The following is a 54,212-nucleotide window of genomic DNA, read 5'->3' as shown; positions in this document are numbered from 1 at the left end:
TGCTGCACCCCCTCGCCCGCTCGGCGGCCCGCGGCGAGCGCGCCCGAGCCGCCCTGATGCCGGAGATCCAGGAGCTGCGGGCCAAGCACGGCCGTGACCGCGACCGGCTGGCGGCGGAGATGACGAAGCTGCAGCAGGAGTCCGGGGCCTCGCTGTTCACCGGCTGCCTGCCGATGCTGCTGCAGCTGCCGTTCTTCATGGTCATGTACCGGCTCTTCACGACGCCCACGGTCGGCGGCGAGCCCAACTCGCTGCTCGGCGCGACGCTGTTCGGGACGCCGCTGGGCGCGCACGGCCTGGCCGGCAGCCCGCTCGTGTTCGTGGTCGCGGCCGGGCTGGCGGTCGTCGCGTGGTTCTCGGTGCGCTGGCAGGACCGCCACCGCGACGCGGCCGCGCAGGTCCCGGGCGGCAGGCTGCTCCGGTTGCTGCCCTACGGCACGGTGCTCGCGACGCTGGTCGTGCCGCAGGCGGCCGGGATCTACCTGCTCACGACGACGGCGTGGACGGCGGCCGAACGAGCGTTGCTACGACGCGGCTCGTGAGCGTCGCCAGCTTTCGACGGCTTCCTCGACGTCCACCAGCGCGACGGTGAGCGGCGGGCCGGTGTGGTGGTTGAGGTAGGCCTGGCGGATCCGCTCGTTGAGGTCCGCCACGACCTCCCGCACCCGCTCTTCGGCCCGCTCGCCGGCGAGCCGCTCCGGCAGGTCCTGGACTTCGCGCTTGAGGGCGAGGGCCGGGGGCAGCAGCGCCTTCGTGTCGTGGCCGCCGGCCCGGACCTGCCGCAGCACCCAGTCGGTCGCGGCGTCGTTGCCGGTGGGCTTCGGCAGCGGCTTGCCGGTGCCGGGGAGGTCGTCGAACTCGCCGCGTTCGCGGGCCTCGCCGATCTGCCGGTCGACCCACCAGCGGAAGGAGACCTTGGGTGGTTTGCGTCCGGTCATACCTCCAGAATGCCAGGTCGGACGCCCGGCCCGGGTAGGATCGCGCCGGAGGAGCGAGGGGAGCGCATGACCGCCGAACGCACTGGCGCCGAAGAGGTGGACCCGACGCTCGCGCTGCTCTGGCGCGCCCGCGGTGGTGCCACCGAGCCGACCCGGGGCCGCCGCCCGACGCTGACGGTCGAGCGGATCGTCGCCGCCGCGATCGCGGTCGCGGACGCCGACGGGCTGTCCGCCGCGTCGATGCACCGCGTCGCCAAGGAGCTCGGCGCCGGCACGATGACGCTCTACACCTACGTGCCCGGCAAGGCCGAGCTGGTCGACCTGATGGTCGACGACGTGCTCGTCGAGCGGCGCCTGCCCGGGCCGGGCGAGCCGCGCCCGGCGGACTGGCGTGAGCAGGTGGCGCTCTACGCCGAGCGGACGCGCGCGGCGTACCGGACACATCCGTGGCTGTGCGAGGTTTCGCGGGTCCGGCCGCCGCTCGGGCCCGGTCAGCTGGCCGGGCAGGAGTACCTGCTGTCCATCATGGACGAGCTGGGCCTGCCGCCGCGGGAGGCCGTGGCGGCGGCCAACGGGATCGGCACGTACGTCGACGCGAACGCGGCGCTCGGCGCGGAGAACACCCGCCTCGAGCGCAGCACCGGGCAGTCGACCGAGGCGTGGTGGCACCAGCGGTCGTCGTTCTGGGAGAACTACTTCGTGGTCGACGCGCACCCGGCGATGAACCGCGTCTGGCTCGGCGGCGGCTTCGACGAGAGCGCGAAAGCCCAGGGCGACACGGCTTACGAGTTCGGCCTCAACCGCATGCTCGACGGCATCCAAGCACTGGTCGGCTAGCGGCGGACGCGCCACCTCGACCGGCGGCGTTCCTGCCGCGGCACCGAGGGCTCGGCGGGAGCGTCGCGCAGGACGTCCCGGCACACGGGGTCGAACCGGCCGGGTGCCTCGATCATCGGCGCCGCGAGCACCACGTGCCCGCACACCGCGCGGAACCGCCCGTCGTGCCGGCCCGCCGCGAACTCGTCCTCGGTCACGGCGTGGGTGTAACCGTCGGTGTCGCAGCGGATGTGCACCAGGAACGGCTCCGCCGGGCTCACGTCGTCGGGCTGGTCGTGGTGGTTTCGGTGGGCGTGTTCGCCGAGTCGGCCGGCGTGCTCGCCGGCGCCGTGGTGCTGGTCGTCGGCGTGGTGCTCGTGGTCTCCGGCGGCGGCGTCGTGGACGACGGCGGAGTGGTCGTCGGGTCCGTGCTCGGCGTTCCCGGCGTCGTCGCCGGGGTGGACGACGACGGCGACGTGCTGGTCGGCGACGTCACCGTGCCCGGCAGCGAGCCCGGCGGCTGGGCGGCCACCGGCGGCGCGGGCGGGGCGGGTGCACCGACCGGGCCACCCGCGGCGGCCGCGTCCGGAGCGTCGGGCGCACCGATCGGCACCTCGCTGTCGGGCAGCTGGGCGACCCCGCCGCGGTAGGCCGCGGCCCACGCCATCACAGTGTCCACATAGGACTGCGAGTTGTTGTAGCGGCGTACGGCGATCCGCTGGCCAGCGTCGGTCGAGAGGTCGAGCCCGCCGGAGCACAGGTAGCGCCCGGTCGCCAGGGCCTCGTCGTAGATGTTGTTCGGGTTCGAGACGCCGTCGCCGTTGCCGTCGGAGGCGTAGCCCTTCCACGTGGCCGGGATGAACTGCGTCGGGCCGACCGCGCGGTCCCAGACGGCGTCGCCGTCGTACTTGCCGCCGTCGGTGTCGGGGATCGCGGCGAACGCGCCGGCGCCGTTGAGCACCGGGCCGAGGATGGGCTCGAGGGTGTCGCCGGCGGCGTTGACATACCCGCCGCGCGCGTGGTTCGACTCGATCCGGCCGATGCTCGCGATCAGCGCCCAGTCGAGGTGGCAGTTCGGCTGTTCCCGGGCGAGGATGTCGGCGGCGTTCTTGTACGCCTTGAGCATGCTGGCCGGGATGCCGAGCGGTCCGGAGATGCCCGCCGAGCCGGCGTGCCCGCCCGGCACGACCAGCGGCATCGGCACCGGCGGCTGCGGGAGGCTGCCGTCGACGGCGATGGGGGGCATGACGATGTTCGGCTGCTGCAGCGGAGCGGCCTGGTCGGGCAGGGTCTCCCCGGCACCGGCGATGACGACCGGCGTGGGCAGGCCGGTGGTCAGCGTGGGCAGCACGACGAGCGCGCCGCCGGCGAGCGCGGCCGCGGTGCGGCGGACGCCGCGTGTGCTCTTGCGACGTGGCCGGTGCTTCGGCATGGTCGTCCCCGCTTCCCTCGATCTTCGCTGATCGCCTCACCCGATCGGCCCCACCCACCGGTACTGACCGGTAGGAGCAAGCTATCCGATGGAAGCGAACTTTGGCGAATGGCACAGCGAAATCGGGGCCGCGAAGAGAAGTTCGTCCTGATGGCACAAAACCTTCGTAGGGAATCTGTCACATTCACCAGGACTTAACGGGTCGCTGAGGACAGTTCGTCCAGCAGGGCACCGGGTACGGCGATCCCGCGGTGCGTCACGTCCGAAGAAAACCGCCGGACGAGCGAATCCGACGGCGTCGCGGTGAACGTGACGACATCGCGGTGCAGAGCGGGCTTCAGCCGCCGCAGCGCACCCGCGAACGTGCGGGTCAGCGCCGTCGTCGGGACCAGCGCGACACCCAGCCCGGCCGCCGCGAGCTGCGCCGCCGTCGCCGCCTGCTTCGTCCGCATCACCGCGCCGAGCACGGTAGCGCGCTGTGCGGCTTGCTCGTCGAGCCAAGCTCCGAGGCCGTTGTCCGGGTGGTAGTGCACCACCGGCACCCCGGCCAGGTCGGCCATCGGTACCGCCGCCCGGGTGGCGAGCGGGTGGTCGGCGGCCAGCGCGACGACGATCTCTTCGCGCCCCACCAGGTCCGCCGGCCCGCTCCAGTGGCTCGGCCGCGGCCCGACCGCGACGTCGGCCTCGCCCGCGTCGAGGGCCGCCACCAGCGCGTCCGCGCTCGTCGTCTCGGTGAGCGTGATCAGCACGCCCGGGCGGTGCCGGTGCCACTTCCGCAGCACGGGGGCGAGCAGCCCGGCGGTCATGCTCTCCGCGCACGCGATCCGCAGCGTGCCCTCGCCGCCGGCGGCAACCGCGCGACCGGCCCGGACCACGCGCTCGGCGGCGGCCAGCGCGGCCCGCGCGTCGGCCAGGACCGCCCGCCCGGTGGCGGTCGGCCGGACCCCGCGCGGGAGCCGTTCGAGCACCGGCGTGCCCAGTTCCCGTTCGAGCGCGGCGATCTGGTGCGACAGCGCGGGCTGCGAGAGGTGCAGCCGGGCGGCCGCCTCGGTGATCGACCCGGCGTCCAGCACCGCGACCAGGCACTCGAGCGCGCGCAGCGTAGGCATTCGCTAACTCTATCGCAGGCATCGAAAACATCGGGATCGTGAAGGGATTGTTCCGGCGGCGTCGGGCGCTGACTCCGGTGTGCGAGACGGAAGGAGCACGGAAATGTCGTTCGAAGGAAAGCGGCTGGTCGTCGTCGGCGGCGGATCGGGGATCGCGCGCCGGATCGCGGCGGACGCGCACGCGGCCGGCGCCGAAGTCACCTTGGCCGGGCGGGATCCGGCGCGGATCGGCGTTCCCGGAATTCGCGCCGCGTTCGCGGATCTCGGGGACGAATCGTCGCTGAAAGCGCTTGCGGACGAAGTGGGCGAACTCGACTACCTGGTCTCGCTCGCCGGAGCGCCGGCGAACGGACCGGTCGCGGGCTTGGCGCGGGACGCGGTCACGAGGGCGTTCGACGCCAAGGTGATCGGGCCGCTCATGCTGGCCAAGCACTTCGCCCCGCGGTTCCGCGACGGCGGCGCCATCGCCTTGTTCTCCGGGGTCGCGGCGTGGCGGCCGGCCCCGGAGCGCACGGTCATGGCCACGACGAACGGCGCGGTCGCGTTCCTCGCGGAGGCGCTCGCGGTCGACCTCGCGCCGATCCGCGTCACCGCGATCTCGCCAGGGATCGTCGACTCCGGCGCGTGGGACCGCCTCGGCGCCGGAAAAGAAGATTTCTTCCGCCGGACCGCGGAAGCGACCCCGGCGCGGCGGGTGGGCAGCACCGCGGACGTCGCGGCGGCGACCCTGCAGACGCTGGCGAACCCGTTCGTCACGGGCAGTGTGCTGCACGTGGACGGGGGCGGCCGGCTCGGCTGAAACTCTGGGTGAGCGAGCCTTTACAGAACCCTGAACCATTCCTATGATCGGCCGTCCGGACGCAGTGCCCGCGCCCGGACGGCCCAGGTGGAGGGTTTGATGGCACGCAGGGCTCCGCGCAGTGAGGCGGTCACCGTGGCCGAGCTGCTGGTCCGGTCCGCCGAGGCGCACGACCGTCAGCGCGTGGCGAACAGCCGAGCGCGGCACCGGGAGAAGTCGCCGGCTCTGGGATCCCTGGCCCGGATTCGGGTGTTCTCCGTCGTCGCCGGTGCGCTCGCGCTGACCGGCGGAGTCGCGACGGCGGTGTCGATGCCGGTCGAGCGGAGCGCGGGCGCGACGTGGCCGCAGGTCGACCTGGAACCCGCGACGGTCCCGCTGGTGCCGTTCCCCGCGGACGTCGTGATCCCGCCCGCGAAGCCGGCTCCGGAATCCGTGGCACCGCCCGTCGATCCGGGCGGAATCGTCCCGGCGGTCGCCGAGTCGAAATCGAATTCCGGAGTATCGCCCGCTCGCCGCGGAAACCTCGCGAAGGCGGTCAAGATCATCGGCAAGGCGAAACTGCCGGTGAAACCGCTGAAGCAGGCGAAGCCGCAGGGCTCGCCGAAGCAGGTGGCTCCGGTGCGGCACGAAATCCCGGACTCCTCGCTGTGGTGGCGGGGGTGGAGTGCCGGCCACGACGGCGGCCGCCACCACGACTGCGGCGGCGGTGGCCGTCACCGCCGGTGACGTCAGGAGCCGAGCGGGATCTGGTACTGCATGAACCCCTTGTCGAGGGCGACCTGGTCGTAGAGGCGCCGGGCGGTGGTGTTCGAGGTGTGCGTGTGCCAGTAGACGCGGACGCACCCCCGCTCGCGCGCCCAGTCGGCGACGGCTTCGATCAGTGTGCGGCCGACCCCGCGCCCGCGCGCCTTGTCATCGGTGAACAGGTCCTGCAGGTAGCAGACGTCGGCGGACGTCGTGCTGACGTGCGTGAAGAAGTGGACGATGCCGACGAGTTCGCCGTCGAGCCGCGCACCGAGCGCGTGCATCCGTTCGCCGGTTCCGAACTCACGCCAGGCGCGGTCCACCAGCTCGGGCGCGAGCGTCCGGCCGTAGAACGTGTTGTAGCCGGCGAACAGGTTTTCCCAGGCCGGACGGTCTTCCGCGCCGAGCCTCCCCACAGTGATCATGCGCCGAGGCTAGCGTCCTGGTGGACGGGTTCGGCGAACACGCCGGACAGAACTGGCCAGTAAGGTGACGAACCCGAATCAAATTCATAGAATCACCAGCCATCAGGTCCTGATCGACCCAATCCAGCGGAGGTTCCCGATGGCGCGCACGGCCCACCGTGCCAGTGGCAAGCCCGTCACGGTGGGGGAGCTGATGCTCCGGCCGGACGTCCACGGCAGACGCCGGCCCGAGGACCTCGAGGTGCTCGAGCTCGCCTACCGGATGCGCCGCAGGGTCGGCCCGGAGCCGGCGGTGGCCCGGACGCCTCGGTCCCGAGCGCTGGCCGTGGTCACCGGCCTTTGGCGGCGCAAGCCTCGGTAGTCCCGCCGCTTTGAGTGGGGTCGTTGTCTGATCAAGCAGCGCTGATTCGTTCCCGCGGGCCACCCTCGTCGAGGGTGGCCTTTTTCGTGCCTGCACTCCGTGACAGTTGTTGCGCATAGCCGGCACGGGACCTTCTTGACGGCGGAGATCGCCAGCCGGGACCGGCTGTCCGGCGCGAGTCGATGTTGGGCGTGGGTGTAGGCCCGTAGCCGGTTAACTGCGGGCCTTTCCCGTTTGTTCATGCTGCGAATGGGAGTGGTTGGTGGAGGTTGTTGCGCCGGGGTTTTCGGCGTTTGTCCACCTCGGCAGACCGCACAACAGTGAGCAGGGCGGAGATGCGGTCGGCCAAGGCCACCGCGTCCGCTTGCCACACCGTTTCCCTGTCCATACAACAAGATTACCGAAGATCGAACGCATGTCATCACTCGATCAGGTGCGAACAAAGACCGCGGCAGGGACACCGTCGCGTGGGGAATCGGCGCTCCGGCACCGAGCAATAAGCAAGTACAAGAAGCGCCGATTTCCCACGCGACGGCGAAGCCGTATCAGTAGATGCCAGCCACACGAGGGACAACCCAAGCCCCACGTGCAAAGCATCACTCCCGATGCAGCATACTGCTCGAAACGGCGGCCAACAGCGCAACCGGATGCGCGATAGGCGACCGAGAGCCCAAGCTAGGAGTACCGCCGATGGCCCGGCACGAACGGTTGACCACCCTGCTGGACATGTTGGGGCAGCGGGAAAAGATCGACGTCGAGGACGTCGCCGCGGAGCTGAATGTCTCCGCTGCCACCATCCGGCGGGATCTCGACCACCTCGCCGAACAGCAGCTGCTCACGCGCACCCGCGGAGGCGCCGTCGCCAACGATCTCGCCTATGACCTCCCCCTGCGCTACAAGACCGCGCGGCACGTCCCCGAAAAGCAGCGGATCAGCGCCGCCGCCGCTGCCTTGGCCGCGAAGGGGATGGTCGTCGGCCTCAACGGCGGGACCACCACCGCCGGCGTCGCTCGTGCGCTGGCCATCCGGTCAGACCTGGGCGGCAGGGGGGACGCGCCTGGCATCACCGTCGTCACCAACGCGCTGAACATCGCGCACGAGCTCGCCGTGCGGCCGAACGTCAAGATCGTCGTCACCGGGGGCGTCGCGCGGCCGCAGTCGTTCGAACTGAGCGGGCCGCTCGCCACGCGCGTGCTCAGCGAGCTCACCATCGACCTGCTGTTCCTCGGGGTTGACGCCTTCGACCCCGACGCCGGCGCGTTCGCCCACCACGAGGGCGAGGCGAGCATCAACCGGCTGATGGTGGAACGCGCCGAGCGTGTGGTCGCCGTCGCGGACGGCTCGAAGCTGGGCCGGCGCGCTTTCGCGCGGATCTGTGAGACTACGGAGGTGCACGCCCTCGTCACGGACACCGACGCCGCTCCGGAGGCCGTGCGAGCCTTCGAAGCCGCCGGGGTCGAGGTCCAGGCCGTCTGACTCAGCGCGCGAACGCCAAGGCCGCCGTCAGCGCGCGGTGGCCGACCGCGGTCGGGTGGACATCGCAGCCGCCGCCCGGCAGCTTGATCAGCAGCCCCGCCGCGCACGGGTCGCCGCCGGTGCGCAGGGATGCCAGGAAGAACGCCGTGAAGCCGTCCGCGATCTTGCCGTGGTAGCGGCGGGTCACCTGCGTCAGCGCCGTGTTGAGCGCCTTGACCTGCGTCACCTGGGTCGGGTCGCGGTAGTCGAGCGAGTAGTACGACACCAGCACGACGTCGCCGCGGTAGTGGGCGCGCACCGCGGAGAGGATCGCCGCGAGATTCCGGCTCACCTGGGCCAAAGCGGCGTCGAAAGTGGCGCCCGTGCAATGGTCCGGCGTCGTGTCACGGCACCGGAACATGTCGTTCGCGCCGATGGTCAGCGTCACGAGCCGGGTGTCGCGGTGCGTTCGCAAGTACTGCACGGCGTAGTCGATCTGCGCCCCCGCATACGAAACGTGCAGGGGATAGGCCAAGCGGTAGCCGTTTTCGCAGCCGTTGCTCGGTGCGGTGACGACCAGCAGGCTGCCCGTCGTCTCGCCGGGACAAGACGCGTTCGCCAGCCGGAGCCCGCGCAGCGCCGCGTACTTCTCCGCGTAGCCGCTGAAGTTGGCCGCGTTCAGGTAAGCCGCGCCCGCGTTGGGCCGGTAACCGAACGCGACGGAATCGCCGAGCGCGAGATACCCGCCGTGGCGAGCGGAAGCTTGCGCCGGTGCGGTCAGGAGCGAACTCGCCGCGATGACCACCGCGGCCATGACGAGAAATCGGCGAAGCATCGAAAGCTCCCTCCGTCGCGTGGCCGGAACGATTGTCCTCGTTCCGGCCACGCGACGGAAGCGTCAGAAGCCGATCGTCGCCGGCGGTTTCGGCCCGGCCATCCGCGCTTCGGGCGTCCCCGGTTCGACCGCCGCGCAGTGCGTGCCACGCGGCGGGAGCTTTCCGCTGATCAGGTAGTCGTCGGTCGCCTTGATCACGCACTGGCTGTTCTTGGAGTACGCGCCGTGGCCCCAGCCGTCGTAGGTGAGCAGCGTGCTGCCGCTTTGCCGGGCCGCGGCCTGCGACCACGCGTACGGCGTCGCCGGGTCGTGCTTGCTGCTCAGCATCAGCAGCGGCGGCGCGCCGTGCACCTGCAGCGGGTGCTGCGGGTTGCTCGCCTTGTTCGGCCAGCCGATGCACCCGGTGACCGCCTGCCAGCCCAGGGAGTTGACCTTGACGTCCGGGGCGAAGGCCGCGGCCGTCCGGCGGTAGGCCTCGAGCTCGGCGTAGCTGTGCACCGGCAGCTTCCAGTCGTCGCAGAACACGCTCTGGAACACGGTGTTGACCGGGATTTCCTCCCTCAGCTGCGCCGACGCGGCGGGCGGGGTGCCGTCCGCGAACGACTTGAGGACCGTCGCGAGCCGATCCCAGCTCGGGCCGTAGAAGGAACCCTGGAAGATCGACGCCAGCGACAACGGCGTGACGACCTCGCCGCTCTGCGGGTCCTTCAGCTCTCCGCGCGCGGCCTTGTCCTGCAGGTCGCGCGTCAGCTTCGAGACGTCCCGGCCGTGCAGCGCGCAGCCCGGTGTCCGGCCGCACCACGCCACGAACTCGGCGAACTCCGCCTGCACCGACTGCGTTTCGCTGTTCAGGAACTCGAACGCGGTGAACTGCGAGTGGTCCATGTTGCTGTCCAGCACGAGGGCGCGGACCTTGTCCGGGAACAGCTCGGCGTACTGCTGGCCCATCAGCGTGCCGTACGAAACCCCGTAGTACGTCAGCTTCTTCTCGCCGAGCGCGGCGCGGATGGCGTCCATGTCCCGCGCTACGCTCACGGTGTCACCGAACTGCCCCAACGGCCCGGAAAGCCGGTTGCAGCTTTCGCCGAGGGTGCGGTTGTACGCCGCGAGTTGATCGAATTCGGCCTGGTTGCGCGGAACCTCCGGGTGGTCGGCGATGACCTCGTGGAGCCCGCACTTGATCTGCGTGCTGTCGCCGACGCCGCGCGGGTCGAAGCCGACGGTGTCGAAGCGCTTGGTGATCTCCGGCGAAAGCGACCAGCCGCCCTTGACCTGGCCGGCGCCGGGTCCGCCGGGGCCGCCCGGGTCCATCAGGACCGACCCGATGCGCGCCTGCGGGTCCGTCGCTTTCCGCCGGGCGAGCGCGATGTTCGCCGTGCCCCGGTCCGGGTGCGCCCAGTCGATCGGCACGGTCACCGCGCCGCATTCCACCTCCGGCGCGTCCGCGCACGGCCGCCAGTCGATCGACGGGGCGGCCGACGCGGGCGTCGCCGCCAGCAAGCTCGCCAGTACCGCTGCCGCCGCCGCGGCCGTCACCAGCCGCTTCGCTACCCCCGCCATCGTCAGCCCTTCCCCTTACCGACCGTGGTTGACCGGCTCCAGGAAATCACCAAACCGGTGATCGCGCCAGGTTCCCTGGTGAATCACCTCGCAGCGTCCATTGTGGACGATCGCTCGGCGCGCCGGAGCCGGTCGGCGGCCACCGCGCCGAGCACGCAGATGACTCCCAGCACCCCGAACGCCCAGCCGAACCCGGTCGCCGGGCCGGTGGTGAGGCCGCGGGACAGCACGATCACGCACAACGCGCCGCCGGCCGCGCCGCCCACGCGCATGACGATGTTGACCAACGCGGTCGCGTGCCCGAGTTCGCCTGCCTCGACCGACGCGTACGCCGCCGTCGACGCGGGCAGGATCGACAGCCCCAGTCCCGCGCCGCGGACCACGAGCAGCGCCTGGATCAGCCACAGCGGGGTGTCCGGGCCGAGCCACGGCATCGGGACGGTGCTCGCCAGCACCACCAGCGCCCCGGTGAGCGCGACGGTGCCGCCGCCGTAGCGGTCCGCCAGCCGCCCCGCCACCAGCACGAACACCGTCGTGGCCAGGCCCATCGGCGCGAGCAGGACACCGGCCTCGGCCGGCCCGGCACCGAGCCGGACCTGGAACCACAGGGGCAGCAGCAGGACCGCGCCGAACATCCCGGCGCCGGCCAGCAGGACGGACGCCAGCGCCGAGCCCATGACGGGCCGGGCGGCCAGCCGCAGGTCCAGCACCGGGTGCTGGACGCGCAACGATCGCCAGACGAACAACGCGAGCGCGAGCGCGCCGACGGCCGCCAGCACGGCGTCGAGTTCGGTGAGCGTGTAGACCAGCAGCGGCAGGCCGAGCGAGACGAGCAGCAGCCCCGGCCAGTCCACCGGCGGCGGCTGCCCGCGGTCGCCGCGCGGCACGTACCGCAGTGCGAGGCCGAACGCGACCAGCCCGATGGGCAGGTTGAGCCAGAACAGCACCGGCCACGAGAAGTGCGCGAGCAGCAACCCGCCGACGCTCGGCCCGACGACCGGCGCCAGCCCGACGACCAGGCCCAGCGTGCCCATGGTGCGGCCGAGCCGCTCCGGCCCGACGGCGAGCCCGATCACCGTCTGCCCGGCGGTGACCATGACGCCGGTGGTCATGCCTTGGAGTGCGCGGAAGGCGATCAGGGTGCCGGCGTCCGGGGCGAGCGCGCAAGCCACGGACGTCAGCAGGAACGCGGCCAGCGCCCAAAGCCACAGCCGTCCGGCGCCGAGCTTCCGCACGAGCCACGGGGTCAGCGGGAGCGCGGCGGAGAGGCCGAGCAGGAACGCTGTCGCCACCCACTGGATTCGATGAGGCTGACCCCCAGGCGCAGCCTCATCGACTCCAGCCCGACCGCGACGATCGAGCCGTCCATGTTGCCCAGGAAGCCGCCGAGCGCCATGACGCCGGAGGCGATCCAGACGGTGCGCGGGATGGGAGGAGCAGTCATGGTGGCGACGGTAAAAGCTGAAGCAAGGTCGAGGTCAAGATCCAAGCAGCCCCCGTTTCCACGCTAGCGGAGGGCACCGACAGTTTCGCTCAGCCGTGGGTGGAAGCGTCCAGGGTTGTCCCCAACAGCTCGCGCTCGTGTCAGCGGGCTGACCGGTGGCCGCGCCGCCGGTCGGCCGCGACCGTGCTCCGGTGGTGCTCCAGCGCCGCCACCGACTGCGTCACCTGCTCGAAGCTCGGCAGCGCGTGCACGTTGGCCACGAGCGTCATGTCCTTGCGCGGGATGTCCATGAAGCAGACCTCGACGCCGGACTCCGCCGCGTGCGTGGCCACCTCCTCGCGCCAGGTGGCGAGGTCGTGCTCGTCACCGAGCCATTCGTGCAGGTAGACGCACCACTTGCCGCGCAGCAGCTCGCCCGCGATGGCTTCCTGCCCGACCAGGTACGGCTCGGTCACCCGGTCGTCCATGACCGTCCCCGAGTACGCCAAGGCACCGCTTCCCTCCTGCTCCCCGGCGGTGACCCGGACCACCGGAAAGCGCTATCCCGGGTGACGGCCTCCCCACCGCGGCCGAGCAGCGCGAACCCCCGCGACCGATACCGGTTTCCGGGGACGGCGCAAACATACCGGCGAATTTGGCGCACAGCAACCATTTCCCCGGTGTGCCGAAGATCTTGACATCGAACGTGCACAGCTCGCGTGCGAATGCACGTGCCGGGCGTCGGCAGGCATTTGAATCTTCACTGACCTGTTTCTAGATTGCTTTCTGCATGATGCACATTGCGGGAACGGCCGCGAGTGTCGCCCGGAGGAGGTTCGGCGACCCGCCGAAGTAGGCGCCGTCCGTGACGTACGCCGTGTCGCCGCGGACGGCGACGGCGGTCGGGTTGGCCAGACCGTCCGAAGTGGACAGAATCGTCTTCACCCCGTCGCGGCCGACCGTGACCACCCGGTTCTCCTGGTTGATCGCGGCGACGACCGCGCCGTCGTGGAAGGCGAAGTCGTCGACCGGCCCCAGGCCTGTCGCGACGACCTGCCCGGAACCGCCGGTGAGCGGGAACCGCACCAGCGTGCCGCGGTCCAAATTGGACACCCAGACCGCGCCGGCGTGGACCTTGATCCCGTTGGCGCCGAAGCCGCTCACCGGAGCGAGCAGCTCGCCGGTCGCGAAGGCGGAGACGTGCCCGCGTGGCGAGACCCGCCACACCGTGGAGCCGAAGGAATCGGCGACGAAGAGGTCGCCGGTGGCCGGGTCGCGCGCGACGCCGTTCTGGAACCCGGACGGCGGCAGCGCGGCCACCCGGACCGGCGCGGCGCCGGGCCGGACCCGGTAGAGGCCGGTCGCCGCGGTGCCGGTCGAGACGGCGACGTACAGGTCGCCGCCGGGTGCGCGGACGATGCCGCCGAGGAACAGTTTCCGGTGGACCACCGGGACGTCGCCGTCGTCCGGTACCGGGATGCGGGCAATGATCCGGACCTGCCCGCCGGGCGTGACGCGGCCGATTTCGCCGGTGTAGGCGAAGGTGAGGTCGGCGGAGCCGTCGGGCTCCAGGGCGATGTTCTCCGGCTGCTGCCCGGCGGCGAGGTCGAGGGGGATGATCCTCGACGCCGCGTCCGCGGGGGTGGCGGGCAGGGCGAAGACGGCGGCCGTGGCCAGCACGGCGCCGATTTGCTTGATGCGCAAGGGAACTCCGATTTCGTGAAGGAGTGCGGTTCGTGAAGGGAACGGCGAAGAGAACCCCGGATCGCCGTGCCTTCGACGGTAGGCCCGCCGCACCTCCGGCCACCAATAGCTCAGGCTGGGGTGGCCATCGGAAATCCGATCACAGGTCGCGCGCGAAGCAGCGTGAGAGCGGTTCGCCGACGTACGGCCCGTAAGCGTCGATGGGTTCGTAGCCTTCACGCTGGTAGAAGCGGATCGCGTCCGGCTGCCCGGTGCCCGTCTCCAGGAGCAGCCGGCCGATGCCGAAGTCGCGCGCGCGGTCTTCGAGCGCGCGCAGCAGGGCGGCCGCGACGCCGGTACCGCGAGCGGCCGGCTCGACGTACATGCGCTTGACCTCGCCCGAACCCGGCCCCAGGAGGCGAAGCCCGCCGCAGCCGACGGCTGTCCCGCGGGCGTCCCGCGCGACGAGGAACACCGCGACGGTGTCGGCGGTCGGCATCGCGCCGGGCTCGTGGTCGTCGGTGCCGTAGCGGGCGTCCAGTTCGGTGCGCTGGGCCGCGCGCAGGCGGACGGCGTCCGGGTCGTCCCAGGTCACGGCCGTGATCTCGATGGTGGCGGGCACGGCACTCCTTTCCGTAACAAGCGTTACCGTAGCAGCTGTTACGCTTCCCGGAAAGGAGGTTCCGTGCCGAGACAGCGGGACGTGGGGGCGCAGCGGGAGCTGTTGTCCAACGCGGTGTGGCGGGTGCTCGCCGAGGACGGCCTGCCGGGCCTGACGCTGCGCGCGGTCGCCGAGCGCGCCGGCTGCACGACGGGGCTGGTGATGCACGCGTTCCCGACGAAGAAAGCGTTGCTGCTGCACGCGCGAGACCTGCTCTACGACCGCACGGCCGTCCGCGCCGATGCCGCCGAAGCCGCGAGCGGGGACGCGTCCGGTGCCCTGGAAGCGGTGCTCGGCCAGGCCGTCGACCTGCCGCACGGCCACCACGACGAATCCCGGGTCTGGGTGGGCTTCCTCGCGGCGGCCCTGGCCGACGAAGACCTGGCCGAACGCCACCGCGCGGCGAACCACTCGTTCCTGGCCCGGATCCGCCGGCTCGTCGCGGCGTGCCGTCCGGAGTGGACGGACGAGCGGCTCGAGCTGACGACGAAGAGCCTGGTGGCACTGGTCGAAGGCCTGAACGTCCTGGCCGCGGCCGATCCGAAGGGCTATCCCGCACGGCTGCAACAGGACGCGCTCGCCCAGGCGCTCCAAGCGGTCGTGAGTGAGAAACGGGGTCGGAACCCTGTTTCTCACTCACGACCTGACGCCGGCACCGGGCCGAACCGGCGGCGGTAGGCGCTGGGGCTGAGCCCCGTGTGCCGCCTCAGTTGCAGGCGCAGGTTCGCGGCCGTGCCGAAGCCGCTCGCCTCGGCCACCCGGTCGAGGCGCAGCTCGCCGCGTTCGATGAGGCGGCAGGCCAGCGTCACGCGCTCGGTCGTCAGCCACGCCAGCGGGGTCGTGCCGAGCTCCGCGCGGAACTTCCGGTGCAGTGTCGCCGGGCTGGTCGCCGCGCGCGTCGCGAGGTCGTGCACGGTCAGGGGCCGGTCCAGGCGGCCCAGTGCCCACGCGAGCACCGGCGCGAGGGAGGTTTCCGGCACCGCCGGCACCGGACGCGCGATGAACTGCTGCTGACCGCCGTCGCGGTGGCCGGTGAAGACCAGGCGGCGGCTGACCGCGTTGACGACTTCGGCGCCGTGGTCGCGCTGGATGAGGTGCAGGCCGAGGTCGAGCGACGCCGCGCTGCCGGCCGCGGTGAGGACGTCGCCCTCGTCGACGAACAGCACGTCCGGCTCCCACCGCACCCGGGGAAACCGCGAAGCGAACTCGGTGGCCCACTGCCAGTGGGTGGTCGCGCGCTTGCCGTCGAGCACGCCGGCTTCGGCGAGGGCGAACGCGCCGGTGCAGAAGCTGACCAGCCGGGCGCCCCGGCCGGCGGCCCGGCGGATCGCCGCGATGATCGCCGGGTCGGTCGGCACGCCGGTGTCCGGCCGGGCCGGCGCGATCAGCGTGTCGGCCGTGTCCGCGGCCTCGATGCCGGCGACGCCGGTGAGCGTGAACATCCCGAGGTTCATCCGCACGTCCGGGGTCGCGGAGCAGAGCGTGAAGTCGTACCAGGGCCGGTCCAGCTCGGGCCGCCGCAGCCCGAACAGCTCGGTCGCGACCCCGAGCTCGAACGGGTTCGACTCCGCCGTCACGATCGCCACGACCCGGTGCGAGAATTCTTGCGGCATGTGCGATTCCTAGCACTCGCGGGCCGGAAAGACCAGGTCGACCATGGTGGGCATGAACCCGATCGACCTGAACGAAGTCCTGGCGAGCTTCGACGCCGCCTGGAGCCCGCGGATCGTCACCCGCGTGAACGACTACGACATCCGGCTGGCGCGCTTCGCCGGCGAGCACGTGTGGCACGTCCACGAAGACACCGACGAGTTCTTCCTGGTCCTCGACGGCGAGATCGAGATCGGCCTGCGCGACCCGGACGAGCGGGTGGTGTCGCTGGCTCGCGGCCAGGTGTTCGTCGTGCCGAAGGGGACGTTCCACAAGCCGTCGTCGAAGACGGGCGCGAGCGTGCTCCTCGTGGAGCCGGCGGGGACGCTCTCGGTCGGCGACGAGCACGACGAGGTGCCGGACCACGTCGACGTGACCACCGGCCACCTGGTCTGACCTGCTGAGTCTCTCCGGGCAACGGCGTATCCTCGGCCGCATGAAACGGACCTCGTTCGCGCAGTGGCCGTGCTCGATCGCGCGCACCATGGACCTGCTGGGGGACTGGTGGACCCCGCTCGTGCTGCGGGACGCCTTCTACGGCGTCCGCCGCTTCGACGAGTTCCAGCAGGCGCTCGGCATCGCGCGCAACACCCTCGCCGACCGGCTCAAGCGGCTGGTCGACGAGGGTCTCCTGGAGAAGGTCGCCTACCAGGCCGAACCGGTGCGCTACGACTACGTGCTCACCGAGAAGGGCCGTGACTTCTACCCCGTGCTGCTCGCGATGACGCGGTGGGGCGACAAGTGGCTCTCGAGCGAAGCGGGCCCGCCGATCACCGTGCACCACGCCGCTTGCGGGCACGACACCCACGCCGAAATCGTCTGCGCGGACTGCGGCGAACCGATGACGCCGGCGGACACCCGGATGCGGCGCGGCCCCGGCTTTCCGCCCCGGCTGGCGCAGCGTCCGGACGTCGAAGCTCGGTTCGCCCGGCAGGAGTGACGTTGACAGCGTAGGTCTATCTACGCAACTATCGTGGTCAGAGGCTCACTGAGAGGGGTGCGACCACGATGGAGTGGACCGGCGCGCGGTACGCGGACAAGCCGACGGCCGAGGTTTCGACCTGGATCGCCGCCGCCCCGGAGGTCGTCTGGCCGGTCGTCTCGGACATCGCTGTGATGCCTTCCCTGAGTGCCGAACTGCAGTCCGTCGAATGGCGCGAGGTCGGCCGGACGTTCGTGGGCAAGAGCAAGCACGACGCGTTCGGCGAGTGGGAGACGACGTCGTACGTCGTCGAGTGCGAAGAGCCGCGCGTGTTCGCGTGGGCGGTGCAGGATCCGGCCGAGCCGAGCTCGGTCTGGAAGTTCACCCTCGAACCGGCTGACGGCGGCACCCGGCTGTCGCAGTGGATGCAGATGGGCCCGGGCCGGTCCGGGCTGTCGTTCGCCATCGACCGGATGCCGGAAAAGGAACAGAAGATCGTCTTCGTGCGGATGCGGGAGTGCGAAACCGCGATGACCGGCAACCTCGCCGCCATCAAGGACCGGGTCGAAGGCCGATGAAGACCGCGACGACGGTCGAGTTCTCCCAGGACACGCGCACGACGCTGGACTTCGTGCTGGAGGCGGAAAAGCTCGGCCTCGACGTCTGCTGGGTCGCCGAGGCCTGGGGTTCGGACGCGCCGTCCGCGCTCGGCTACCTCGCCGCCCGCACCGACCGGATCCGGCTGGGTTCCGGCATCATCCAGCTCGGCACGCGCACGCCCGTCGCGATCGCGCAGGCCGCGTTGACGCTGGCCGACCTGTCCGGCGGCCGGTTCGCGCTGGGGCTGGGCCCCTCGGGGCCGCAGGTGATCGAAGGCCTGCACGGCGTCCCGTTCGCGAAGCCGCTGACACGCATGCGTGAGACCGTCGAAATCATCCGTCAGGCCTTCGCCGGCGAGAAGATTTCGTTCTCCGGCAAGGCTTTCGAGATCCCGCTGCCCGGCGAAGCGCGTCCGATGCGGTTGTCCACCACGCCGAACCCGGACATCCCGATCTACCTCGCGACGCTGTCGCCGAAGCTTCTGGAGCTGACCGGCGAGGTCGCGGACGGCTGGCTCGGCACCAGCTTCGTCCCCGAAGGCGCCGACGCGTACTTCGGGCCCCTCGACGCCGGACTCGCGAAGTCAGGCCGCACGCGCGAGAGCATCGACGTCTGCCAGGGCGCCGAAGTCGCCTTCGCGGACAACGAGGACGAGCTGCGCGTCATGGTCGGCAGCCGCAAGAAGGAGCTCGCCTTCAGCCTCGGCGGCATGGGCTCGGCCACCACGAACTTCTACAACGACGCCTACAGCCGCCAGGGCTGGGCGGACGTCGCCGCCGAGGTCCGCGAGCGCTGGCAGGCCGGCGACCGCGACGGCGCGACCGCGCTCGTCACCGACGAAATGGTGCTCGGCACGACGCTGATCGGCACCGAAGAGATGGTCCGTGCCCGGCTGCGCGTCTGGCGCGACACCGGCATCGACACGGTCCGGCTCTACCCGGCCGGCGAAACGCTCGAAGCGCGCCTCACCACCTTGGGCCGCGCGCTGGACCTGCTCTGAAGGGAACGCCATGAGCGAGTGGCACCGCACCGCGTGCAGCCTCTGCTACCTCAACTGCGGACTGGAAGTGCAGGTCGAGGGCCGGAAGATCACCCGCGTCCGCGGCGACAAGGCGCACCCGCGCTCGGCCGGGTACCTGTGCCAGAAGGCGCAGCGCCTGACCTGGTACGGCGATCACGGCGACCGGCTGACGACACCGCTGCGCCGGCGTCCCGACGGCACCCACGAGCCCATCGACTGGGACACCGCGCTCACCGAGATCGCCGCGAAGCTGCACGCGATCCGGGACGCCGACACCGCGGCCGGCCGGCCCGGCTCGTTCGCCTACGTCGGCGGCGGTGGGCAGGGCAACCACTCCGGCGGCGCGTACGGCGCGTCGCTGCTGAAGTGGATGAACTCGACGCGCCACTTCAACGCGCTGTCGCAGGAGAAGACCGGTGACTTCTGGGTCAACGGGCAGCTGTTCGGCTCGACGCTCGTGCACACGGCCGAGGACGTCGAGCACTGCGACCTGCTGCTCGTGCTCGGCTGCAACCCCTGGCAGGCCCACGGGTTCAGCAACGCGCGGCACGCGCTCAACACCATCAAGAACGATCCCGCGCGCAAGATGATCGTGCTCGATCCGCGGCGCACGGAGACCGCGGAGATCGCCGACCTGCACCTGCCGCTGCGCCCGGGCACCGACGCCTACCTGCTGGGCGCGATCCTGGCGCTGGTGCTCGAACGCGGCGGCGCCGACGAGGAGTTCCTCGCCACGCGCACCGAAGGCTTCGACGAGGTCGCCGCGGTGCTGGGGAAGATCCCGGTGGACGAGTGGATCGCGCACGCCGAAGTGTCCCGTGTGGACGTCGAGCGGGCCGTCGACCTGATCCTCGCGGCCTCGGCGATGACCGTGCGGGTCGAGCTGGGCATCCAGCAGGGCCGGCACTCGACGCTCAACAGCTACCTCGAGAAGCTGCTTTACCTGGTGACCGGGCACTTCGGCCGGCGCGGCACGAACAACCTGCACTCGTGGCTGCTGCCGCTGTGGGGTTCGGCCGGCGGGCAGCGGTCCGAGATCACCGGGTTCGAGTACATCGGCGGCCTGCTGCCGGCGAACACCCTGGCCGAGGAGATCCTCACCGACCACCCGAACCGGGTGCGCGCGCTGTGGGTGGAGTCGTCCAACCCGGCCAACACGTTCGCGGGCACGCGCGAGGTCGAACGGGCGGTGCGGGAGGCCGAGCTGTCCGTGGTCGTCGACGTCGCCTACACCGAGACGGCCGCGCTGGCCGAGTACGTGCTGCCGGCGGCGTCCCAGCACGAGAAGTGGGAGTTCACGCTCTTCACCTTCGAGTGGCCGACGAACTACTTCCAGCTGCGGCCGCCGTTGCTGGACCCGCTGCCGGGCACGCTCGTCGAAGCCGAAATCTACACACGGCTGTTCGACGCGCTGGGCGTGCTGCCGCCGTCCGACGTCCTCGCGTCCCTGGCCGCCGGGCCGCGTGCCGAGCTGCAGGCGGGGATCGGTGCGCTGGTGCAGGCGATGCCGGAGCGCTCTGCGATCCTGCCGGTGCTCCTCTACCGGACGCTGGGCGCGTCACTGCCCGACGGCGCGGCGTCGATCGCGCCGCTGTGGGCCGGGTGTCACCGGGCGGCGAAGACGATGACCGTGCCGGTGCAACGCGCTTTGGGGAGCTCTTCGACCGGGTTGGAGCTCGGGGAGGAGCTGTTCTCGCGCGTCTTGGCCGGCCCGACGCCGTTCTCCGCCCACGAACAGGACGAAGTGTGGAGCCTGATGCGCCGCTCGCGCGTCCGGTTGGCGGTGCCGGAGCTGCTGGAGTGGCTGGGTTCTCTGGACCCGGCCGCGGAACGGCCCGACCCGGCGTTCCCGTACTCCCTGCTCAACGGCCAGCGCCGGGCGCACAACGCGAACCAGATCCTGCGCGACCCGCGCTGGCGCCGCACGGATCCGGACGGCGCGCTGCGTGCGCGTCCCGAAGAGCTGGCTTCCATCGGCGCTTCGGCGGGCGACTGGGTGGCGGTCGTGACGCCGGCCGGCCGCGTCGTCGTCCGCGCGGAGGCCGACCCGGCGATGCGGCCGGGCCAGCTTTCCCTGCCGCACGGCTACGGCATGGCCCACCCGGACGCGCACGGCCGGCGCGTGGTCAGTGGTCCCCGGATCAACCTGCTGACCGACGCGCTGGACCGCGACCCGATCGCCGGGACCCCGCACCACAAGGACGTTCCGGCGCGCCTGGAGCCGGCGACGGAGGAGGAACGGGCCCGCGCGGAGGCGGACAGCGCGCGCGTCCGCGAGACCGTCGCGAGTGGACGATCCTGACGCTTCGCCCGTTAAGGTGGACCCCTCCGATCGAAGGGGGCCCATGCGCAAGATCGTTTCGAACCTGTTCATCTCGCTCGACGGCGTGGTCGAGGCGCCCGACAAGTGGTCACTCCGGTACTGGACCGACGAAATCGGCCGGGCGGTCGGCGGCGGGATGGCCGCGGCCGACGCGATGCTGCTCGGGCGCGTCACCTACGAAGGGTTCGCGGAGGCGTGGCCCGGCCGCACCGTCGAGGACGACGAAGGTGCCGAGTTCATGAACAACGTCCGCAAATACGTGCTTTCGTCGACTTTGTCCGAAGTGGGCTGGAACAATTCGACGCTGCTGACCGGCGATCCCGCCGAGGCCGTCCGGGCGCTGAAGGTTTCGCCCGGGGGCGACATCATGACCAGCGGCAGCACGACGGCGGTGCGCTGGCTGCTGTCCGAAGGCCTGGTCGACGAGCTGAACCTGCTGCTGTACCCGATCGTCGTGGGGCGGGGAAAGCGGCTGTTCCCCGAGGAAGGGCCGACGTTCCCGCTGGTGCTGAAGAAGTCGGCCACCTTCGGCAACGGCGTCGTCCAGCTGACGTACGTCCCGGCGTGAGCACGCCGTTCCGCATCGAGGTCCCGGAAGCGGATCTCGACGACCTGCGCGCGCGGCTGCGCCGGACCCGCTGGCCCGAGGCCGGGCCGGACGACTGGAGCCAGGGCACGCCGCTGGAATACCTGCGTTCCCTGTGCGAATACTGGGCTTCCGGTTACGACTGGCGTGCGCTGGAAGCGAGGGTGAACCGGTTTCCGCAGTACCGCACGGAAATCGACGGCCTGGGTATCCACTTCCTGCACGTGCGGTCGCCTTCACCTGGCGCGCTCCCGCTGATCCTGACGCACGGGTGGCCCGGCTCGTTCCTGGAGTTCACCAAGGTGATTCCCCTCCTGTCGGAGGAGTTCCACCTGGTGATCCCGTCGCTGCCGGGCTACGGCTTCAGCGACAAGCCGTCGTCGCCGGGCTGGGGGATCGAGCGCATCGCTGCCGCGTGGGCCGCGCTGATGGCCGGCTTGGGCTACACCCGGTACGGCGCCCAGGGCGGCGACTGGGGGACGTCGATCACGACGTCGCTGGCCCAGCAGGACGCCGGTCATCTGGCGGGCATCCACCTGAACCCGCCGATCGCGGCCCCGGACCCGTCGACGTTCGGCGACATGACTTCGGCCGAGCGCTCGGCGCTTTCCGACCTGGAGCACGCGCAGCGCTGGGAGGACGGGTATTCGGTGCTGCAGTCGACCCGCCCGCAGACGGTGGGTTACGGGTTGCTGGACTCCCCGGCCGGGCTGTGCGGCTGGCTGGTGGAGAAGTTCCACGCGTGGTCGGACGGCTTCCCGTTCACCCGCGACGAGCTGCTGGACGACGTGACGCTGTACTGGCTGACAGGCACGGCGGCGTCGTCGGCGCGGTTGTACTGGGAGAGCATCCGGAAGGTGCAGCGGTGGTTCTCGGAGGCCACGGACGACACGGTGGACGTGCCGACGGGCTGTTCGATCTTCCCGAAGGAGATGCCACGCCCGTCGCGCCGGTGGGCTTCGCGGCGGTACACGGACATCCGCCATTGGAATGAGCTGGAGCGGGGCGGTCATTTCGCGGCTTATGAGCAGCCTGAGCTGTTCGCCGACGAGGTACGGACGTTCTTCCGGATGGTCCGTTGACCATGGATCTGCAGAGTGTGGTGGGCCGGACGATCCAGTCGGTGTGGAAGATCCTCCACCGCGACGGCACGTCTGCCGAGTTGCAGGTCAAGTTGTCAGCCGGGTCGTGTCTTGCTTTTACGGTGTGGACTGACTGGTCACTGCGCGCAGAACTACGCGGCCCAGGCCTCCCCGGCTATCTGTGGCCTCCTGCCGACTTCGCCTGGCAGAAGCTGCCGGCGCCGTTGTCGGAGATTGTGCGGGTGACGGAGCTGTTCGACGAGGCCGGTGGGCTGAGCGGCGCCGACCTGGAGAGCCACGGCGCTGTCGTAGCGGTCCGATCCCACGGTGGCGAGCTCGTCGTCACTTGGACGAGCGCTTGAAGCCCTTCGGGTCGGCCAAATACTCGTCCAGCTCCGGATCCTCGTGCAGCTCGGTGAACCGGTCCTCCACATCCCGCCCCAGCTCCACCCGCAACCGCGCCAACGCCGCCCGCACATCCGCGTTGAACTGCGAGCACCGCGCCTCCCGCCACGGGCCGGGGTCCGGTGGATAGTCCCAGTTCAGCGACTCGTCGTACTGCTCCACCAGGCTGTCCAGCGAAGCACGCAGAGCAACACTGATCGGCAGGTCGTCGAGGTCCGCCGGGCCGAGGTCGTCCCACAGCACGGCCCCGGACCCCGCGTCGAAGAAGAACCTCAGTTGACCTGGCGCTGCTGACCCTGCCAAAACGGCTCCCGGAGCTTGAACTTCTGGATCTTCCCCGTCGCCGTCCGTGGCAGCTCCTCCAGGAACTCCACCCGCTTCGGGCACTTGTACCCCGCCAGATACTCCCGGCAGTGCTTGATCAGCTCCTCCGCACTCACCTCCGCGGAAGTGACCACCAAAGCCGTCACCAGCTCGCCCCACTTCTCGTCCGGGATGCCGATCACCGCCGCCTCGCGGACCGCCGGGTGCGAGTTCAGCGCGTCCTCCACCTCGATCGACGACACGTTCTCGCCGCCCGAGATGATCACGTCCTTCTTGCGGTCGGCGATCGTCAGGTACCCATCCGAGAAGGACCCACCGTCGCCCGTGTGGAACCAGTTGCCCTCCTGGACCCGCGCCGTCTCGTCGGGGTTCTCCCAATACCCGTCCAGGTTGTGGTTCGACTGCGCGAGCACCTCGCCGTCCGTGTCGACGGCGATCCGGACGCCCAGCGCCGGCGTCCCCGCGCGGCCCAGGAGCCGGGCCTGCTCGTGCGGGTCCAGGTCCGCCCACTCGCTGCGCATCCGGTTGACCGTCAGCAACGGCGCCGTCTCGGTCAGCCCGTAGATCTGGATGAACTCCCAGCCCAGCTCCGCCCGCACCCGCTCGATCGTGCGCGTCGGCGGCGGGGCGCCGGCCACCACGATCCGGACGCGGTCGCGGCCCGGGATCTCGCCCTCCCAGGTCGCGGCGGCGTCCAGCGCCGCCGTGACCACCGCGGGCGCGGCACAAAGGATCGTCACGCCGTGCTCGTCGATGCGCCGCAGGATCTCGGTGCCGTCGACCTTCCGCAGCACGATGTGCCGCCCGCCGAGTCCGGTCACCGCGTAGGGCATGCCCCAGCCGTTGCAGTGGAACATCGGCAGCGTGTGCAGCAGGACGTCGTTGTCGCTCAACGTCGTGTGCAGGCCGAACACGGCCGCATTCAGCCAGATGTTGCGCTGGGTGAGCTGCACGCCCTTCGGCCGGGCGGTCGTGCCCGAGGTGTAGTTGATGGTCGCCGTCGCGGACTCGTCGCCGGCCCACGGACGGGGGGACGCGTCGCCGCCCCAGATCGCCTCGTCGTCGCGGCCCAGGACGAAGACGTGCTTGGCCGTCACCGTGTCCAGCAGGTGCGCCAGCTCGGGGTCGACGATCAGCACCTCGGCCCCGGAGTGCTCCACGATGTACTTGACCTCGGCCGGCGCCAGCCGGAAGTTCACCGGCACCAGGACCCGGCCCCAGCCGGACACGCCGAAGAACGACACGAGCAGCCGCGCGGCGTTGTGCGAAACCATCGCGACGCGCCCGCCGACCGGCACGCCCAGCTCGTCGAGGTGCGCGGCCTGCGCGCGGGCCCGCCGCGCCACCTCGCGGTAGGTGAGCGAACCCCAGCTCGGCGCGGGCTGGTCCGGCTCGTCGACCACCGCGACGCGGTCCGGGTACACCGTTTCCGCGCGGTCGAGGAAGTCCCGGACACCCAGATCGAAGTACATGCCCCCGATGATGACTCTTCGCAGGGTGCTCGCACCAGTCCGATGTGGTTCGCTGGAGCGCGATGGACTTCGACACGGTGGCCGGCGAGCTCTACGGGGGTGACCTCGCGGAGTTCGTCAGCGCGCGCAACGCGGCGGCGAAGGCCGCGAAGGCCGAGGGGGACGCCGAGCTCGCGACCCGGATCCGCGAACTGCGCAAACCGACCACGGCCGCGGCGATCGTCAACCGCCTGGCCAGGGAAGACGCCGCCGAACTGCGCGAGCTGGCCGAACTCGGCGACGAGCTGCGCGACGCCCACGCCCGCCTCGCCGGCGACGAGCTGCGCGCCCTGACCCGGCGTCGCGGCGAGCTGATCAGGCGGATCATCCGCGGGCTGCCGTCGATGAGCGACACCGTCTCCCGCGAGGTCGAGGCGACCCTGGAGGCCGTCGCGGCCGACCCGGGCACCGCGCGGCTCGCCGTGGCCGGGCGCCTGACGTCGGTGGCGCACCAGGACACCGACCAGTGGTTCACCCTCGCTGCGACCGCTCCGCCGTCGACCGGCAAGCGCCCGGCGAAGCTGGTGGACAAGGCCGAACCGGCGAAGCCGAAGAAGGCCGAAAAGGACCGTCGGCGCGAGGAAGAAGACCGCAAGGAGCGCGAACGCGCCCGGGCCGAGCGCGAGCGCCTGCGCAAGGAAGCGGCCGAGCTGGCCAAGGAGCGCGCGGTGGCCGAGCGCGACCTGGTCCGCACCGAACGCGCGGCCGAGCAGGCGACGGCCCGCGTCGAGGACCTGCGCACCCGCCTGGCGGAGGCCGAGGAACGGGCCGGGCGCGCGACGGCGGAGTTCGAGAAGGCGAAGGAAACCTACGAGCAGGCCGACGCGGCCGCCGAGGAAGCGCGAAAGGCCGCCGAAGCACGCTGATTCCGTGCTACCGTGGCGATGCGCCCCGGATGGGCCTACGCACGGAGGTAGTGGCTACTCAGCCCCCTGAATCGACACGTTCTGCCTGCCCTGGCAGAAGTGTGCCCTCCGCGCGCCCGTTCCGTGTCGCTTCACGGCCTCCGGCGATCACTTCATCGCCAAAGGAGCACCTTGATCCACCTCATAACGACCGGTGCCCGCACCGGCCGGCCCCACCGCGTTCCCTTGGGAGCCTTGGACATCGACGGCCGCCTCGTCGTCGTCGCGTCGGCGATGGGCTCGCCGAAACATCCCGCCTGGTACCACAACATCCGGCACAACCCGGTGGTCACCGTCGAAACCGGCACCGAGACGTTCGAAGCGATGGCCGCGTTCCCGCCGGACCGCGACGCGGTGTTCGCCGAGATCGTCGCGCGGAAACCGGGATTCGCCGCCTACCAGGCGAAAACGGCTCGCGTGCTGCCGGTCGTGGAGCTGCACCGCCTCGAAGCCGTGCGCCGCATGGGCGACTGGCTCGTCGAGGTGCACGACTGGCTGCGCGCCGAGCTGCGGGAGCTTCGCAACGGCGGGTCGCAGCGCCTGAGCACGCGGTGTTCCGGCTTCTGCGCCGCCCTCACCCGGCACCACACCGGGGAAGGCGCGGCGATCTTCCCGATGCTGGCCGCGCGCTTCCCGGCGCTCGCGCCGGCGCTGGACAAACTCGGCGAGGACCACGTCGTCGTCGCGCGGTTGCAGGAGGAGATCCAGCGGCTCGTCGACGAGGAAACCGATCCCGCCCGGCTGCGGACGGAGTTCGACCGGCTGGCGTCCGCTTTGGACGACCACTTCGCCTACGAGGAACGCACGATCGTCACCGCCCTGAACGCCCTCCTGCCCGCGCCCGGCTGATCAGAGCAGCACTTCGGCCAGCCGCCGGTGGTTCTCGGCCTCGATCTCGGCCGACCGGCCGATCACCTGCACGGCCACGTGGTCGGCGCCCGCGTCCACATGGGACCGCAGCCCCTTCGCGATCTCCTCGGGTGTCCCGTGCAGCGCGAGGTCGTCGATCAGCCGGTCACTGCCGCCGCCCGCGACGTCGGCGTCGGTGTACCCGTGGCGCAGCAGGTTGTTCACGTAGTTGCGCAGCCCGAGGTAGGGCTCGCGGATGAAGGCGCGGCCGACTTCGCGAGCCTCCTCGGGGGCGCCGACGACGACTTTCTGCTCCGGGGCCAGGATCTTGCCCGCCCCCAGGACCGACCGGGCGTGCCGCGTGTGCGCGACCGGCACGAGGTACGGGTGCGCGCCCGCGGTGCGCTCGGCGGCCAGCCGCAGCACGCGGTCGCCGAGCGCGGCGAGCACCCGGGCCTCGGCGGGCACGCCGGCCGCGTCGAGCCGGTCGAGGAAGCCGACGAGCGTGTCGTACGGGCTGTGGTACTCGGTGACCGACTCGGGGTGGCCGACGCCGATGCCCAGCAGCAAGCGCTTTCCATACCGGTCCGCCAGCCGGTGGTACGACTCGGCCAGCGGCTCCGGCTCGTCGGCCCAGACGTTCACGATCGCCGTCGCCACGGTGATCCGCTCGGTCGAAGCCAGGATGTCTTCGACGAAGGCGAGGTCGCTGATCGAGGCCCGCCCGGTGCCGAGCCAGGCCGTGCCGTAGCCGAGCTCGTCCGCCGCGACGGCGTGCTGCTTGCGGGTCGCGTCGTCACGGTGCGGGGAGAGGAACAGGCCGTAGGTGCCCAGGTTCGCTACATGTGTCATAGGGGTAAATGTAGCAAATGTAGCGCGGTCAGTTCGAGAGGCGGTGTAACCACTCCCGCAGCAGGTGCCGCTCGGTCGTGGTCAGCTCGTCGACGTCGTCCGCGAGCGCGGTCGACAAAGCGACCGCGAGCGCGCCGACGGACGAGCCTTCGGCCGGTCGCTCGGTGAGCAGCCCCGCCAGGACGGCCTCCCTGACCTGCGCAGACATCGCCAGATCGCGACTCTCCTCGGGCTGGGCGATCAAGCTGAGCGTGACCCCGCTGTTCGCCGCCGCGAGCTGCCGCGCCGCCTCCGTCGCCTCGACGCGCAGCCGGCCGTCACGCGCGAGCGGTGTGAACAGCTCCAGCAACATCGCCTCGGCGCTGGAGGTGAGGTTGCACGGCACCCCCGGCTCGATCTGGCCGTAGAGCAGCACGTAGAACTGCGGGTTTTCCAGGCCGTACTCGACGTGCCGGTCCCAGCCGGCGCGGATCCGGTCCACCGGGTCGCCGCCCGGTGCGGGGGCCTGCACGTACTGCGTGAAGCCGTAGTTCACGACGGCGTCGAGCAGGCCCTGCTTGCTGCCGAAGTGGTGGTACAGCGTGGGGGCCTGGACGCCGGCGCGTTCGCAGATCGCCCGCGTCGACACCGGACCGCCCGGCGCCTCGTGCAGGAGCTGCCCGGCGGCCAGCAGCAGGCGGTCGCGGGTGCTGGTGGCGTTGCTCGATCGTCCGGCCATGTAGCAATTGTAGCGCCAGCTTGTAGCGCTACTGTGGAACGTCAGGTCCGCAACCGCAGCTGCACCCGGCGAAGCCCGGCGAAGGCGTTCAGCACCGCCGGGTCGGTCGTCGCCGCGTCCGGGCGCACCGAGCGGTAGCCGTCCAGGAGCGCCTCCCGCAGCTCGTCCCGCTGCGGCAGGTGTTTCAGCTCGTCGAGCGCCACGGCGAGGTCGTAGGCGTAGTGCCCGTACCCGCAGTCGTCGAAGTCGATCGCCCGGACCCGGCCGCGGTGGAACAGGTAGTTCTCCTGGCGCAGGTCGCCGTGGACCAGGCCGAAGACACCTGAGCCGCACCCCAGCTCGGTCCGTACCGCCCGCACCCGCGCGGCCGCGGTGCGGACCCGTTCGTCGCCGCCGGCCAGCGCGACCGCCCGGTCGAGCACGGCGTCGGAGAAGCCGTCGACCTGCGCGCGGCCGAACTCGGTCAGGTCGTCGACGCGGCCGCGGTCGAGGCCGTTCATCCGCGCGCCGTGCAGGTGCAGCCGCGCGGTGAACTCGCCGACCGCGTAGAGCTGCGGCGCGCTGAGCCGTTCGTCGACGAACCGGCCGTCGACCCAGTGGCAGAGCACGCAGGTGCGGGGCTCCGGCACCGCCGGGTCGGCGACCACGGTCACCCAGTCCCGCGCCCGCGTCGGCACCGGCCGCGGCACCACGAGGTCCGTTTCGCGGCCCAGCGCGGCGAGCCACGCCATTTCGGCCCGCACCTGCGCGGCGCCCGGGCCGTCCGCGCGCTGCACGCGCAGCACGTACCGGTGGCCGTCCGCGCCGTCGACGCGGAACGTCGTGTTGACCCCGCGCCCGAGCGGCGTCAGGCGGGCCACCGGTACGTCGTAGGCGGTCAAGGCGCTTTCGGCGAGCCGGCGCAGGCGCCGCGTGCGGCCCGAGCGGTCGAGCCCGGCGAACGGCCGGTCGTTCGCCGTCGAGCCCGCCATGGCCCAGGTGCTCAGCTGATCGACCGTTCCGGCTCGCGGGAGTGCGCGACGAGCTCGATCGCCGGCGTGTGGCGCCCGCCGCCGCCCAGCCGCTCGACCCCGCGCAGGCCCTCGACCAGCCGCTCGACCTCGGTGTCCGGCCGCACCCCGAAGCGCATGAACTGACTGGTCATGCCGATCTTGTTGCCGCACTGGCGCACCAGCAGGTGGTGCTCGGCGAGCAGGTAGTCGCACAGCTCGGCGCCGTCGACCGAGCCGGGCAGCTTGACGAGCAGGAAGTTCGCCTGCGACGGGAACACCGTCAGCTCCGGGAACTGGTTCAGCTGCGAGTTCATCATGAACCGGTCGAGGGCGAGCTTCTTGAGGCTGTCCTCGTACTCCGCGCGGTGCTCGGCGAGCATGAAGATGATGGTCTCGGCGAGCGAGTTGACGTTCCACTTCGGCAGCGCGGCCGACAGCTTGCGCGTCAGCGCCGGGTTCGACACCTGGTAGCCGAACCGGATCCCGTGCAGCCCGAAGTTCTTGCCGAGGCTCTTCAGCACGATGACGTTCGGCCGCACGACGGCTTCGGCGGCCACCGACGGGCTCATCTCGGCCTCGACGAAGTCGATGAACGACTCGTCGATCACCACGAGGTCGAGGTCTTCGAGCGCGTCCATGAACCGGATCACCTCGCGGCGCGGCAGGTACCCGCCGTCGGGGTTGTTCGGATTGCACAGCACCGCGACCCGGGAGCCGCGGCGCTTGATGAACTCGACGTAGGAGTCCACGCGCAGCTCGAAGTTGTCGGACTCCTTGAGCAGGAACATGTCGACGCGCTTGCCGGTCTCGAGGGGCTGGTCGGTCCAGCGGCCGAACGTCGGGATCGGCACGGCGATGCTGGCGTCGACCAGCAGCCGGTCGATCCAGGTGATCAGCTCCGTCGAGCCGTTGGCCAGGGAGATCGTCGACGGGTTGAGCCGCAGCACGTGCGCCAGCTGCGCGGTGATCGCGCTCGCGTCGCTCGGGTAGAACTTCAGGATCGTGCGGAGGTTGCGCTCGAGCTCGCCGAACATCGCGTCGGTCGGGAAGTACGGGTTGCAGGGGATGCAGAGGTCCGCGAGGTCGTCGGCGTGCTGTCCCATCGCCCTGGCCACGGAGAAGAACGACGGGCTGTGGGCTGCGCTCTGCTGGAAAAGGCCTCTGGTGGTCATACCGTGCCGCACGCGTGGTCTCCGTCCGCCGCTTTACCGGCCCCTTGCCTTCCCGATGAGGACACGGGTGAATCGGACGGGCGGTTCAATGCCGGACAGCGCGTAGACCCCGGTGCCGGCGAGCACGGCCGTGGCTAGCACGGACAACGCGAGGACGGGCAGCGGTGCGGCCAGCGGGTCGATGCCGGTGAAGGACTCGACGCCGATGACCGCGGTGAGCAGGGCGTCGGCGCCGACGGCGATCCGGACGACGCGCAGCCGGTGGCTCTCCGGCCAGCGGGTGAACCGCAGGATCCAGGCCAGCGCGGGGAGCACGAGGATCGCGTGCATGGCGACCGCGTGCAGCGGCTTGAGCGAGCCGGCGGTGGTGTAGGCGCCCTGTGGGTCGCCGCCGCGGGCCTCGACGACGCCGCGGGCGATCATCACCGCGCCGGTGGCCAGCGCGACCAGGAGCACGACCAGGCCGGCGCGGACGGCCAGGCGCAGGCTCGCCGCCTCCGGACCGGGCTCGACCAGCGCCGCGGCCGTGAACCCGATGATCGTCAGGATGATCACGCCACCGCCGGCGGCGAGCGTCATCGAAACGGCGTTGTCGAACGGCGTCTCGAAGTTGAAGTGCGACGGCACCCCGCGCCAGGACTGCATGCTGACCAGGGCGACCTCGGCGACGCTCGCGGCCGTGAACGCGCCGAGGAGGATCGAGCGCACTCGGGGCCGGAGGGTGAGGAACGACGTCGCCCAGGCGACCGACGCGAGCGTCAGCCCGAACGACAGGCCGAACGTGACGGCCTTGCGCATCGACAGCGGGCCCAGCCACGAGCCGCCGGTGGCGATGAGGACGATCGCGTGCACGACGCCGCTCAGGAACAGCGCCGCGCCGACGGCGTGGGCGATGCGCTCGGCTCGTCTTCCTTCGTGCCAGGCCCGGGTCACTGCGTTCATGGCGTCGAGTGTCGCGCCGGGGAGGCGGTCACCGCGTCGGCCCGGTGGCGGCACCGCGGCGTACGACGACGGACGTACGGCAATCGAGGAGAAATGTCGAAAAGCGTTGGTAAAGGAATTGCGTTGTTCTTGACCGAATATGGGTGAAACACGTGGGCGGCGACACTCGCCAGGCGGATGCGCTGCGGCCGCGGGAGTTCTACCATCGAATCATGTACATCGCCCTGCTGACCTACACGGCGCCCGAAACAGAAGTCGACTACGCGCTACCGGACCATTCGGACTGGTTGCGCAAGCAATTCACGAAAGGAGTGTTCCTCGTTTCCGGAAAGGGGAACGGTGCGGCCGACCACGTGATCCTGACGCGTTCGGTGCTGCGCGGCAGGCTCGACGCGATCCTCGCCAGTGATCCGTTCGTCATCCGGCGCCTCGCCCGCTACGAGGTCATCGAGTTCGCCGCCACGCGCACCGCTCAGGAGCTGCTGGCGATCAACGAGGCCATCGCCTCCTGAGGGTATTCCGCCACGGTCGGGTGGCCCGGCGACGAGGCCCCGCCACCCGCCGGCGAAGAGTGCTCACCTGCCGGCCCGCTTAGGATCGGGACGTCCGGATGTCCAGCAGGGAGCGTGCGATGAAGACCCCCGACCTCGTCTTCCGGGGCCGCCGGTTGAGCAGGGACCGCGCACTGGTGCTGGCCGCGGTCGACGTGCTCCCGGAGCCGGATACGGCGCGGGACGTGGTACTGGGCGCGGTCGAGGACGGCGCCGATCTCGTGGGTTTCGCCGGAATCGGCGTCGAGCCCCTGGTTGCGTGGGCCCGCTCGAAGTTCCCGGATCTCTTCCTGGCCGTCGACACCGCGGACGCTGAGGTGGCCGCCGCGTGTTGTGAGGCCGGCGCCGACCTGATCCTCGCGCGGAGTGACCTCACCGACGTCGCGGCGCGGTTCGGAGCGGGTTACGCCGGTTCTTCGGTTCCTGCCGCGCCCGGGTTCCTCCTGGACGCCGGGTTCCTCCTGGACGCCGGGGTGCTGCGGGCGCCGCCGTCGCTGCTACGGGACGTGCCGGTGCTGGTTTCGGTCGCCGGCGACGGGACGCCCGCCGGACTGGCGCTGGCGGCGCTCGCGGCGTCGGCCGGGGCGGCGATCATCCGGACCCGGCACGTGCGCGCGACGAGGCACGTGGCCGAGATGGCGGCGAGCATCGCGGGCACGCGCCCGCCGGCGAAGGCGGTCCGGTGGGAGTGATCCGGCAGGTCTGGCCGGTCGACCGCGGTCTCGACGACCACGACCTGGAGCAGCTCTACCAGTACCCGGCCGGTCCCCGGTGGGTCGCGGTCAACTTCGTGTCCAGCACGGACGGCGCGAGCACGGTCGAGGGCCGCTCGGCGGCCCTGTCGACCCCGGCCGACCGCATCGTCTACCGGCTGGGCAACGACCTGGCGGACGTGGTGCTGGTGGGCGCGGGCACGGCGATGGCGGAGGGGTTCGAGGGCATGCGCCCCGACGCGCGCACGGCCGAGCGCCGCCGCCGGTTCGGGCTGGCCCCGATCGCCCCGGTCGCGGTGGTGACGACGGGGCGTTCCCTGCCCCCGGACGCCCCGGTGATCACGAAGGCGGCGCCTTCGTCGCTGCGTGACGGATGGGTGGCGAACGGGGCCCGGGTGTTCGTCGTGGGCGCTTCGGAGGTCTCGGCCGCCGAGGTGGTCTCGACGCTGGCGGCGGAGGGCTTGGCCCGCATCGACTGCGAAGGCGGGCCGCGGTTGTTCGGGTCGCTGATCGAGGCGGGCGTGGTCGACGAGTTCCGCTTGACGGTGGCGCCGTTCCTGGTGTCGGGGACGTCGAGCCGGGTGGCGGTGGGCGCGGCGATCGACCCGGCTTCGCTGGAGCTCGCTTCGGTTCTGACGGACGGGAACAGTGTGCTGCTGCGGTATTTGGTTCCCCGGTAGGTCGCTTTTTTGTCGGTGCCCGTGGGTAACGTGGAATCCGGGGGTTCCCTGGGCCGTTTTTGTCGGTGCCTTCCGGTAGCGTGGAAATCGGGGGCTGCCTACGCGCGTTTCCCTTGTGCTGCAACCGAAATTGCCGCGCCGCCGCGCCTCCGGGCTTCACCCGATTCAGCGATGATCTTTCGCACGTGTGTTCGGTAATGTCAGGGCATGACCACTCTTCCTCCGTCCGTCCACCGAAGACCGTCGCCGCGCCCGCGGCGATCACAGCAACCGGCGGAAGTGCTCCGCCATCTCGAGCCGTCCGGCTTCCCGCGGCGCGAGCCAGGCGAAGTCGTCGTGCTCTTCCGGGTTGAGCACGACGTCTCCGGTGCCGTCTTCTTCCACCGTGTAAACGAAAGCGTGGATCTCCATCGCGCGCCCGGCGACGTCCGGCCAGGAGTCGCGGGCGAGTTCACCCGTGACCCGCACCCGCAATCCCGTTTCCTCAGCCGCTTCCCGGACCGCGGTGGCTTCGAAGGCCTCGTCCGGCTCGGCCGTCCCGCCGGGCAGTTCCCACCGCCCCGCGAGGAAGACGCCCGGCCCGCGCCGGAGGAACAGCACCCGGTCACCGCGGGCGATCCAGCAGTAGGCCAGGTTCTTCCGCGCGATCTCCGTCATGCGCGCGATTCTCGCTCAGTTGGTCTTCGACGTCGGCAGGTGGGCACCGAGGTACCCGACGTACACCGTGCCCGTGCGGTCCGTGTCGTCGAGGAAGTGCAGCCGCGGCGCCGGCGACTTGAAGCGTTCGAGGGCGATGTGGGCGCCGAAATAATCGCGGCCGGCCGGGTTCGTCCGCGGGTCGACGCGGAAGGTCCGCGCCTGCCGGAGCCGTTCGTTCGTGGTCACGGTGTCCGACTCGGCCAGGGCGATGATGTTGGCACTGATCAGCGAACCCGGCTGGCCGGTGCGGGCGAACGCGAGCACGTCCGACAACTCGGGTCCGGGGTCCTGGCCCGCGTCGAGCAGCGTGGTCCGCGCGCAGGCGTACGCGTCGAGGGTGCGGAGCGCGTCCCACGCCTTGCGTCGCCAGGCGGCGGCTTTCGGGTGGTGGTCGAGGATCGCGGCCGGCGCCGGCTCGGCCGTGATCGCGAGGTGCTTGAGCGTCGCCGTCGCGGCGCCGATCAGCTCGGCGAAGCTCGGGAACTCCTCGGGTGGGCGCTCGGCGGCGGCGACCTCGTCGTCGGCGTCGTGGTACCGGGCGAGCGTGCCCGCCAGCAGCCCGTTCACGCGTCGGAGCTCGTCGCGTTCGGCCTCCGTCTCCTCGAACGCGCGCGCGTAGTCGTCCACCTCGCCCTGCAGCTGCGCCAGCTGCGTCCGCAGGCACGCGACGTCGGTCGCGGTGAGTTCGTCGAGCCGGCGGCGAAGCACCTTCGCCTCGCCGGCGTGCCGATCCCGGTCCTCGGCGTCGGCCTTCGACTTCTTGCGCAGGATCGTGATCACGCCCCGCGCTTCCGCCAGCTCGCGCTCGGCGCGGTCCAGCTTCTCCGTCAGCTCGGCGTCCGGTCCCCGTTCCGGCGCGTCGAACGGATCCGCGGCGTACCAGGCCTTCACGCTCGGCACCTCCGCCCACTCCTCGGGCAGCGGCGTCCGGCCGCGTGTCTGGAGCAGCCGCGTGATCGCGCCCTGGAGCGCCTCGCCGGAGACCGGGCTGGCCGTCTCGACGAAGTCCGGGAGCTGGTCGCACAGCGGCGCGTACAACCGCGCGCCCAGCGGTACCTCGTAGCCGAGGGGCACGTGCTGGTTGAGGGTGCGGCGGAAGCGGTCGTCGACGTCGAAGACGTTGACCAGCCCGGGCCAGCCGTCGACCGGGACCGTCGGCGGTTCGGTGAGCACCAGCACCGCCGACGTCCGCCACGGCGCCACCAGCGCCTCGCCCAGCAGTTCCGCGACGCGGTCGCACTCCTCGCGGGACCAGCCGCGCATCGCGAGGACCGGCGCTTCGATCGGGATCTCGTCGCTCCCACTTGCCCCGAGCTCCTCCAGCCCGATCCGGTGCGCCGGCGCTTCGTGGCAGCTGCGCCACGGCCGCGAGCACGCGGCGGCCAGCAACCACGCCACCCGGTCTTCTCCGGCGTGGTAGCACAGCGAAAGCAATACCTGAACGGAGTAGCGGCCCTCGCCGCCCGTCCACCCGAACTTGAGGTCGCACCGGCGCGAACCGCCGTCGTCGGACGAGCCGAGATCGGCGATCGTGTAGTCGTCGTGCTGCCGCTGGCGGGTGATCAGCCTGCTGCGCAAGGCGTCCAGGGGGCGTTTTCCCTCGGTGGGGACCAGTCCGTGGTGCCAGATCCGGTGCACCCCCACAGGACTCAACTCCGTTCGCCGGAAACAGGACCTCAGGCGAACATAGCGGATCCTGTGACCGCGCGAACGCGGGGCGTCACCTCAGGTACGCGTCCAGAGGCAGAACGGGTGCCCGGCCGGATCGAAGCAGACGCGGACGTCCTCCTGCGGCTGGAAGTCCGCGACCACGGCACCCGCGGCGGTCGCGGCCGCCGTCGCCGCGACGAGGTCGTCGACCTCGATGTCGAGGTGCAGCTGCATCTGCTGGGCGCCGCCGGCGGGCGGCCACACCGGCGGGACGTGCTCGGTCTCCAGCTGGAACGACAGCCCGGCGCCGCCGTCGTCCGGGCGCAAGGTCACCCAGTCCGGCTCGTCGGTCTTGATCGGCCAGCCGAGCAGTTTCGAATAGAACTCGGCGAGCGCGCGCGGTTCCGGCGCGCCGAGCACGGTGGAGGTCAGCTTCATGATCCGGTGGTACCCGCCGGCGCGGGGCTTCTACCGGGCCGAGCCGGGCTGGTTGTCGAAGTAGGCGACGGGCGGGCCGACCTGCCGCCACGACGTCGTCGCGAACACCGCGGCCCCCGACAAGGCGAGCAGTGCGGTGATGACGGCGAGCGTGGCGCCGATCCGGCCGGGGCCCGGGTGGGTGCGCGCACCGGCGTAAACGCCGAAGACCAGGGCCAGCACGCTGATCGGCAGCAGCGCGAACCACAGCGCGCCGAGGACCAGCACGAACGCCTGCGCGACCCAGGAGTACACCCACGCGGTCACGACCGGCGGCCGCACGATCAGCCAGGCCGCCCAGGTGGCGACGGCGAGCGTGAGCCCCGACGCGCCGATCGCGAGCGACGCGATCGCCAGGCCGCGGCCGGGCCGCGTGGTTTCGGTCGGTTCGGCTTCGAACTCCGGTTCCCCCATACCGGGAACATCCCGCCGAGGCGCTCCGGCGTTACCCGGAATACCCCGTCGCCCCCTAGGTTGAGTTCAGGCACAGGCGAAAGATCACTGAGGGAGCCGCCATGTCGTCCGAGCACATCCAGGGGACCGTCGCCGACGGGTTCGAGGCCGTCCGCGAGGAGTTCGCCGCCGTCGCGACCGGCGAAGGCGGTGACTACGCCGCCCAGCTCGTGGCGCACGTCGACGGCGAGCGCGTCGTCGACCTGTGGACCGGCCCCGAGATCACCGCCGAGTCACTGACCGGCGTGTTCTCCTCGACGAAGGGTGCGGCGCACCTGGTGGTGGCGCTGCTCGTCCAGGACGGCGTGCTCGACCTCGACCAGCGGGTCAGTCACTACTGGCCGGAGTTCGGCGCGGCGGGCAAGGCCACGATCACCCTGCGGGAGCTGCTCGCGCACCGCGCCGGCGTCGTGGGCGCGGACGCCGGTTTCACGGCCGACGAGATCGCCGACGACCGCGTGATCGCCGAGCGGCTCGCCCCGCAGCGGCCGTACTGGCGCCCCGGCACGGCGTTCGGCTACCACGCGCTGGTGATCGGCGCCCTGACCGGCGAGGTCGTCCGGCGCGTGACCGGCCGCAGCATCCAGGAGCACTTCGAGGAGCGCGTCCGGCGGCCGTTCGGCTTGGACTTCTACCTGGGGCTGCCGGACGAGCTTGAGCCGCGGTTCCTGACGACGCAGCCGATGCTGCCGACCCCGGAGCAGCTGGCCGAGCTGGAGGCGAACGAGACGGGGCCGGAGAGCATCTCCGGCATCGCGTTCAACCGCAACCACCCGAAGGGGCCGGAACTCTGGGACCTCCCGAACCTCAAGGTGGTCCGCCGGCTGAGCCCGGCCTCGGTGGGTGGCGTGGCCTCGGCCCGCGGCCTGGCCGGCATGTACGCGGCGGCGATCAGCGGCCCCGGCCGGCTCCTGAACCCGGAGACGGTGGCGGAGTTCGCCCAGATCCATTCGATCGGCGCAGACCTGTCGACCCGCAACCACAACGCATTCGGCCTAGGGTTCGCGATCGTCTCGGACGACTACCCGGTCCTGGGGCAGGGAGCCTTCGGCCACAGCGGCGCGGCGGGTTCCCAGGCGTTCGCGGACCCACGCAGCGGCTTGGCGTACGGCTACAACCGCCGCCGGTTCGCCTTCCCGGGCGGAGCGGCTCCGGAAAACGCAAGGCTGGTGGCGGCGATCCACAAGGCGGTGACGGAACAGCAGGCATGACGAAGTAACGGTCCACAACGGACTCTCTTGGCCGAGCGGCCAGGAGAGCGGTGGAGCACCGAAAGCGGGCGCGTGCCCGCAGCGCTTCCCGGCGCCGTCGGCGCCAGGAGTTCGGGCGCCGGGTGAGAGGCGGCCCGGGCCGGAGCGCGGCGGCACTGCAGCGCCGGAATGCCGCAGCGTCGCAACATCGCGACACCGCAAGACCGGGGTGCCGCAACACCGGAGTGCCGCAACACCGGCCGGCGAGCTGTCGGCCGGACGGCGCCGCGCCGCCGGTGTCCGGCCCGTTGTGCTGAGCGCAGCCCGCCCGGAGTCCGTGCCGCCGTGGCCGGAGAACGCCGTCGGCACCCGGCGCAACGCCTCACCCCGGACGGCCCGACCCGCCCTCGGCCACCCGGCGGGGTGCACGTCCGCAATGGACGTCGTTACAGAGTTCACTCGTTAGGACGTTCCGGCCGGAACGTTTGCCCTGATCACGCGCGTCGGACTGACTTTCTGTAGCTAAAACCCTCCCGATCACGGCTCTGCTGTGAAACTATTGCCCCATTCGCGGGGAGAGGGCCTCGCGAGGGGGACTCACCGTCACGGCGAGCGGCCCCATGCAGATCCCCAGGGGAGAGGAGATCGACCATGTCGACGCCCACGGACACCAAACCGGAGGAAACCCCGGAGCCGGTCGAGAAGGCCGGACCGGTGGTCCCGCACCCGGAGGCCGACGAGCACGGCTGGGTGCACATCGACCACCCGCCGCTCAAAGACGGCCCGGTCGTCACGCCGAACTGTGGGTCGCCCTGCTACCAGGTCGCCCACTGAGCTTGACCAAGCTGTGATCGCCCGCCTGCCGATCTTCGACCGGTAGGCGGGCGTCATTTCGTCACGAGCTGTGCTGTCATAGGGGAGTGCCTGTGACAAACCTGGACCCGCCCGGTGTCATCGACAGGGTCCGCGCCCTTCAGAAAGATGCCACCGATGCTTCGTGCGTCGGGCGCTATCGCGAAGGTGTCAGGTTGCTGCGCCGCGGGATGAGCATGCTGGACTCCATCCACCCGGTGCCGGACGAGTACCGCACCGATTGGCTGGTGACCCGCATCCGGCTCGCCAGCACACTGGCCGCGATGTCGACCGAGATCACCGGGGACGTGCCGGCCGGGCTGGCCGGGCTGGATGACGTGCGCTTACTGGTCAGCACCGTCTCCGAGCCGGTTCTCCGAGCCGAACTCGACGGCTCTCTCAACCACAACTACGCCGTCAAGCTGATGACCGTCGGGCGTTACGAGGAGAGCATCGGGTACTTCGACGAGTCGATCGCGCACCACGAGTACCGGTTGGAGCACGGCCCCAACCCGGAAGCGCGGATGGGTGCCTTCGTCCAGACTCTCTCCACCCGCGGGTGGTCACACACGAAGCTCGGCAACGTCGCCTTGGCCCGAGCGGATCTGACCCGGTCCATCGAGCTCGCCGAAAAGTACGAGCTGGGTGCCGTCGCCGCGGATGTCCGGCGGACCCTCGGCGGGCTGGCTCACCGAACCGGTGACGTGCCGGAGGCGCTGCGACTGTACGAAGAGAGCGAGCGCGCCTACCGCGCCTTGGACCGCGAAGTTCCTCCCCTGCTCCGGCTCGAGCAGGCGGAAGCGCTCCTGGCCGCGGGCCTGGCCGAAGAAGCCGGCGGGCACCTCGACGAAGTTCTCGAACTCATGCGGAACGAGCAGGTCATCACTCGCGAGCTGGCGTTCGCGGAGCTTCATCGGGCGTCGGCCGCGCTGTTGAACGACGAACTCGAGCTCGCTCGCCAGATGGCATCCTCCGCGCGCCGCGGCATGCAGCGGGCGGGATGCCGCACGTGCACGGCCAACGCGACGGTTGTCGGCCTGCACGCGGACACCCGCGAAGCATTGCGTGCGGAGCACGTCCCGGCCGCGCTGCCGACCCGGGCGATCAACACGGCCGCGAAGATGCCGGCTCCGCAACTCGCCGACCAGGCCGCCACCGCGCGGATGCTGGCCGTCCGGCTGGACATCCGGCGGGGCAACCTCAAACGCGCCGTCGAAACCCTGGACAAGGTCCCGCGCCCCGGGCAGCTCACCCCCATCGACTACCGGATGCTGCGCCGCCTCTGCCGGGCCGAACTCGCCGTCGCCCAGGGGAGCCGGGCCAAGGCGCTCACCGAAATCCGGTCCGGGCTCACCGAACTCGACGCCGTCCGGGACCGGATGGGCGGGCTCGACCTCGTCTCCGGGACCGCGCTGCACGGCCAGGAGCTCGCCGATCTCGCCGTCAAGCTCGTGCTCGAACGCGGCGATGCCCGGCGGCTGTTCGTCTGGCTCGAACGGACCCGCGCCCAGACCTACCGCTACGAACCGCTTTCCGCCGGCACCGATCCCGAGCTCGCCGCGCGCGTCGCCGAGGTGCGGGGTCTGGGCCAGGCCATCCAGGAGGCCCAGCACGACGGCCACCCCATCGCCGGGCTGCGGGCCAAGTACAACGAACGCCTGCGCGAGGCCCAGCGGCTCGGGTGGCACACCGGGCGCTGGGGACGGCCGCGGCCGCTGGCCGGGCTCGGCGAGGTCGTCACGCAGCTCGGGAAGCGGGCCCTGGTCAGCTTCGCCGCCTCCGGGGACGAGCTCGTCGCCGTCGTCGTCGCCGGGGGTGAGTGCCGGCTGGTGCGGCTCGGGTCCGCCGATGCCGCCGCCGAGTCCGCGCGCGTGCTCAACGTCGACCTCGATGCCCTCGCGCCCGACAACCTGCCCGAGAGGCTCGCCGAGGTCGTCATGACCTCCGCACGCAAGCAGGCCGACAAGCTCGACGCCCAGCTCATCCAGCCGCTGGCGGAGCTGTTCGGCGACCGGGACCTGGTCATCGTCCCGACCGGGCCGCTCTACGCCGTGCCGTGGGGCGTCCTGCCGGGGCTGCGGGGGCGGCCCACCGTCGTCGCGCCGTCGGCGACCGCGTGGCTCGCCGCCGAGCGGACGAAGCTGACGCGCGCCCGCAAGATCGTGCTCGTCCGCGGGCCCGGGCTGGCCGGTGCCCGCGGTGAACTGGAGAAGCTGACCACCCACTACCGCACCGCGACGACCATGACCGGCGCCAAGGCCACCGTGAAGTCCGTGCTGCGGGCGATGGACGGCGCCAAGCTCGCCCACTTCGCCGCCCACGGCGCGCACGAGCCCGAAAACGCGTTGTTCTCCCGGCTCGAACTCGCCGACGGCGCCCTCTTCGGGCACGAGATGGCCGGGCTGCGGCAACCGCCACGGCAGGTCGTCTTCGCTGCCTGCGAGCTCGCGCTCAACCGGATCCGGCCGGGCGACGAAGCCCTCGGCTTCGCCAGCGCCCTGCTCGCCAGCGGCTCCCGCACGGTGATCGCGCCGCTGTCACGCGTCGGCGACCTGGCCTCGGCGGCCGCGATGGACGACTACTACCGCGCGCTGGCCGTCCGGGACAGCCCCGCGCTGGCGCTGGCCGACGCGATCGCCGTCGACCCGTTCCGCCGGCCTTTCGTCTGCCTCGGCTCGGGCTGAGAACACCGAGTAGACCGATACTGCCGGGCCTGCGGGCGACGCTCGTCGACTGTGCCGCATGGTCCGAAGTGGACGATCTCGCCCGCGAGCTGCGTGCGGACGCGCCGGTCCGCTGTGCGGAAAGAGGCATCACGCGTGTTTGAACAGGCATCACGCGTGATTGGAGGGTCGACACGGCGGGGTCAGGGTGGCGCGGAGGGCGAGGATCATCTCGAAGCGGTCGTCCGGGTCCCGGAGGTGGTCCGCGAACAACGTCTCCAGTTCCTGGGCTCGCGCGCGGACCGTCTGCGGGTGGATCGCCAGGCGTTCGGCGACTTCGCGGACGTTGCCGCACGTCTCCAGCCACGCCAGCAGCGTCCCCGCCAGGCGGTTGTACTGCTTCGGGGGCAACGCCGTCAGCGGGGCCAGCCGGCGCCGCGACACCTCGGTCGCGAGGAACGGATCCTTGCGCAACCACAACGTCGCCAGGTGGTCTTCGCACCACGTCAGCGGCTCGTCCGGGAGGACGTCGGCGGCCGCCAAGCGCAACGCTTCCTGCGCGGTCGCCAGTGAGCGTCCGGCCTGGCGCGGGGGTACCGGCGGGCCGACCGCCGCCCGCCGGCCGGCCAGCGCCGCCGTCAACCCCGACCGGTCCGGCGGTGCCGGCAGCAGCAGCCGCGGCGTTCCGTCTTCGAAGTCCTCCAGCGCGTCCAGGCCGGTGAAGTCCGCCGGCCCGTCCAGCGCCACTGCGACCAGCCGGTGCGGCAGCGGCCAGTCCGCCGCCGTCGCCGCTTCCTGAACCGTCCGTGACGGCGACGGCGGGTCCGCCAGCAGCAGGTCCAGCAGCCGTCGGCGACGTCGCTCCACCGCGCCCGCCGCCCGGGCCTGCGCCGCCGCGTGCCCTTCGATCGACAACGCCGACAGCTCGTCGATGTAGGCGAAGATCGCCTCGGCCAGCACGCACAGCGTCGCCGGCGGCACGCCCGCCCGCGTCCCCACCTCGGCCATCCGCCGCCAGGTGACACGCGCGCCGACGCGGTAGGCCGCCTGCAGGACATCGAGGTTGCGGCCCTGCGCGAACTCGTGCACGCCGAGCCCGACGAACACCCGCCGCCGCTCGTCCGGGACCGAGCCGGCCGCCGCGATCCGGTCGATGAACTGCAGGATCGCCGCCTGCACGCCCGCCCGCAGCGCCTTGCCGAAGGCGCCGTCGAGCGGCCGCGCGTAGTCCGGGATGGTCCGCTGGATCTCGCGCAGCACCTCGTCGGCGACGTCGAGCATCCGCGGCCGGAACACCGCGGCCAGCTCCCGGGGGAGCAGGGCCCACAACTGTCCCGGCCGCCCGTCGCCGTCGAGCATCGGCCCGAACGTCGTTTCGCCGGACGGTCCCGTCATGGCTCACCTCGTCGTCGAAGGGGAGTCAGGGCCGAGCAGGGCTTCCGCCCGCAGCGCGATCTCCATGTCGAGCCGGTCGTCGGCGTTGTTCAGCCGGTCGCCGAACAGGTCGGTCAGCTGGTGCATGCGGTACCGCACGGTCTGCGGGTGCACCTTGAGCTTCTTCGCGATCTCGGGCGCGCTGCCGCGGGACTGCAGCCAGATCAGCAGCGTCTCGCCGAGGCGTGCCCGCTGCTTCGGCGTGAGGGTCCGGAACGGCTCCAGGCTGCGGGAACACAGCTCGCGGACCAGGAATTCGTCGGCGAGCAGCCACAGCGTGGACAGGTGGTCGGTGCAGCGCGTGACCGGCGCGTCCGGCAGCACCCCGCGCTGGACGAGCTTCAGCGTCCGGCGCGCCCACAGCAGCGACCGCGGCGCTTCGGTGAGCCGCACGGTCGGGCCGATCACCGCGCGCCAGCCGCCCAGCCGCTCGGTGAGGTTCTTCAGGTGCTTTTCCGCGTCGCCGGTGACCAGGCACGGCTCGCCACCCTCGAGGTCGACGAGGACGTCGGAGTGCAGGTCCGGCGCGGCCAGGCTGTGCTGGTCGGCACGGGGTTCGAGGGCGACGACCGTGACCTCGGCGGGCAGCGCCCACTGTGCGGTCGCGGCCTGCGCGCTGATCGTCTGCGGCGCCGACGGCGGGTCGGCGAGCAGCAGTTCGAGCAGCCGTCTCCGGCGGCGCGCGCGGGTGCCGGCGGCCCGGGTCTGCGCCGCCGTGTAGCCCTCGATCGAGAGGGCGGAAATCTCGTCGACGTAGGCGAAGATGGCCTCGGCGCTGGTGCACAGCGTGTCCGCAGCGAGACCGTTGGCCTGCCCGAACTCCGAAATGTGCCGCCACGCGACGCGCCCGCCGACCCGGTAGGCCGTCTGCAGGCAGTCGAGGCTGCGGCCCTCGGCGAACTCGATCTTGCCGAGGTTGCGGAACACGGTCGTCCAAGTCTCGAGCGGCACGGCACCGGGGGTGCCGACACTGTCGAGGCACTGGATGATCGCCTGCCGGACACCCTGGGTGATGATGTGCCCGAACGCGCCTTCGAGGGGCCGGCGGTACTCGGGCACCGCCCGCTGGACCTCCCGCAGGACGGCGCGGGCCAGCGGGTCGACCCGCGGCTTGAAGCGGATCGCCAGCTCACGGGGCAGCGACGCCCACAGCCCGCCGGCGCCGGAAGCGCGCACGGGCCGGGGTTCCCCCGAGGTTCGCTGGGCAGGCGGGGAGGCGGTCCGGGGCCGGTCGGCCGACCCGGACTGCTGCCGGTACGCCGGTCCGGAAGAGCGCTCGCCGGGGTGGGGCCGGCCCGCTCGCACAGCGGCGGCGGCGAACCCGGTGTCCACGTCGGTCATGTTTTATCCTTGCTGGCACCAAAACCGGCCTCTTCGTCGTCGAAGCCGGTCCGGATTTTGTGGCTCCGGCAACATAATTTCGCGCGAACGGCACTGTCAACGGCTCTTCCGCCGACTTTGCGATAACCCGTCCGGACTACACCCGAACGGGTGGAAGCGCGCGAGGCGAGGTGACACTTCCGCTTGGGCCGGTTGGTGCGCGGGTGACAACTTTCCGGCGGTCCGGGCCGGATGGATGTTGAAAGTGTTTCGCGTTTCGTGATGTTTCTCGTGAACCTGAAAATAGGGCATCCGACTACTTGCGTCCGGTGTGGCGAACACCACTTACGCCGAATGCGGGTGCGCGTGACAACAACAGGGCCGAAAAGGTGATCGAGGGTGCGGACTCTCCCGGAATCACTGGTAATGCGTATCGACATTCCGCCGGTATCCGCGTATTCCTCGAAGGTATGGTCGCACTGACGCACCGGACGCACTGATGTCGTGCCGCGCGAGCTTCCCCTCTCCCCAGCAGCAGCTCCGGCCGCCGCGGCCGGGGTGCCGTCCGTGGCGGCGCGTGCTGCCGATGCCGGTGCGCGCGCTCGACCGCGCCGTCAGCGTTCCCGTTCACCGTCCGGCCGGTGCGCGCGCATGAGCAGCTGAGCGCGCAAGGCGAGCTGCATGCCGAGGCGGTCGTCGGCGTCCTTGAGGCGGTCGCCGAAGAGCTCTTCGAGCTGCCGCAGCCGGTTGCGCACCGTCTGCGGGTGGACGCCGAGGCGCTGCGCGATCTCCGGCGCCCCGCCCCGCGTCTCCAGCCAGGCCAGCAGCGTCTCGCTGAGCCGGTCGCGCTGCTTCTCGCTGAGGGAGGCGAACGGGTCGAGGCTCTGGCGGGCCAGCTCGGCGGCCAGGAAGTCCTCCGCGAGCAGCCAGAGCGTGGCGAGGTGGTCGCGGCACCAGATGATCGGCCCGGGGATGTCGGGACCGGACAGCAGCAGCGCGCGGCGGGCGGTGCGCAGCGCGGCCGGGGCGTCGGCCAGGGGCACGGTCGGGGACACCGCGGCCCGCCAGCCGTCGAGCTTGGCTTCCAGCGGGGCGAGGTCGGCGTCGGGATCGCGGGTGAGCAGGTGCGGCTCGGGGCAGTCGAGGCCGGCCAGGACGCCGTCGCCGAGCAGGTCGGCCGGGAAGTCGGCGGCCTCGGGGCCGCGTTCGAGGGCGACCATCGCGGCGGCCTCCGGCAACGGCCAGCCCGCGCCGCCGGCGAGCTCGGCGATGCTGCTCGCCGCGCCTTCGGGGGCTTGGACGATGAGCTCGAGCAGGCGCCGCCGCCGGACCGGGACCGCGCCCTCGGCTTCGGCCTGCGCCTGCTGGTAGCCCTCGATCGCGGTGGCGCACAGCTCGTCGACGTAGGCGAAGATGGCCTCCGCGGCGACCGAGATGACGGCCGGGTCGACCCCCGCGGCGACGACGCCGGGGTGCATCGCCCGCCAGGCCACCCGGGCCCCGATGGTGGCGCTGTCCTGCAGCGCGTCGAGGGTGCGGCCCTCGGTGAACTCGACGCGGCCGCGGCCGCGGTAGAAGTCGGCCCAGTGCTCGTGGGACAGGGCCGGCTCGCCCATCGAGTCGACGCAGTGCTGCACCGCGAACTCGACGCTCTTGACCAGGACCTTGCCGAACACGCCCGTGAGCGGCAGGCCGTAGGCCGGGACCGTGCGCCGGACCTCCTGGATCATCGAGGCCGCGGCGTGCCCGACGTGCGGGCGCAGGCCGGCGCCCAGTGCGCGCGGCAGCGACGCCAGCAGGCGGAAGCTGCGGTACTCGACCACGAATCCCCCTTCGAGTTCGCTCGGGCGGGGCAGAGCGTATCCGACGGTTGGGTGACTGATAATCAACGAGCCGTTCCCCGAAAAGGGTGACGCGATGACGTCCTTTTGACACGAACGGGTGCGCGTTCTACGCTCCGTGTCGGATGGCGGAAGTATTTCCCACGCGCCCATTCCCCTCTTGGAGGACCGGATTTCCATGCGCGGTTCCGCTGCCTCGGACGGTTCCGTGTGGGCCCGGCTGCCCCGCGAGTTCGGCGACGCGGTGCGTCCGCGGATTCCGGAGATCGCGCGGGCCTGCGTCGATGGCATCGCCGCCGAGATTCCGGAATATTCCGGTACTTTCGGCCACGGACCCACCCGGGCCACGGCGATCGAGCAGGCGCGGCGCGGGATCGAGCGGGACGTCGACCGCGTCGGCACGCCCGCGCTGTGGCAGGCCGACCGGCTGGCCGAGTTCCGCGGGTACGGGCGCGAGGCGTTCCACAGTGGTCTGAGCCGCGAGTCGGTGCAGGCGGCCATCCGCGTGTCGAGCCGGGTCACGTGGCGGTGGATCGCCGACATCGCCCGGGATGCGGGCTTGTCCGGCGACGTCCTGTACGGCGCGGCCGAGGGGATGTTCGCCGACGCCGAGACGTCGATGGCGGCGGTCGCCGAGGGCTACCGCGCGGCCGAAGCGGCGATGTCCAGTACGGGCGAGCGCCATCGCCGGCTGCTGCGCGCCCTGTTCGGCGGCCGCGCACCGGCCGAAGTGGACGGTCTGCTCGCGGCGTCCGGGCTGCCGGTGCCCGCGCAGGTGGCCGCGGTGGCGTTCCGGGCGTTGCCGGGCGCGCCGGACTTCCCGCCGGGGCTGCTGCCCGGGCACGTCCCGGCCGACCCGCTCGGCACCCCGCCGGCAGCGCTGACCCCGGCCCCCGACACGGACCTGGCGGGGCTGGCATCGTTGCCGGCCGGCTGGCTGGCAGCGGTCGGCCCGCTGGTGCGCCCGGCCGAGGCCCCGGAGTCGTTCCGGGTGGCCTGCCGCGCGCTCGACCTGGCGGCGCGGGGCTTGCTGGACGCGCCGGGCCCGGTGGTGTGGTGCCGCGACCACCTGACGACGTTGGTGCTGCTGGCGGACGAGTTCCTGGTGGCGCAGCTGGCATCGACGACGTTGGCGCCGTTGGCGGGGTTGTCCGGGCGGCGGCGGGAGCAGTTGGCGGAGACCTTGCTGGCGCTGGTCCGGACCCGGGGGAGCGCACCGGAGCTGGGGCGGCTGCTCGACTTGCACCCGCAGACTGTTCGGGCGCGGTTGCGGAAGCTGGGCGAGTTGTTCGGGGCGCGGTTGGACGATCCCGGGGAGCGGCTGCGGCTGGAGCTGGCTTTGGTGGCGGAACGGGCGCTGCCGGGCGGGGAGTGAGCGGAGCTCACGTAGGGCACGGCCAACCCCAGCGCGTACCGCGACCAGCGGCGGCACCAGGTTCACCGCCACCGCACCCGCGTTGACCATGACAAACAGCGCCGCCTCGCGCAGGCGGTGATGGCGCTTCGCCCTGCGAACGACCAGCGCCGGGGCAGCAGGTATGCGAACGCCGTCGCGAAGAAAAGCGCCGTTACCGGTTTCTCCCGGCACACGGTGAGCTTCAGCCTGTAGTCGCCCAGTAGGGTGACCCCGTACGCGGCCAAGCCGACGACGGCGAAGCGGAGCAGCTCTCGCGGCTCGGGCATGGTTCCTCCAGGTGACGCCGACAGGGTGGAGGTCTTTCGATGGCACGCACGGGCGGTGAGGGCGAACTCCCCTCGGTCGCCGAACTGGTGAACCTTTCGCAGACGAAACCGCTGATGATCCGCGGTGACCTCGACGCGATGCTCGCCGCGGAACCCGCGCCCGCCCCGGAGCCCGAGACCAAACCCGACCCCCTGGCCATCCTCGACGCCGAGCTCGCGGCCCCGGAGCCCGAGGACGAGCGCCCGCGGGAAGCGCCGCCCGCCGAGCCCCGGCGGACCAAGCCCTACGTCCTCGCCGCCGGTGGGGCCGTCGCGCTCGGGCTGGCCGCCGTCGTGCTCCTCCAGCCGCAGCAGGTCGGCGGGACGGCCACGCCGCCGCCCGGGGCGACTGCCCCCGCCGCGCCGCCGCCCTCGAGCGAAGCGGTGGAGACGATGAGTGCCTCCGCGGAGCCGCCGCCGCTCACCGCGCGGGTGCACGACTCGCCCGTCCGGACCACGAGCGCCCCGGCCGCCGCGGGACGCAAGCCCGCGCGCCCCACGCCGTCGGCGCCGCCGGTTCAGGACACCTGGCAGCAGTACGTGAGCTCGGTGATCAGCTCGTGGCAGCAGCAGCACCCGCACGGCCGCCCGAACCGTTGATCAGCCGCGCGCTGAAGAAGTTCTCACCGCCCTGTCGATCTCGCCCCCTCTCGCGTGACGGAGTAGGAAAGGACCACGACGAGAGGAAACGGACATGGCGCAGTACGCGGTGCTGATCTACGAGCGGGTGGCCCCCGAGGACCTGCCGAAGGAGATCATGGACCGGCACATCGGCCTGCCGGAGCGGATCGGCGAACTGGGCGGGAAGGTGACCGCGGGCCTGGCTCTGCAGCCGAACGAGACGGCCACCGCGATCCGCGGCGACCTGGTGACCGACGGTCCGTTCGTGGAGACCAAGGAGGTGCTGGCCGGGGTGTACGTCCTGGAGGCCCGCGACCTCGACCACGCCCTCGCCTGCGCGAAGCTGACGCCGGTCGTCGAGGGCGGCGTCGAGGTCCGGCCGCTCGTCGACTTCCAGGTCGTGGCGGACTGACCGCGGTCGCCGACGCCGTCGCCGAAGCGCACCGTCGCGAGTGGGCCTACGTGCTCGCCGCGACGGTGCGGGTCACCCGCGACCTCGACGAAGCCGAAGAGGCCGTCCAGGACGCCTACCTCCAGGCGCTGAAGCGCTGGGCGAGCGACGGCGTTCCGGACCGGCCCGGCGCGTGGCTGACCACGGTCGCGCGCCGGACCGCGCTCAACGGCGTCCGGCACCGGGAAGTGCTGCGGCGCAAGCTGCCGCTGCTCGTCGAGCCGGCCGCCGCCGAACCGCCCGAGCCCGCCGGGCCGATCCCGGACGACCGGCTCCGGCTGGTCTTCACCTGCTGCCACCCGGCGCTGGCGCAGGAGGCCCAGATCGCGCTGACGCTGCGGCTGGTGTGCGGGGTCGCGACGGCCGACATCGCGCACGCCTTCCTGGTGCCCGAGCCGACGATGGCGGCCCGGATCACCCGCGCCAAGAAGAAGATCGCCGCCGCGCGGATCCCGTACGCGGTGCCGTCGGCCGAAGAACTGCCGGCGCGCGTGTCCGTCGTGCTGACCGTGCTGCACCTGCTCTATTCGGCCGGCCACACCGCGGCGTCGGGGGACGACCTCGTGCGGGACGAGCTGACCGGCCGCGCGCTGGACCTGGCGCGGATGCTGCGGGCCCTGCTGCCCGCCGTCACCGAGGTCGCCGGGCTGCTCGCGCTCCTGTTGGTCCACCAGGCCCGCCGGGCCACCCGGACCGACGACGCCGGCCGGCTGCTGCGGCTGGAAGACCAGGACCGCGCGCGCTGGGACACCGCGATGGTCGCCGAGGCCGACCGGCTCGTCGTCGAGGCGCTCAAAGGCGGCCCTCCCGGACGGTTCGGCGTCCAGGCCGCGATCGCCGCCCTGCACGCGCAGGCGCCCAGCTACGCCGAAACCGACTGGCCGCAGATCCTGACCCTCTACGACGTGCTGCTGCGCCTGTGGCCCTCGCCCGTGGTGGCGCTCAACCGCGCGGTCGCGCTGGCGATGGTGGCCGGCCCGGCGGCGGCGCTCGCCGAGATCGCCCGGCTGGAGGAGGACGGCCGGCTCGCCGGTTACCGCTACCTGCCCGCGACGAAGGCCGATTTGCTGCACCGCCTCGGCCGCGACGCCGAGGCGGCCGAGGCCTACCGGGCCGCGCTCGCGTTGAGCGACAACGCCGTCGAGCAGGAGTTCCTCGCCGCGCGGCTCAGCGGGGCCTGAACAGCAGGACGTACCCGGCGGCCGAAAGGACCAACGCGGCCAGGAAGAACGCCCCGTGCAGCACGGCGCCCATCGCGACGTCCGCGAACAGCTGCACGACCAGGTCCACGACGCCGAGCGCGCCGACGATCCCGAGTGCGACCCGGGTTCCCTTGGCCCCGCGGTACACGCCGTGGACCAGCAGCGCCCACAGCCCGGCGCAGACGACGTACGCGAGGATCGCGACCGGGAGCGGAACAGCGGCTTCGACGGCCGTCCGGCGCCCGCCCAGCAGCGAGCCGAGCAACCAGCACGCCGTCGCGCCCCACCAGGCGAAAGCGGCGCGTGGCGCCCGGATCGGGGTCATCGCCGCAGCGTAGAACCGGACCGTCCGGTTCCGGCACGGTCACGACCCGAACCGTTACCCGCGTGGTGTCACACCGGGGTGCTATAAAGCGCTACCTCTCGTGGGACCGGTTTCGCGGCCGTAGGCGGCCGCTGCCGGTGCCGCTAGGGTGATCGTCTGGATGTGCTGGCTCACGAGCAGCCGAACGGGAGAAGCCGGTGACCGCCGCGCAGGACTCATCGTGGGACTCCGGTACCCGCTTGCGCGTGCTGCTGGTGGAGGACGACGACGGCGACGCGCTGCTGGTCGAGGAGATGCTGGCGGACACGTCCGTGCCGTTCTCGCTCGAACGCGTCGAAACGCTCGCCGCCGCGCTGGCCGGTCCGCTCACCGCCGACTGCGTCATCCTCGACCTGCAACTGCCCGACGCCATGGGGTTGAGCGGGCTGACGAAGCTCGGCCAGCACGCGCCCGGCGTCGCGATCGTCGTCCTGACCGGCGGGCACGACCAGGCCACCGGCGTCGCCGCGGTCGCCGCCGGCGCCCAGGACTACCTCGTCAAGGACCAGGTGGACGGGCCGCTGCTGGTGAAGGCGCTGCGCTTCGCCCGGGAACGCAAGCGCGCCGAGCAGGTCGAGCAGCAGTTCCTGCAGCAGCAGCTGCTCGCCCGGGAGAACGCGCGGCTCGAACGCGGCCTGCTGCCCGTCCCGCTGCTGCGCGACCCGCACCTCGAGCTGGCCTCCCGCTACCGCCCGGGCCGCAACGGATCCCTGCTGGGCGGCGACTTCTACGACGCGATCGAGCTCGCCGACGGCACCGTGCACATGATGATCGGCGACGTCTGCGGCCACGGCCCGGACGAGGCCGCGCTCGGCGTCGCGCTGCGGATCGCGTGGCGCTCGCTCGTGATGGCCGGCCTGCCGATGGCCGACGTGCTGAGCATGGTCGAGCGGGTGCTGGTGCACGAGCGCATCGAGCCGCTGTTCGCCACCGTCTGCATGGTCGTCGTCGCGCCGGACCGAAGATCCCTGCGCCTGTCGCTCGCCGGGCACCTGCCGCCGCTGCTGCTCACCCCGGGCGACGGGCACCTGCTCCCCGGGAAACACCTCGGCGTCCCGCTCGGCATCGTCGAAGGCACGAAGTGGGAAGCCCTCGACGTGCCCTTGGAACCGGGCTGGTCGCTGCTGCTCTACACCGACGGCGTGTTCGAGGGCCGCGTCGGCGCCGGGTCGGAACGGCTCGGCCACGAGCGGATGGCCGCCATCGTCCTCGAGATCCAGCACCAGACCGGGCTGGCCGGCACCGACCTGCTCGACGAGCTGATCGCCCGCGCCGAGCGGCTGAACTCCGGCCCGCTCGACGACGACGTCGCCCTCGCTCTGCTCAGCCACGACCCGGGGAAGCAAAATCGATGAGCGCTGAAGCACGCGGCTGGACGATCCGCCGCTGGCTGTCCTTGTTCGCCGTCGTCGAAGCGGTGCTGCTGCTCGCCGCGGTGACCGGCGCCGCGATCGCGATGAACAACCTGACCGAAGCCCGCAACAGCCTCCTCGACGTCATCGGGCCCCAGCGGCTGGCCGCGACGCAGCTGTCGACCGCGCTGCTGAACCAGGAGACCGGCGTCCGCGGCTACCAGCTCGGCAGGCAGCCGGACTTCCTCACCCCGTACACCGAAGGCCGCCAGGCGGAGGGCGACGCGGTCAGCCAGCTGCGCCAGCTCGGCGCACTCCCCGGCACCCAGGCCGGCGACGACCTGGAGGCCGTCCTGCGCGCGGCCACCACCTGGCAGGCCGCGGCCGCGCCCGCCGTCGAACCCGGCGCGAGCCCGCTCACCCAGGCGCAGATCGAGCGCGGCCGGACCCTGTTCGACGCGGTGCGCGGGGCGCTCGGCACCCAGTTCGACCACCTCACCGCCGTCCGCGACTCCGGCCGGGCCGACCTCGACAGCGCGGCGAACTTCCTGACCGCGATGCTCGTGGCCGTCGCGGTGCTGCTCGTGCTGCTGTTCGTGGTGCTGTTCCTCGGCCTGCGGCAGGTCATCACCCGGCCGATCCTGCGGCTGGCAGGCGAGGTCCGCCAGGTCGCCGACCAGGACGTCCACCGGCCGGTGAACGGGAGCGGGCCGCGTGAGATCGCCCAGCTCGGCGCGGACGTCGAGGCCATGCGGCAGCGCATCCTCGACGAGGTCGCCGAGCTCGAGCGCGCGCACGCGATGCTGGACCGCCGGACGCGCGAACTGGAGCGGTCGAACGCCGACCTGGAGCAGTTCGCCTACGTCGCTTCGCACGACCTGCAGGAACCGCTGCGGAAGGTGGCGAGCTTCTGCCAGCTGCTGCAGAAGCGCTACCAGGGCTTGCTCGACGAGCGCGGCGAGCAGTACATCGAGTTCGCCGTCGACGGCGCGAAGCGGATGCAGATCCTGATCAACGACCTCCTGGCGTTCTCGCGGGTCGGGCGCAAGCCGGGCGAGCACGTCGTGGTCGAGGCGGGCCGGCTGGTCGACGACGCGCTCGCGAACCTGGAGGTGGCGCTCTCGCTGAGCGCCGGCAAGGTCGACCGCGGCGAGCTGCCCGAGGTGCGGGTCGAGCCCGCGCTGATGACGGCGGTGTTCCAGAACCTGATCGGCAACGCCCTGAAGTTCAAGGGCGAGACACCGCCGGAGGTGCGGGTCGGCGCGGAGCGCGACGGCGACGACTGGGTGTTCACCGTGTCGGACAACGGGATCGGCATCGACGCGGAGTACGCCGAACGGGTCTTCGCGCTGTTCCAGCGGCTGCACACCCGCAACGCGTACCCGGGCACGGGCATCGGCCTGGCGCTGTGCCGCCGGATCGTCGAGTACCACGGCGGCCGGATCTGGCTCGACACCGACGCGGAACGCACCACGTTCCGCTTCACCATCCCGGCGACCGGGGACGAGGGGGACGCATGACGGAGGCGCACGAGCCGATCGACATCCTGCTCGTCGAGGACGATCCCGGCGACGTGCTGATGACGCGTGAGGCCTTCGAGCACCACAAGATCCGCAACGCGCTGCACGTCGCGAGCGACGGCGTCGAGGCGATCGAGTTCCTGAACCGCAAGGGACGCTTCGGGCAGGCGCCGCGGCCGGACCTGATCCTGCTCGACCTCAACCTCCCCCGCAAGGACGGCCGGGAGGTGCTCGGCGAGATCAAGCAGGACCCGGGCCTGCGCACGATCCCGGTGGTCGTGCTGACGACGTCCGAAGCGGACGAGGACATCGTGCGCAGCTACGACCTGCACGCCAACGCCTACGTCACCAAGCCCGTCGACTTCGAGAAGTTCGTCGAGGTGGTCCGGAAGATCGACGAATTCTGGGTCACGGTCGTCAAGCTGCCGCGCCGGTGAACGCACCGATGGCGGGGCGGCGGAGATTGGGGCACCATAAGGGGCCGTGACCTCTTCATCCCGGGATCTCCCCGCCGTCGAGCTGGCGGTCACGCTCGACTGGCGGGACACGGCCGCGGTGCTGTGCGTGGCGGGGGAGATCGACCTGCTGAGCGCGCCCGAGTTCGAGGAAGTCGTCGACGTCGTGCTGGCCGAAGAGCCGCGGACGCTGGTGGTCGACCTACGCGCGGTGACGTTCTTCTGCTCGGCGGGCCTGCAGGTGCTCGCGGCGGCGCACCGGCGGCTGCCCGAGCGGGCGTTGCGGGTGGTGAGCGACTCGCCGGTGACGTCGGGACCGCTGAAGACCACCGGCCTCGACACGTGGATCGGCGTCCACGCGACGGTCGACGAAGCGCTGGCCCGGTGACGGGCCCGGAAAGGCGACGGCCGATGGACGAACCCCCGGGACCGTTCCGCTGCCACGGTGTGCAGGCGGTGCCCCAGGACCTGCGGCGGCTCCGGCACGACCTGATGGCGTGGGTCCTCTCGGCGGGCGTCGAGGAAGGGCGGGCGCAGGACATCGTGCTGGCGAGCTACGAGGCGCTGGCCAACGTCGCCGACCACGCGTACGCCGGGGCGGGGGCCGGGGTGGTCGACCTCGACGCGGCGGTGCACCCGGACCGGATCGAAGTGGTCATCAGCGACCACGGGAAGTGGCGGACCCCGGTGGTGGACCCGCGGCCGGTTTCGGTGCGGGGGCGGGGTTTGACGCTGCTGCGGGCGAGCGCCGACCGGGCGGACATCGCGTCCGGCGAGGCGGGAACCGTGGTCACGTTGACCTGGGACCTCGCTCCGGTCCGCCCCTGACCCGAGCGCCCCAATGTGGCGTTGGGTGCGTGGCACGCACCCAATGTGGCGTTCGGTGCGTCAGACGCACCCAATGTGG

General features: G+C 71.6%; 60 protein-coding genes (1 of these 60 running past the window's edge). 32 read left to right on the top strand and 28 right to left on the bottom strand.

The genetic code is table 11. From position 1 onward, the window contains the following. On the top strand, positions 1-542 hold the 3' portion of the coding sequence (gene yidC / locus AB0M83_RS28890) for a membrane protein insertase YidC (RefSeq protein WP_364521557.1). It extends 115 nt beyond the left edge of the window; only the last 542 of its 657 coding nucleotides appear in the window; the start codon falls outside the window, past its left edge; the stop codon is at positions 540-542. Here yidC and AB0M83_RS28885 read toward each other — a convergent pair. Then, on the bottom strand, positions 525-938 hold the full coding sequence (locus tag AB0M83_RS28885) for a DUF1992 domain-containing protein (protein ID WP_364521539.1): 414 nt from the start codon (positions 936-938) through the stop codon (positions 525-527). The genes yidC and AB0M83_RS28885 overlap by 18 nt on opposite strands. A 66-nt stretch (positions 939-1,004) precedes the next feature. Between AB0M83_RS28885 and AB0M83_RS28880 the strand changes: the two genes are divergently transcribed. Beyond that, entirely contained in the window at positions 1,005-1,775 is a 771-nt protein-coding gene (locus AB0M83_RS28880) for a TetR/AcrR family transcriptional regulator (RefSeq protein WP_364521538.1), read from the top strand. On the opposite strand, the gene AB0M83_RS28875 is transcribed toward AB0M83_RS28880, so the two are convergent. The 3 genes from AB0M83_RS28875 to AB0M83_RS28865 form a co-directional block, all read right to left on the bottom strand. Next, positions 1,772-2,035 (bottom strand): hypothetical protein, encoded by a 264-nt coding sequence (locus AB0M83_RS28875; protein WP_364521537.1) that lies wholly within the window; start codon positions 2,033-2,035, stop codon positions 1,772-1,774. The two genes, AB0M83_RS28880 and AB0M83_RS28875, sit on opposite strands and share 4 nt — an antisense overlap. Then, the gene (locus tag AB0M83_RS28870) at positions 2,032-3,186 is read right to left on the bottom strand and encodes a hypothetical protein (RefSeq protein ID WP_364521536.1); all 1,155 of its coding nucleotides are present in this window, start codon (positions 3,184-3,186) and stop codon (positions 2,032-2,034) included. The genes AB0M83_RS28875 and AB0M83_RS28870 overlap by 4 nt, the downstream gene beginning before the upstream one ends. 194 nt (positions 3,187-3,380) lie before the next feature. Then, positions 3,381-4,295, bottom strand: coding sequence for a LysR family transcriptional regulator (locus AB0M83_RS28865; RefSeq protein ID WP_364521535.1), 915 nt, complete (start codon positions 4,293-4,295; stop codon positions 3,381-3,383). A gap of 103 nt (positions 4,296-4,398) precedes the next feature. Between AB0M83_RS28865 and AB0M83_RS28860 the strand changes: the two genes are divergently transcribed. Together AB0M83_RS28860 and AB0M83_RS28855 are read left to right on the top strand one after the other, a co-directional pair. Then, positions 4,399-5,094, top strand: coding sequence for an SDR family oxidoreductase (locus AB0M83_RS28860; protein WP_364521534.1), 696 nt, complete (start codon positions 4,399-4,401; stop codon positions 5,092-5,094). Between the two features lie 99 nt (positions 5,095-5,193). Then, on the top strand, positions 5,194-5,820 hold the full coding sequence (locus AB0M83_RS28855; RefSeq protein ID WP_364521533.1) for a hypothetical protein: 627 nt from the start codon (positions 5,194-5,196) through the stop codon (positions 5,818-5,820). Between the two features lie 2 nt (positions 5,821-5,822). Here AB0M83_RS28855 and AB0M83_RS28850 read toward each other — a convergent pair whose 3' ends face one another. Then, positions 5,823-6,263 (bottom strand): GNAT family N-acetyltransferase, encoded by a 441-nt coding sequence (locus AB0M83_RS28850; RefSeq protein WP_364521532.1) that lies wholly within the window; start codon positions 6,261-6,263, stop codon positions 5,823-5,825. A gap of 139 nt (positions 6,264-6,402) precedes the next feature. Between AB0M83_RS28850 and AB0M83_RS28845 the strand changes: the two genes are divergently transcribed. After that, entirely contained in the window at positions 6,403-6,624 is a 222-nt protein-coding gene (locus AB0M83_RS28845) for a hypothetical protein (RefSeq protein ID WP_364521531.1), read from the top strand. 690 nt (positions 6,625-7,314) lie between these two features. After that, positions 7,315-8,100 (top strand): DeoR/GlpR family DNA-binding transcription regulator, encoded by a 786-nt coding sequence (locus AB0M83_RS28840; RefSeq protein ID WP_364521530.1) that lies wholly within the window; start codon positions 7,315-7,317, stop codon positions 8,098-8,100. A 1-nt stretch (position 8,101) separates the two neighbouring features. On the opposite strand, the gene AB0M83_RS28835 is transcribed toward AB0M83_RS28840, so the two are convergent. From AB0M83_RS28835 to AB0M83_RS28805, 7 genes are all read right to left on the bottom strand, one after another. Beyond that, on the bottom strand, positions 8,102-8,914 hold the full coding sequence (locus AB0M83_RS28835; protein ID WP_364521529.1) for a GDSL-type esterase/lipase family protein: 813 nt from the start codon (positions 8,912-8,914) through the stop codon (positions 8,102-8,104). A gap of 63 nt (positions 8,915-8,977) precedes the next feature. Then, a complete protein-coding gene (locus tag AB0M83_RS28830) occupies positions 8,978-10,474 on the bottom strand; it encodes an alpha/beta hydrolase (RefSeq protein ID WP_364521528.1) in 1,497 nt (498 codons plus the stop codon). An 83-nt stretch (positions 10,475-10,557) separates the two neighbouring features. Next, positions 10,558-11,766, bottom strand: coding sequence for an MFS transporter (locus AB0M83_RS28825; RefSeq protein WP_364521527.1), 1,209 nt, complete (start codon positions 11,764-11,766; stop codon positions 10,558-10,560). After that, entirely contained in the window at positions 11,721-11,918 is a 198-nt protein-coding gene (locus tag AB0M83_RS28820; RefSeq protein ID WP_364521526.1) for a hypothetical protein, read from the bottom strand. Before AB0M83_RS28820 ends, AB0M83_RS28825 begins: the two co-directional genes overlap by 46 nt. 140 nt (positions 11,919-12,058) lie before the next feature. Continuing rightward, complete coding sequence (locus AB0M83_RS28815) at positions 12,059-12,448, bottom strand: hypothetical protein (protein ID WP_364521525.1); 390 nt, start codon at positions 12,446-12,448, stop codon at positions 12,059-12,061. 223 nt (positions 12,449-12,671) lie between these two features. Next, positions 12,672-13,601 (bottom strand): hypothetical protein, encoded by a 930-nt coding sequence (locus AB0M83_RS28810; RefSeq protein ID WP_364521524.1) that lies wholly within the window; start codon positions 13,599-13,601, stop codon positions 12,672-12,674. Positions 13,602-13,740: 139 nt separating this feature from the next. Further along, the gene (locus AB0M83_RS28805; RefSeq protein WP_364521523.1) at positions 13,741-14,202 is read right to left on the bottom strand and encodes a GNAT family N-acetyltransferase; all 462 of its coding nucleotides are present in this window, start codon (positions 14,200-14,202) and stop codon (positions 13,741-13,743) included. A gap of 63 nt (positions 14,203-14,265) precedes the next feature. On the opposite strand from AB0M83_RS28805, the gene AB0M83_RS28800 reads away from it, so the two are divergent. Further along, a complete protein-coding gene (locus AB0M83_RS28800; protein WP_364521522.1) occupies positions 14,266-14,919 on the top strand; it encodes a TetR/AcrR family transcriptional regulator in 654 nt (217 codons plus the stop codon). Here the strand turns inward: AB0M83_RS28800 and AB0M83_RS28795 are convergent. After that, a complete protein-coding gene (locus AB0M83_RS28795; RefSeq protein ID WP_364521521.1) occupies positions 14,874-15,854 on the bottom strand; it encodes a helix-turn-helix domain-containing protein in 981 nt (326 codons plus the stop codon). The genes AB0M83_RS28800 and AB0M83_RS28795 overlap by 46 nt on opposite strands. 43 nt (positions 15,855-15,897) lie before the next feature. On the opposite strand from AB0M83_RS28795, the gene AB0M83_RS28790 reads away from it, so the two are divergent. The 8 genes from AB0M83_RS28790 (at position 15,898) to AB0M83_RS28755 (ending at position 22,787) form a co-directional block, all read left to right on the top strand. After that, complete coding sequence (locus AB0M83_RS28790; RefSeq protein WP_364521520.1) at positions 15,898-16,287, top strand: cupin domain-containing protein; 390 nt, start codon at positions 15,898-15,900, stop codon at positions 16,285-16,287. Between the two features lie 40 nt (positions 16,288-16,327). Next, complete coding sequence (locus tag AB0M83_RS28785) at positions 16,328-16,831, top strand: helix-turn-helix domain-containing protein (protein WP_364521519.1); 504 nt, start codon at positions 16,328-16,330, stop codon at positions 16,829-16,831. Positions 16,832-16,899: 68 nt separating this feature from the next. After that, positions 16,900-17,391, top strand: a complete 492-nt coding sequence (locus AB0M83_RS28780) for an SRPBCC family protein (RefSeq protein ID WP_364521518.1) — start codon at positions 16,900-16,902, stop codon at positions 17,389-17,391. Further along, positions 17,388-18,413, top strand: coding sequence for an LLM class flavin-dependent oxidoreductase (locus AB0M83_RS28775; protein WP_364521517.1), 1,026 nt, complete (start codon positions 17,388-17,390; stop codon positions 18,411-18,413). The genes AB0M83_RS28780 and AB0M83_RS28775 overlap by 4 nt, the downstream gene beginning before the upstream one ends. A gap of 10 nt (positions 18,414-18,423) precedes the next feature. Next, positions 18,424-20,736 (top strand): molybdopterin-dependent oxidoreductase, encoded by a 2,313-nt coding sequence (locus tag AB0M83_RS28770; protein ID WP_364521516.1) that lies wholly within the window; start codon positions 18,424-18,426, stop codon positions 20,734-20,736. 43 nt (positions 20,737-20,779) lie between these two features. Next, on the top strand, positions 20,780-21,325 hold the full coding sequence (locus tag AB0M83_RS28765) for a dihydrofolate reductase family protein (RefSeq protein ID WP_364521515.1): 546 nt from the start codon (positions 20,780-20,782) through the stop codon (positions 21,323-21,325). Further along, positions 21,322-22,425 carry an epoxide hydrolase family protein gene (locus AB0M83_RS28760; RefSeq protein ID WP_364521514.1) on the top strand — a complete coding sequence of 368 codons (1,104 nt, stop codon included), beginning with the start codon at positions 21,322-21,324 and terminating at the stop codon, positions 22,423-22,425. The genes AB0M83_RS28765 and AB0M83_RS28760 overlap by 4 nt, the downstream gene beginning before the upstream one ends. Positions 22,426-22,427: 2 nt before the next feature. After that, a complete protein-coding gene (locus AB0M83_RS28755; protein WP_364521513.1) occupies positions 22,428-22,787 on the top strand; it encodes a hypothetical protein in 360 nt (119 codons plus the stop codon). Here AB0M83_RS28755 and AB0M83_RS28750 read toward each other — a convergent pair. Beyond that, positions 22,768-23,073, bottom strand: a complete 306-nt coding sequence (locus tag AB0M83_RS28750; RefSeq protein ID WP_364521512.1) for a hypothetical protein — start codon at positions 23,071-23,073, stop codon at positions 22,768-22,770. The two genes, AB0M83_RS28755 and AB0M83_RS28750, sit on opposite strands and share 20 nt — an antisense overlap. A gap of 29 nt (positions 23,074-23,102) precedes the next feature. Next, entirely contained in the window at positions 23,103-24,626 is a 1,524-nt protein-coding gene (locus AB0M83_RS28745) for an AMP-binding protein (RefSeq protein ID WP_364521511.1), read from the bottom strand. A 62-nt stretch (positions 24,627-24,688) separates the two neighbouring features. On the opposite strand from AB0M83_RS28745, the gene AB0M83_RS28740 reads away from it, so the two are divergent. Together AB0M83_RS28740 and AB0M83_RS28735 are read left to right on the top strand one after the other, a co-directional pair. Next, positions 24,689-25,531: a hypothetical protein gene (locus AB0M83_RS28740; protein ID WP_364521510.1), complete on the top strand. Its 843-nt coding sequence runs from the start codon at positions 24,689-24,691 to the stop codon at positions 25,529-25,531. Between the two features lie 171 nt (positions 25,532-25,702). Continuing rightward, complete coding sequence (locus AB0M83_RS28735; RefSeq protein WP_364521509.1) at positions 25,703-26,419, top strand: nitroreductase/quinone reductase family protein; 717 nt, start codon at positions 25,703-25,705, stop codon at positions 26,417-26,419. Here AB0M83_RS28735 and AB0M83_RS28730 read toward each other — a convergent pair whose 3' ends face one another. Genes AB0M83_RS28730 through AB0M83_RS28710 form a run of 5 tightly spaced genes read right to left on the bottom strand, consistent with a single transcriptional unit; the run spans position 26,420 to position 31,095 of the window. Next, the gene (locus AB0M83_RS28730) at positions 26,420-27,271 is read right to left on the bottom strand and encodes a TIGR03620 family F420-dependent LLM class oxidoreductase (RefSeq protein ID WP_364521508.1); all 852 of its coding nucleotides are present in this window, start codon (positions 27,269-27,271) and stop codon (positions 26,420-26,422) included. A gap of 28 nt (positions 27,272-27,299) precedes the next feature. Next, positions 27,300-27,989, bottom strand: a complete 690-nt coding sequence (locus AB0M83_RS28725; RefSeq protein ID WP_364521507.1) for a TetR/AcrR family transcriptional regulator — start codon at positions 27,987-27,989, stop codon at positions 27,300-27,302. A 41-nt stretch (positions 27,990-28,030) separates the two neighbouring features. Further along, positions 28,031-28,960: a phosphotransferase gene (locus tag AB0M83_RS28720; protein WP_364521506.1), complete on the bottom strand. Its 930-nt coding sequence runs from the start codon at positions 28,958-28,960 to the stop codon at positions 28,031-28,033. Positions 28,961-28,971: 11 nt separating this feature from the next. Continuing rightward, positions 28,972-30,153 (bottom strand): histidinol-phosphate transaminase, encoded by a 1,182-nt coding sequence (locus AB0M83_RS28715; protein ID WP_364521505.1) that lies wholly within the window; start codon positions 30,151-30,153, stop codon positions 28,972-28,974. A 33-nt stretch (positions 30,154-30,186) separates the two neighbouring features. Continuing rightward, a complete protein-coding gene (locus AB0M83_RS28710; RefSeq protein ID WP_364521504.1) occupies positions 30,187-31,095 on the bottom strand; it encodes a hypothetical protein in 909 nt (302 codons plus the stop codon). 212 nt (positions 31,096-31,307) lie between these two features. On the opposite strand from AB0M83_RS28710, the gene AB0M83_RS28705 reads away from it, so the two are divergent. The 3 genes from AB0M83_RS28705 (at position 31,308) to AB0M83_RS28695 (ending at position 33,039) form a co-directional block, all read left to right on the top strand. Continuing rightward, entirely contained in the window at positions 31,308-31,607 is a 300-nt protein-coding gene (locus AB0M83_RS28705; protein WP_364521503.1) for a hypothetical protein, read from the top strand. A gap of 119 nt (positions 31,608-31,726) precedes the next feature. Then, the gene (locus AB0M83_RS28700) at positions 31,727-32,338 is read left to right on the top strand and encodes a dihydropteroate synthase (protein WP_364521502.1); all 612 of its coding nucleotides are present in this window, start codon (positions 31,727-31,729) and stop codon (positions 32,336-32,338) included. After that, positions 32,335-33,039: a dihydrofolate reductase family protein gene (locus tag AB0M83_RS28695; protein ID WP_364521556.1), complete on the top strand. Its 705-nt coding sequence runs from the start codon at positions 32,335-32,337 to the stop codon at positions 33,037-33,039. Before AB0M83_RS28700 ends, AB0M83_RS28695 begins: the two co-directional genes overlap by 4 nt. A gap of 261 nt (positions 33,040-33,300) precedes the next feature. On the opposite strand, the gene AB0M83_RS28690 is transcribed toward AB0M83_RS28695, so the two are convergent. The 4 genes from AB0M83_RS28690 to AB0M83_RS28675 form a co-directional block, all read right to left on the bottom strand. Beyond that, on the bottom strand, positions 33,301-33,696 hold the full coding sequence (locus tag AB0M83_RS28690) for an NUDIX hydrolase (RefSeq protein ID WP_364521501.1): 396 nt from the start codon (positions 33,694-33,696) through the stop codon (positions 33,301-33,303). A 15-nt stretch (positions 33,697-33,711) separates the two neighbouring features. After that, positions 33,712-35,382: a hypothetical protein gene (locus AB0M83_RS28685; protein WP_364521500.1), complete on the bottom strand. Its 1,671-nt coding sequence runs from the start codon at positions 35,380-35,382 to the stop codon at positions 33,712-33,714. An 81-nt stretch (positions 35,383-35,463) separates the two neighbouring features. After that, positions 35,464-35,826 (bottom strand): VOC family protein, encoded by a 363-nt coding sequence (locus AB0M83_RS28680; RefSeq protein WP_364521499.1) that lies wholly within the window; start codon positions 35,824-35,826, stop codon positions 35,464-35,466. 30 nt (positions 35,827-35,856) lie between these two features. After that, entirely contained in the window at positions 35,857-36,279 is a 423-nt protein-coding gene (locus tag AB0M83_RS28675) for a hypothetical protein (RefSeq protein WP_364521498.1), read from the bottom strand. Positions 36,280-36,380: 101 nt separating this feature from the next. On the opposite strand from AB0M83_RS28675, the gene AB0M83_RS28670 reads away from it, so the two are divergent. The 3 genes from AB0M83_RS28670 to AB0M83_RS28660 all read left to right on the top strand — a co-directional run bounded on the left by AB0M83_RS28670 (position 36,381) and on the right by AB0M83_RS28660 (position 41,044). Next, positions 36,381-37,529, top strand: a complete 1,149-nt coding sequence (locus AB0M83_RS28670) for a serine hydrolase domain-containing protein (RefSeq protein WP_364521497.1) — start codon at positions 36,381-36,383, stop codon at positions 37,527-37,529. A gap of 630 nt (positions 37,530-38,159) precedes the next feature. After that, on the top strand, positions 38,160-38,342 hold the full coding sequence (locus tag AB0M83_RS28665) for a hypothetical protein (RefSeq protein WP_364521496.1): 183 nt from the start codon (positions 38,160-38,162) through the stop codon (positions 38,340-38,342). A gap of 92 nt (positions 38,343-38,434) precedes the next feature. Beyond that, the gene (locus AB0M83_RS28660; RefSeq protein WP_364521495.1) at positions 38,435-41,044 is read left to right on the top strand and encodes a CHAT domain-containing tetratricopeptide repeat protein; all 2,610 of its coding nucleotides are present in this window, start codon (positions 38,435-38,437) and stop codon (positions 41,042-41,044) included. Positions 41,045-41,194: 150 nt separating this feature from the next. Here the strand turns inward: AB0M83_RS28660 and AB0M83_RS28655 are convergent, their stop codons facing one another. The 3 genes from AB0M83_RS28655 to AB0M83_RS28645 all read right to left on the bottom strand — a co-directional run bounded on the left by AB0M83_RS28655 (position 41,195) and on the right by AB0M83_RS28645 (position 45,600). Next, positions 41,195-42,418: a helix-turn-helix domain-containing protein gene (locus AB0M83_RS28655; RefSeq protein ID WP_364521494.1), complete on the bottom strand. Its 1,224-nt coding sequence runs from the start codon at positions 42,416-42,418 to the stop codon at positions 41,195-41,197. A 3-nt stretch (positions 42,419-42,421) separates the two neighbouring features. After that, positions 42,422-43,633 (bottom strand): helix-turn-helix domain-containing protein, encoded by a 1,212-nt coding sequence (locus tag AB0M83_RS28650; RefSeq protein ID WP_364521555.1) that lies wholly within the window; start codon positions 43,631-43,633, stop codon positions 42,422-42,424. A gap of 758 nt (positions 43,634-44,391) precedes the next feature. Continuing rightward, complete coding sequence (locus AB0M83_RS28645) at positions 44,392-45,600, bottom strand: helix-turn-helix domain-containing protein (RefSeq protein WP_364521493.1); 1,209 nt, start codon at positions 45,598-45,600, stop codon at positions 44,392-44,394. Positions 45,601-45,796: 196 nt separating this feature from the next. Here AB0M83_RS28645 and AB0M83_RS28640 point away from each other — a divergent pair, with 196 nt between their 5' ends. From AB0M83_RS28640 to AB0M83_RS28625, 4 genes are all read left to right on the top strand, one after another. After that, complete coding sequence (locus tag AB0M83_RS28640) at positions 45,797-46,993, top strand: helix-turn-helix domain-containing protein (RefSeq protein ID WP_364521492.1); 1,197 nt, start codon at positions 45,797-45,799, stop codon at positions 46,991-46,993. Positions 46,994-47,340: 347 nt separating this feature from the next. Continuing rightward, the gene (locus AB0M83_RS28635) at positions 47,341-47,940 is read left to right on the top strand and encodes a hypothetical protein (protein WP_364521491.1); all 600 of its coding nucleotides are present in this window, start codon (positions 47,341-47,343) and stop codon (positions 47,938-47,940) included. 94 nt (positions 47,941-48,034) lie between these two features. Then, complete coding sequence (locus tag AB0M83_RS28630) at positions 48,035-48,373, top strand: YciI family protein (protein WP_364521490.1); 339 nt, start codon at positions 48,035-48,037, stop codon at positions 48,371-48,373. Positions 48,374-48,423: 50 nt separating this feature from the next. Then, complete coding sequence (locus tag AB0M83_RS28625; protein ID WP_364521489.1) at positions 48,424-49,593, top strand: DUF6596 domain-containing protein; 1,170 nt, start codon at positions 48,424-48,426, stop codon at positions 49,591-49,593. Here AB0M83_RS28625 and AB0M83_RS28620 read toward each other — a convergent pair. Further along, on the bottom strand, positions 49,580-49,939 hold the full coding sequence (locus AB0M83_RS28620; RefSeq protein WP_364521488.1) for a hypothetical protein: 360 nt from the start codon (positions 49,937-49,939) through the stop codon (positions 49,580-49,582). The two genes, AB0M83_RS28625 and AB0M83_RS28620, sit on opposite strands and share 14 nt — an antisense overlap. Positions 49,940-50,136: 197 nt before the next feature. Between AB0M83_RS28620 and AB0M83_RS28615 the strand changes: the two genes are divergently transcribed. Genes AB0M83_RS28615 through AB0M83_RS28595 form a run of 5 tightly spaced genes read left to right on the top strand, consistent with a single transcriptional unit; the run spans position 50,137 to position 54,133 of the window. After that, positions 50,137-51,333: a SpoIIE family protein phosphatase gene (locus AB0M83_RS28615; protein ID WP_364521487.1), complete on the top strand. Its 1,197-nt coding sequence runs from the start codon at positions 50,137-50,139 to the stop codon at positions 51,331-51,333. Further along, positions 51,330-52,850 (top strand): ATP-binding protein, encoded by a 1,521-nt coding sequence (locus tag AB0M83_RS28610; protein WP_364521486.1) that lies wholly within the window; start codon positions 51,330-51,332, stop codon positions 52,848-52,850. The genes AB0M83_RS28615 and AB0M83_RS28610 overlap by 4 nt, the downstream gene beginning before the upstream one ends. After that, positions 52,847-53,287 carry a response regulator gene (locus AB0M83_RS28605; protein WP_364521485.1) on the top strand — a complete coding sequence of 147 codons (441 nt, stop codon included), beginning with the start codon at positions 52,847-52,849 and terminating at the stop codon, positions 53,285-53,287. Before AB0M83_RS28610 ends, AB0M83_RS28605 begins: the two co-directional genes overlap by 4 nt. Positions 53,288-53,333: 46 nt before the next feature. Next, complete coding sequence (locus tag AB0M83_RS28600) at positions 53,334-53,693, top strand: STAS domain-containing protein (protein WP_364521483.1); 360 nt, start codon at positions 53,334-53,336, stop codon at positions 53,691-53,693. A 23-nt stretch (positions 53,694-53,716) separates the two neighbouring features. Beyond that, entirely contained in the window at positions 53,717-54,133 is a 417-nt protein-coding gene (locus tag AB0M83_RS28595) for an ATP-binding protein (protein WP_364521482.1), read from the top strand. Positions 54,134-54,212 lie beyond the last annotated feature (79 nt).

Source organism: Amycolatopsis sp. NPDC051106 (assembly GCF_040682775.1).
In the GTDB taxonomy this organism is placed as follows: Bacteria; Actinomycetota; Actinomycetes; order Mycobacteriales; family Pseudonocardiaceae; genus Amycolatopsis.
Note: the sequence above shows the minus strand (reverse complement) of the source record. Positions and strands in the feature narration are given on the sequence as shown.

What these genes read in the sequence shown, in the direction of transcription:
- AB0M83_RS28885 (WP_364521539.1), bottom strand. Translation starts at nt 938, where the DNA reads ATGACCGGACGCAAACCACCCAAGGTCTCCTTCCGCTGGTGGGTCGAC.
- AB0M83_RS28880 (WP_364521538.1), top strand. Translation starts at nt 1,005, where the DNA reads ATGACCGCCGAACGCACTGGCGCCGAAGAGGTGGACCCGACGCTCGCG.
- AB0M83_RS28870 (WP_364521536.1), bottom strand. Translation starts at nt 3,186, where the DNA reads ATGCCGAAGCACCGGCCACGTCGCAAGAGCACACGCGGCGTCCGCCGC.
- AB0M83_RS28865 (WP_364521535.1), bottom strand. Translation starts at nt 4,295, where the DNA reads ATGCCTACGCTGCGCGCGCTCGAGTGCCTGGTCGCGGTGCTGGACGCC.
- AB0M83_RS28860 (WP_364521534.1), top strand. Translation starts at nt 4,399, where the DNA reads ATGTCGTTCGAAGGAAAGCGGCTGGTCGTCGTCGGCGGCGGATCGGGG.
- AB0M83_RS28855 (WP_364521533.1), top strand. Translation starts at nt 5,194, where the DNA reads ATGGCACGCAGGGCTCCGCGCAGTGAGGCGGTCACCGTGGCCGAGCTG.
- AB0M83_RS28850 (WP_364521532.1), bottom strand. Translation starts at nt 6,263, where the DNA reads ATGATCACTGTGGGGAGGCTCGGCGCGGAAGACCGTCCGGCCTGGGAA.
- AB0M83_RS28845 (WP_364521531.1), top strand. Translation starts at nt 6,403, where the DNA reads ATGGCGCGCACGGCCCACCGTGCCAGTGGCAAGCCCGTCACGGTGGGG.
- AB0M83_RS28840 (WP_364521530.1), top strand. Translation starts at nt 7,315, where the DNA reads ATGGCCCGGCACGAACGGTTGACCACCCTGCTGGACATGTTGGGGCAG.
- AB0M83_RS28835 (WP_364521529.1), bottom strand. Translation starts at nt 8,914, where the DNA reads ATGCTTCGCCGATTTCTCGTCATGGCCGCGGTGGTCATCGCGGCGAGT.
- AB0M83_RS28830 (WP_364521528.1), bottom strand. Translation starts at nt 10,474, where the DNA reads ATGGCGGGGGTAGCGAAGCGGCTGGTGACGGCCGCGGCGGCGGCAGCG.
- AB0M83_RS28820 (WP_364521526.1), bottom strand. Translation starts at nt 11,918, where the DNA reads ATGACTGCTCCTCCCATCCCGCGCACCGTCTGGATCGCCTCCGGCGTC.
- AB0M83_RS28795 (WP_364521521.1), bottom strand. Translation starts at nt 15,854, where the DNA reads ATGCCGCAAGAATTCTCGCACCGGGTCGTGGCGATCGTGACGGCGGAG.
- AB0M83_RS28790 (WP_364521520.1), top strand. Translation starts at nt 15,898, where the DNA reads ATGGTGGGCATGAACCCGATCGACCTGAACGAAGTCCTGGCGAGCTTC.
- AB0M83_RS28785 (WP_364521519.1), top strand. Translation starts at nt 16,328, where the DNA reads ATGAAACGGACCTCGTTCGCGCAGTGGCCGTGCTCGATCGCGCGCACC.
- AB0M83_RS28780 (WP_364521518.1), top strand. Translation starts at nt 16,900, where the DNA reads ATGGAGTGGACCGGCGCGCGGTACGCGGACAAGCCGACGGCCGAGGTT.
- AB0M83_RS28775 (WP_364521517.1), top strand. Translation starts at nt 17,388, where the DNA reads ATGAAGACCGCGACGACGGTCGAGTTCTCCCAGGACACGCGCACGACG.
- AB0M83_RS28770 (WP_364521516.1), top strand. Translation starts at nt 18,424, where the DNA reads ATGAGCGAGTGGCACCGCACCGCGTGCAGCCTCTGCTACCTCAACTGC.
- AB0M83_RS28765 (WP_364521515.1), top strand. Translation starts at nt 20,780, where the DNA reads ATGCGCAAGATCGTTTCGAACCTGTTCATCTCGCTCGACGGCGTGGTC.
- AB0M83_RS28755 (WP_364521513.1), top strand. Translation starts at nt 22,428, where the DNA reads ATGGATCTGCAGAGTGTGGTGGGCCGGACGATCCAGTCGGTGTGGAAG.
- AB0M83_RS28745 (WP_364521511.1), bottom strand. Translation starts at nt 24,626, where the DNA reads ATGTACTTCGATCTGGGTGTCCGGGACTTCCTCGACCGCGCGGAAACG.
- AB0M83_RS28740 (WP_364521510.1), top strand. Translation starts at nt 24,689, where the DNA reads ATGGACTTCGACACGGTGGCCGGCGAGCTCTACGGGGGTGACCTCGCG.
- AB0M83_RS28730 (WP_364521508.1), bottom strand. Translation starts at nt 27,271, where the DNA reads ATGACACATGTAGCGAACCTGGGCACCTACGGCCTGTTCCTCTCCCCG.
- AB0M83_RS28725 (WP_364521507.1), bottom strand. Translation starts at nt 27,989, where the DNA reads ATGGCCGGACGATCGAGCAACGCCACCAGCACCCGCGACCGCCTGCTG.
- AB0M83_RS28720 (WP_364521506.1), bottom strand. Translation starts at nt 28,960, where the DNA reads ATGGCGGGCTCGACGGCGAACGACCGGCCGTTCGCCGGGCTCGACCGC.
- AB0M83_RS28715 (WP_364521505.1), bottom strand. Translation starts at nt 30,153, where the DNA reads ATGACCACCAGAGGCCTTTTCCAGCAGAGCGCAGCCCACAGCCCGTCG.
- AB0M83_RS28710 (WP_364521504.1), bottom strand. Translation starts at nt 31,095, where the DNA reads ATGAACGCAGTGACCCGGGCCTGGCACGAAGGAAGACGAGCCGAGCGC.
- AB0M83_RS28705 (WP_364521503.1), top strand. Translation starts at nt 31,308, where the DNA reads ATGTACATCGCCCTGCTGACCTACACGGCGCCCGAAACAGAAGTCGAC.
- AB0M83_RS28700 (WP_364521502.1), top strand. Translation starts at nt 31,727, where the DNA reads ATGAAGACCCCCGACCTCGTCTTCCGGGGCCGCCGGTTGAGCAGGGAC.
- AB0M83_RS28690 (WP_364521501.1), bottom strand. Translation starts at nt 33,696, where the DNA reads ATGACGGAGATCGCGCGGAAGAACCTGGCCTACTGCTGGATCGCCCGC.
- AB0M83_RS28680 (WP_364521499.1), bottom strand. Translation starts at nt 35,826, where the DNA reads ATGAAGCTGACCTCCACCGTGCTCGGCGCGCCGGAACCGCGCGCGCTC.
- AB0M83_RS28675 (WP_364521498.1), bottom strand. Translation starts at nt 36,279, where the DNA reads ATGGGGGAACCGGAGTTCGAAGCCGAACCGACCGAAACCACGCGGCCC.
- AB0M83_RS28670 (WP_364521497.1), top strand. Translation starts at nt 36,381, where the DNA reads ATGTCGTCCGAGCACATCCAGGGGACCGTCGCCGACGGGTTCGAGGCC.
- AB0M83_RS28665 (WP_364521496.1), top strand. Translation starts at nt 38,160, where the DNA reads ATGTCGACGCCCACGGACACCAAACCGGAGGAAACCCCGGAGCCGGTC.
- AB0M83_RS28655 (WP_364521494.1), bottom strand. Translation starts at nt 42,418, where the DNA reads ATGACGGGACCGTCCGGCGAAACGACGTTCGGGCCGATGCTCGACGGC.
- AB0M83_RS28640 (WP_364521492.1), top strand. Translation starts at nt 45,797, where the DNA reads ATGCGCGGTTCCGCTGCCTCGGACGGTTCCGTGTGGGCCCGGCTGCCC.
- AB0M83_RS28635 (WP_364521491.1), top strand. Translation starts at nt 47,341, where the DNA reads ATGGCACGCACGGGCGGTGAGGGCGAACTCCCCTCGGTCGCCGAACTG.
- AB0M83_RS28630 (WP_364521490.1), top strand. Translation starts at nt 48,035, where the DNA reads ATGGCGCAGTACGCGGTGCTGATCTACGAGCGGGTGGCCCCCGAGGAC.
- AB0M83_RS28620 (WP_364521488.1), bottom strand. Translation starts at nt 49,939, where the DNA reads ATGACCCCGATCCGGGCGCCACGCGCCGCTTTCGCCTGGTGGGGCGCG.
- AB0M83_RS28610 (WP_364521486.1), top strand. Translation starts at nt 51,330, where the DNA reads ATGAGCGCTGAAGCACGCGGCTGGACGATCCGCCGCTGGCTGTCCTTG.
- AB0M83_RS28605 (WP_364521485.1), top strand. Translation starts at nt 52,847, where the DNA reads ATGACGGAGGCGCACGAGCCGATCGACATCCTGCTCGTCGAGGACGAT.
- AB0M83_RS28595 (WP_364521482.1), top strand. Translation starts at nt 53,717, where the DNA reads ATGGACGAACCCCCGGGACCGTTCCGCTGCCACGGTGTGCAGGCGGTG.